Raw genomic sequence first — 57,671 nt, forward strand, 5'->3', positions numbered from 1 at the left:
AACCGGACCTGCGTCAACAGGTAGAAAACGCCTTGCAAGGCAAAGCCGTGCGCCTGGTGCGGATCGCCGCCGAATACGCCGGCAGCAGCGCGGGGGGTGGCAGCGATGAGGGCGACACCTTGATCGAACTGGACCAACTGACGCCCCAGGAGCTGTTCAGTCGCGCCTGGCTGGATAATTACGGCAGCGCCGTCGACGAACAGACCCTCAGCGATTTTGCGCAACTGCTGCAAGACGTTCAGCAGGAGAGCGAACAGCCATGAAGATCCTCGCCATCCGCCTGAAGAACCTGGCCTCGCTGGCCGGGCCGTTCGAGATCGACTTCAGCGCCGAACCGCTGGCCAGTGCCGGCCTGTTTGCGATCACCGGCCCCACCGGCGCCGGCAAAAGTACCCTGCTCGACGCCTTGTGCCTGGCCCTGTTTGGCGCGGTACCGCGACTCAACAACACTGGGCGTGACGCCAAGGTCCCGGACGCCGACGGCGAAATCGCCACCGGCGATCCACGCACCCTGCTGCGCCGCGGCACTGGCGACGGCTACGCCGAGGTCGACTTCCTCGGCATTGATGGCCGGCGCTACCGCGCGCGCTGGGAAGCCAACCGCGCCCGGGAAAAAGCCAACGGCAAACTGCAGGCCAGCCGCCAGAGCCTGCGCGACCTGGACACCGATCAATTACTGGCCAGCCAGAAAGGTGAATACAAGACCCAGCTCGAAGCGGTACTGGGCCTGAACTTCGAACAGTTCACCCGGGCGGTGATGCTCGCCCAGAGCGAATTCAGCGCCTTCCTCAAGGCCGACGACAACGACCGTAGCGAACTGCTGGAAAAACTCACCGACACCGCGCTCTACACCCGTCTGGGCAAACGCGCCTTCGACAAGAGCAAGGAAACCCGCGAGCTGCACAAACAGCTGCAGGACCAGGCCAGCGGCGTCACCCCCCTGGAGCCCGAGGCCCGCGCCGAACTCGACCAGCGTTTCAGCCAGGCCCAGCAGCAGTTGAAGACCCAACAGGCGCAGCTCAAGCAGTTGGAACTGCAGCACACCTGGCTCAAGGAACTGCAACAGATCCAGGACCAGCAACTGGCGGGCGCCGAGCAACTGCAACAAGCCCAGCACGCCTGGGATGCCCTGGCGGACGCACGGCTGAACCTCAAGCGCCTGGAGCACCTGGCCCCGCAACGCCACCAGTTTGCCCGCCAGGCCGAGCTAGATGCGCAGTTGAGCCCCTTGGCCGCATCGATCCAGCACCACAGCGCCCAACAGGCCGAACAACTGGTCCGTCAGGCACAGCTGGAACTGAGCCTGGAGTCGGCCAAGGCGGCACTGATTCAGGCGCAACAGCAGCACACCAACAATGTTCCGCTGCTGCGTCAGGCGTTCGAAGAGCAAGGCAACCTGGCGCGACTGACCCAGGCCATCAGCGCTTCGGCGGAGCTCAAGCAGACCGCCGAACAGGCAAGCCTGCAAGGCCAGCAAGCCATCACCCAGATGCTCGAACAACAACAGCGCGTGGCCGAGCGCCTGGTCAGCATCGCCAGCCAGTTGGAGCAAAGCCTGCAGTGGGCGCCGGTCAGCGATGCCTGGAACCTGCACCGCGAGCGCTTGCAGCAACTGATGCTGGTGGGCAATCGCCTGAAACAAGGCGAGGCGGAACTGCAGGGGCTGCAACATCAGGCGAGCACCAGCGCCAGCCGCCTGGAGGAGCAGCGTCAGCTGCTGCAGGTGCTGTACAGCGAAGCCGACGTCGAACCTCAGGCAGTCGCCGAGCAGATCCAGATTCTCGGCAGCCTGCTGCAAGACAACCGCAAGCAACTGCGGGCGGTGGAAGAGCTGACGCGGCTGTGGGCCAACCAACAGGAGCTGGACAATCGCGGGCAAGCCCTGCAACAGCGCCTACACAGTGCCCAGGGCGAACGCGAACGCCTGACCCGCGAAGGCGTTCAAGCCAAGGCCGAGCTGACCGTGGCCGAGCAGACACTGACCGTCACCCAAGCGCTGCTGGAGCGCCAACGCCTGGCCCGCAGCGCCAGTGTCGAGGAGTTACGCGGGCAGTTGCAGGACGATCAGCCATGCCCGGTCTGCGGCAGTGTCGAGCACCCCTATCACCAGCCCGAGGCTTTGCTGCAAAGCCTGGGCCGACACGATGAAAACGAACAGGCCAGCGCCCAGAAAGCCGTCGACCTGCTCAAGGAAACCCTCGCCGAACTGCGCGCCGAAGTCGGCGGCGTGATCGCCCAGCAAAAAGAGCTGCTGCAACAGCAGGAAAACCTGCTCACCCAGCAGCAGAGCCTGGCCCCGAGCCTGGAAGCCCATCCGCTGGCAGCCCAGTTGCTGGCGCAGGATCCTGGCCGCCGCGAAGCCTGGCTGGCCCAGCAAAACACTCAGTTGAACCAGAACCTCAGCCAGGACGAACAGCGCCAGGGCGCCCTGCTCACCCTGCAACAGGACGCCGCGCGCCTGGCGCAGCAACTGCAGGCCGCCGAGCAGGCCAGCCAGCAGGCGGCGCAACAGCTGACCTTGCAACAGCGCGAACTGGGCAACGACCGCCTACGCCTGGACGAAGAGCTTGCCGCTTTCGCCAACCTGCTCCCGAGCGCCATCCTTGAAGGCCTGCGCCATGAACCTGCAGCGACCTTCCTCCAGCTCGACCAACAGGTGGCCCAGCGCCTGGAGCAACTGGCGCGCCAGCGTGAAGAACTGGACGAGCAGCAGCAACGCCAGCCAAGCCTGGAAATGGAACAAGACCGCCAACTGACCCGGCTGCAACAGACCGAGGCCGCGCAACAGCAGCACGCCCTGCTCAGCGCACAGCTGCACGGCGCCCAACAGCAACTCAGTGCGCTGCTGGGTGAACAGCCGAGTGCCGAAGCCTGGCAAACACAACTGGAGCAGGCGCTCGAACTGTCGCGCGAGGCACAAGCCACGGCCAGCCAGCAACTGCAGGAAGTGCATAGCCAGCTCATTCAGCTGGCAGCCGAACTCAAGGCCCAGCAACAGCGCCAGCAGGCGCTGGACAGCGAACGCCAAGCACTGCAGAGCAACGTCGCCGAATGGCGTGCCCTGCACCCCGAACTCGACGACGCAGGCCTTGCGCAGTTGCTGGGTTACAGCGACGAACAGGTCAGCCAGTTGCGCCAACAGTTGCAACGCAGCGAAACCGCGATCGAGCAAGCCAAGGTCTTGCTGCAGGAACGCGAGCAGCGCCTGCACGAACATCAGGCCCAGCACAACGCTTACCTGGACGGCGAACAACTGGCCGCGGCCCTGGGCGATCTGCAAGCACAGGCCGCCATCAGCGAACAACAATGCGCCGAGTTGCGCGCACAACAGGCCGAGGATCAACGACGCCAGGATGCCAACCAGGCGCTGGCGCAACGCATCAGCCAGGCGTATCTGGAGTGGCAGCGCTGGGCCCGGCTCAATGCCTTGATCGGCTCGGCCACCGGCGACACTTTCCGCAAGATCGCCCAGGCCTACAACCTCGACCTGCTGGTGCATCACGCCAACGTGCAATTACGCCAACTGGTGCGGCGCTACCGGCTCAAGCGCGGCGGCAGCATGCTCGGCCTGCTGGTGATGGACACCGAGATGGGCGACGAACTGCGTTCGGTGCATTCATTGTCCGGCGGGGAAACCTTCCTGGTCTCGCTGGCGCTAGCCCTGGGCCTGGCCTCGATGGCTTCGAGCACCTTGAAAATCGAGTCGCTGTTCATCGACGAAGGTTTTGGCAGTCTCGATCCGGAGTCGCTGCAACTGGCGATGGACGCCCTCGACGGCCTGCAGGCCCAGGGACGCAAGGTGGGGGTGATTTCCCACGTGCAGGAAATGCACGAGCGGATTCCGGTGCAGATTCAGGTGCGTCGCCAAGGCAACGGACTGAGCACCCTGGAGGTGAAATGAACCGGCTGTATTCCTTCCGCCGCTGCCCCTACGCCATGCGGGCACGCATGGCGCTGCGCTATAGCGCGGTGCCATTGGCCATCGTCGAAGTCAGCCTCAAGGCCAAGCCGCCGGAGATGCTCGCGCTTTCAAGCAAGGGCACGGTGCCGGTACTGAGTACCGATGGCCGAGTGATCGACGAAAGCCTGCAGATCATGGCCTGGGCGCTGGAGCAGAACGATCCCGAGGACTGGTTGCTCAAGGACAACCCTGTCGCTCAATCACTGACGGCGGCGCTGATCGAAGAAAACGACCAGGTGTTCAAGGTCAGCCTCAATCGCTACAAGTACGCCGAGCGCTACCCGGAGCATTCCAGGGAGCACTACCGCGCCGAGGGCGAAGTGTTCCTGCGCAAGCTCGATGGCTTGCTGCAACAGCAGCGCTATCTAGTGGCCGATCACCCAAGCCTGGCCGACATTGCCCTGATGCCCTTTATCCGCCAGTTCGCCCACGTCGACCGCGACGGCTTCGCGCAACTGCCGTATCGGCAGTTGCAAGCGTGGCTTGAAGGGTTGATCGAGTCAGCGTTGTTCACGGCGATCATGGCCAAGCAACCCGAGCATCACTGATACCACTGAATCAGGCACCATTGATGTTGGCTATGCCGGCTTCATCGCGGGCAAGCCCGCTCCCACAGTGATTTTGCAAACCCGTGGGAGCGACCCGCTCGCGATGGCGGCGGAACAGGCACCATTGATGGTGTCACACTTGGTGCCTGGCAGATCAATGCTGGACTTTGTGATCCAGCGCCGCATAGAAATTGGCGCTCTGTTGCAGGTATTTCTGGGTGTAGGTCTGGGTGCCGGTTCTTTTGTCGTTGATCTCGACGCTGGCATTGGCTGGCAGCACGACGCTGGCTGAGATGGCGGACGCGGCGATGACGGAGAAGAGATTGAAGTTCATGGCGGTAACCCTCGTGTGCAGTTGGCTTGCTTGCCTGTGTAGGCCGTGAAGCAAACTTACGCCCGAGGGTTGGCGCGCTTGAAATCTTTTGTATCAGTAGCCGATATCACTGCGATTAATACAACGGTGCAAGCCCCGTCAGGCGGGGCCTCACGCTTACGGGCGGGACAGGAACTTGAGATCGCTGGGCGCATCGAACGCCAGCTTCTGCACGGTTTTACCCAGCAGGCCGCTGTGTCCATCACGCTCGATGACGACGATCTGGTTACTTTTCTGGTTGGCCACCAACACAAACCGGCCACTCGGATCGAGGCTGAACTCGCGGGGATGATCGCCTTCCACCGAACGCCGTTGCAGCTCCTTGAGCTCACCCGTGCTCGGGTCGATGGCAAACACCAGCAGCTCGTTGGCCGTACCGCGGTTGCTGACGTAGAGGAACTTGCCATCGGCAGAGGCATGCAACGCGGCTGCGGCTTTTTTCGCCGCTGGCTGCCCGGCTGCCAGGTCCACCAGTTGGCGCTGGGTCAGCGTGCCATCCTGGTAGTCGAACACCGCGACTTGCGCGCTCATCTCCATGCTCAGGTAGGCATGCTTGCCATCGGCGGCGAACAGCAGGTGCCGTGGCCCGCTGCCTGGTGGCAACTGCACCGAGGCCGGCGTGGCGGCCGTCAGCGGGTGCTCCGGATTAGCCTTGGGGTCGTAGCGATAGACAAACACCTGGTCGGCCCCCAGGTCATTGGAAAACACGAACCGACCGTCCGGTGACGACACCGTCGAATGCACGTGGGCCGACATCTGGCGCTCGGGGTTGACCCGGCTCGCCGGATGGCTGCTCAGTTGCACGGGTGGCGACAACCGGCCCTCGCGGCTGACCGGCAAGACCGCCAGGCTGCCACCCGGGTCGGCCGCTACCGAGTAGTTGCTGACGAACAGGTACTGGCCATCGGCGCTGAGGCTCGAATGAGTCGGCTCGTTGCCCAGGCTCTGTACCTGGTTGATCAAGCTCAGTTGGCGGGTCTTCGGGTCGATCGCCAGGCTGCTGACGCGTCCGACCACGTCAGCTTGTCCGGGGCCATTCTCGTTGACCACGAACAGTTGCCGCTGATCGCGGGACAAGGTCAGCCACGAAGGGTTGGCGCTCTGGAACACTTGCAACGGCGTGGCGTCGAGCTGGCCGCTGCGGCTGTCGAACTGCAGGCGATAGATGCCCTGGCTCTGGCCTTGGGTGTAGCTGCCGATCAACAGTTCATGGGGCTCGACGGGAGCGGCCTGCACCCCCATCGCGGCGAAGCTGCTGGCCACCAGGAGCGGCCAGAGGTTACGCATCGCCATGGTCTTCGCCTTCATCATTGCTGCCACTGAACGCGCTCATGCACACCAGGCGGTGCTCACCGGCATCGCCGCTCAGGGTCCAGCTCTGCAGGTCGGCGTCGAACACGGCCGCCTGCACCTGGGCCAGGCTGAACACCCAATGCTTGGCCGCGCGGCCATCCATGCACTCGATGTGCAACTGATCCTCCTCGTCCAACGAGAAGTCGAAGGCGTGCAGGCCATCGATTTCCAGCATGTCGCAGGTTTCGAGAATGGTGAGCAAGGTATCGGTTGCAGCAGTCATGGCGATCAATCATCAAGTTGAAAGGCGCAATGATAGCGGCCGTGAGCCCGACAGCGCAGCGAACCGGCAAAAAAAAACCGCAACCCTGGGGCTGCGGTTCTTTCACTTCAGGTCAGGATCAGTGGGCAAACAGCGAATTACCCTTCTGCCCTGCCAGTTTCTCCGGCTTGATCAGGAACCGCGCCAGGGCTGGCAACAGCCACAGGGCGCCGAACATGTTCCACAGCAGCATGAAGGTCAGCATCAGGCCCATGTCGGCCTGGAACTTGATCGCCGAGAAGATCCAGGTGCACACGCCGATGGCCAGGCACAGGCCGGTGAACAGCACCGCCTTGCCGGTGGATTTCAGCGTCTGGTAGTAAGCCTCCTGCAATGGCAGGCCGGCACGCAGGAAGCTTTCCAGGCGGCTGTAGATGTAGATGCCGTAGTCCACGCCAATCCCCACCCCGAGCGCCACCACCGGCAAGGTTGCAACCTTCACGCCGATGCCCATGAAGGCCATCAGGGCGTTGCCCAGCACCGAGGTCAGGACCAGCGGCAGAACGATGCACAAGGTCGCCGCCCAGGAGCGGAAGGTGATCATGCACATGGTGGCTACACAGATGTAGACCAGGATCAGGATGGTCAGCTCCGACTCCTTGATCACCTCGTTGGTGGCCGCCTCGATCCCGGCGTTACCGGCGGCAAGGATGAACTCCAGGCCGTCCTTGTTGTTTTCCTTGGCAAACTCCTGCACCGCATGCACCGCGCGGTCGAGGGTTTCGGCCTTGTGGTCGTTGAGGAACACCAGCACCGGCGCCAGGGAGCAACTGTTGTTGTACAGGCCGTCGGCGCGGGCGATGGAGTTGTTCAGCACGTCAGGGTTACGCGACAGGGTTTCCCATTTCAGGTTGCCCTCGTTCATGCCCTTGATCATCTGCTTGGACACGGTCACCAGGGAAATCGCCGACTGCACGCCCTCGGTGTTCTGCATTTTCCACATCAGCTCATCGATCGGCGCCATGGCCTCGTAGCGCGAGCAGCCTTCGGACTTGGTCTTGACCATCACCACCAGTACGTCGGAGCTGGTGGAATAGTTGTTGATGATGAAGTTGTTGTCCTTGTTGTAGCGCGAGTCCGGACGCAGCTCCGGTGCGCCCTGGTCGAGGTCACCGATTTTCAGGTTCTTGCTGTACCACAGGCCGCCACCGAAGGCGATCAGGGCGATCAGGATCGACACCGGCGCGACTTTGGAGCTGGCGAAGTTCGACAGCAGGCGCCAGAACGGGTGTTCGCGGGTCGCGTCCTTCTTGCTTTTGGCGATGGCACGCTTGCTGATGCCGACGTAGGAAATCGCCACCGGCAACAGGATCAGGTTGGTGAATACGATCACCGCCACGCCGATGGAGGCGCCGATGGCCAGCTCGCGAATCACCCCGATGTCAATGATCAGCAAGGTAATGAAGCCCACCGCGTCCGCCAGGATCGCGATCATGCCCGGCAGGAACAGCTGGCGGAAGGTACGCCGGGCTGCGGTCAGCGCGTTGTCGGCCTCGCTGGATTGCAGGGCGATACCGTTGATTTTCTGCACGCCGTGGGAAATACCGATGGCGAAGATCAGGAACGGCACCAGCATCGAGTACGGGTCCAGGCCGAAGCCGAACGCATGCATCAAGCCCAGTTGCCAGATCACCGCCACCAGGGTGGTACTCAGTACGGCGATGGTGCTGCGCACGCAGTTGGTGAACCACAACAGCAGGACCAGGGTGATGACAAAGGCCACGCCGAAGAACAGCACCACCATGATCAGGCCATCGATCAGGTCACCGACCTTCTTGGCAAAACCGACGATGTGGATCTTGATGTTGGGGTTCTGTTGCTCGAACTTGTTGCGGATCTTGTCTTCAAGTTCATGGGAGAACTTCTGGTAGTCCAGCGCCAGCAGCTTGCCCTGGTCTTGCGGGTCCGGGTAGGACTCCAGCAGCGGAATGTCGACGATGCTCGACTTGAAGTCGTTGGACACCAGGCGCCCGACCTGGCCGGACTTGAGCACGTTGTTGCGCAGCAGTTCGAGGCTGTCGGCCGAGCCGTTGTAGCTCTGCGGGATCACTTCACCGCCGGCAAAGCCCTCCTCGGTCACTTCGGTCCAGCGTACGCTGGGGCTCCACAGCGACTTCAGGCCCGAGCGATCGACGCCGGAGATGTAGAACACCTCGTCATTGATCTGGCGCAGGGTCTCCATGTACTCCTTGGAGAAGATGTCACCGTTGGTGGCCTCCACCGAAATCCGCACGGTGTTGCCCAGGTTCGCCAGATCGTTGCGATGCTCCATCATTTTTTCAATGAACGGATGCTGTAGCGGGATCATTTTTTCGAAGCTGGTCGAAGGCCGGATCAGCGTCGCCTGCCAGAACAGGAAAATGCTCACCAGCAGGCAGATCACGATGACTGCCGGGCGGTTGTTGAAAATCAGGCGCTCGAGAAACGTCGCCTTGTCTTGATGATGACTGCTCATGGATGTCATTTCTCCGCCTTCTTATTATTTGCCCGGCTCATTTATTCAGTTCTGCACCGGTTGGCGAAGTGGCGCGAACGCCGCCCTGTCCGACCAAAATCAAATTGCCGTTGCCTGCCGCCGTGACGCCCGCCACCGAAATCCGGTCTGGGCGATTGAACACACTGAAGGTCTGCCCGTCGTCATTGCTGCGCACCACGCTGCCGCCGTTGCCGACGATCACGATCGAGCCATCCTCGAGCAAGGTCGCGCCAGACAGGCCGAATTCCAGGGCGCCGCGCGCAGCCTTGAGCTCGACCGGCTCCCAAGTGCTGCCAAAATCGCTGGAGCGGAACAGGTTGCCGCGCAAGCCGTAGGCCAGCAGCGTCGATGGCTGGGCGGTGCCGATGACCCCGAACAGCGAACCCTCGTACGGGCCTTCGACCCGTTCCCAGGTCTGGCCCCAGTCGGCGGAGCGGAACATGCTGCCCTGCTCTCCGACGATGAACAGGCCGGCATCCTTGACCGCGGCAATGGCGTTGAGGTGGTACTGATCTTCGTTGTCGAGGCGGTCACTGACGTCTTCCCAGGTTTTCCCGGCGTCGGTGGTTTCCAGTAGCGCGCCATAGGCACCCACGGCAAAGCCGTTGCTGGCGTCCTTGAACCAGACGTCGAGCAACGGCGCTTCGCGCTTGAGGTCTTCGAACTGCTTGGTCCAGGTCACTCCGCCGTCGGCGCTGGCGAGGATCTGCGCATCGTGACCGACGGCCCAGCCATGCTGGTCATCGACGAAGAACACCGAGGTCAGCAACTGCCGCGAAGGCACCTTGGCCTGGGTCCAGGTGCTGCCCTGGTCATCGGAATAGAGAATGTGCCCGCGGTCACCGACCGCGATCAGCCGCTTGCCGGCATGCACGACATCGAGCATCAAGCCCTTGGCGGACTTGGCCGACTCAATGGAATAGACCGTATCGACGGCTGGCGTGGCATTCGCCAGGGCCGGTGCCGACAGGACCGCGCTACCCAACAGCGAGAGCGCTGTAGCCAGCAACGCGAATCTGCGTAGTGCCGGCGGGCGGCCAATACCCACACCCATGACAGGCTCACTCATAGACCTTTCCCCCATTATTATTGTTAGGTCGTTCAACCTTTCAGGGCGCCGTGCGGGGCGTGCTACCGGATGACCGGGTTCAGCGTTGAGCTGAAACCTGCAATCTAGAGCCCCTTCTCGGAAGCTGGCCTATCCTATCCAGCTTTAGAATCGTCTGACAATCGACGCCACGTTATGTTTTGTTAACTTGGGGAGTAAGGGTAGGCGCTGAATGGCAAGGCATTAGTGCGCATGATGAAAAAAGGCCACGAAGGTTAATGCCGATCAGTTAAGCCCTTTTGTAGGAGCGAGCTTGCTCGCGAAGAACTCAACGGCGCCGCGTTTATACTGAATACACGCGTTATCGTTGACGTTTTTCGCGAGCAGGCTCGCTCCTACATTAGTAGATTGTGCTGTTCGCAGATTTTGCATCACATACAGCAAACCTGTGGGAGCGAGCTTGCTCGCGATGGCGGTGGGTCAGGCGCCATCGATGTTGAATAGGAAACCGCAAGCGGGCGCCGCAAGCAGGCACCGCAAGCGGGAGCCGCAAGCGGGCACCCGCCCCTACCTAAGCCAGGCTTTTGCTGACCACCTCGAAGACGTCGCTGGACAGCTCGCCCGAGGCGCGGATGCGTTCCAGTTCAGCTTTCATCAGCGCCTGGCGGGCGCTGTCGTATTTGCGCCAGCGGGTCAACGGCGCCAGTTGGCGCGAGGCGATCTGCGGATTGAAGCCGTTGAGCTCGATCACCAGGTCGGCGAGGAAGCGATAGCCCGAGCCGTCGGCGGCGTGGAAGTTGATCAGGTTCTGCCCGGCGAACGCCCCCACCAGCGCCCGGACCTTGTTCGGGTTCCTGAGGTTGAACGCCGGGTGCTCCATCAGTTGCCGCACGCGCTGCAAGCCACCCGGCAGGCCGCTGCCAGCCTGAACGCTGAACCACTGGTCCATGACCAGCGGATTGTCCTTGAAGTGCTCGGCGAAGCTCGCCAGGGCCTTGGCCCTCTCGGCCTCGAACGGCGAATTGACCAGCACCGCCAACGCCGTCAGGCGCTCGGTCATGTTGTCGCAGGCCTCGAACTGCTCAAGGGTCGCGGCCAGGACTTCAGGCTTGGCGCTGAGCATCAGGTAGGACAAGGCGATGTTCTGCAGGCTGCGCCGGGCAAAGTGCTCGGCCTCAGCGAGGTACGGTGTCTGCCGGGACAGCTCGCGATTGGCCTGATAACGCAGCCACAACCCTTCGAACAGTTGCTCGGCCAGTTGTTTGCGAGCAAATTCACGGGCGGCATGAATGGCCTCGACGTCCGCCACTTCGCTGATTTCGGTCAGGTAGGCTTCACTCGGCAGCGAGAGCATTTCGGCAACCATGGCCTGGTCCAGGCTCGGATCGGCGAGCACGCTGCGCAGCGCTTCGATCAAACGCTGGTCGAGGGCCAGTGCCTGCCCCGCCTGGTGCTGGCCGATCAGTTCCTGGAGCACTTGCACCGACAGTTGCTGGCCGGCTTCCCAACGGTTGAAGCCGTCGCTGTCGTGCTGCATCAGGAACATCAATTGGTCGCGGTTGTACGGGAAGCTCAGTTTCACCGGTGCCGAGAAACCGCGCAGCAAGGACGGCAGCGGGTGTTCGGCAATGTCGAGGAAGGTGAAAGTCTGTTCGGCTTCGGTCACCGACAGCACGCGGGAGGTGCCACTGGCCGCCGCTTCGCCGCTCAGGCGCAGGGCAATCGCCGCGCCCTGGCGGTCCAGCAGGCCCAGTTCCAGGGGAATCACGAACGGCAGTTTCTGCACCTTGTCCGGGGTTTCCGGGCAGCTCTGGCGCACGGTCAGGCTGTAGCTCCGGGCCGCGGCGTCGTACGACTCGCTGACCGCCAGACGCGGCGTACCGGCCTGGCTGTACCAGCGCTTGAACTGGGTCAGGTCGACGCCGTTGGCGTCTTCCATGGCCTTGATGAAGTCATCGCAGGTCACGGCCTGACCATCATGGCGTTCGAAGTATAGGTCGCTGCCTTTGCGGAACCCTTCGTTGCCGAGCAAGGTGCGGATCATGCGCACCACTTCCGAGCCCTTCTCGTAGACCGTCAGGGTGTAGAAGTTGGAAATCTCGATGAAGCTGTCCGGGCGCACGGCATGCGCCATGGGGCCGGCATCCTCGGCGAACTGATGGGTGCGCAGGTAGGCGACGTCCTCGATCCGCTTGACGGTGCGCGAATGCATGTCAGCGGAGAACTCGGCATCGCGGAACACCGTGAAACCTTCCTTGAGCGACAACTGGAACCAGTCGCGGCACGTCACGCGGTTGCCCGACCAGTTGTGGAAGTACTCGTGGGCGACCACCGCTTCGACCCGCTGGTGGGCGGCATCGGTGGCGGTTTCGGCACGGGCCAGCACGCAACTGGAGTTGAAGATGTTGAGACCCTTGTTCTCCATGGCACCCATGTTGAAGTCGTTGACCGCGACGATCATGAAGATGTCCAGGTCGTACTCGCGACCGTAGACTTCTTCGTCCCAGCGCATGGACTTCTTCAGGCTGTTCATGGCGTGCTGGCACTTGTCGATGTTTTCCGGCTCGACATAGATGCGCAGGGCCACGCTGCGTTGGGTCATGGTGGTGAAGGTGTCTTCGACGCACCACAGGTCACCGGCCACCAGGGCGAACAGGTAGGCCGGTTTCATGAACGGGTCTTCCCAGGTCGCCCAGTGCCGGCCGTCTTCGCCTGGGCCTGAGGCAATCGGGTTGCCGTTGGACAGCAGCACCGGATAGCTGTGCTGCTCGGCGCTGACCGTGGTGGTGAACTTGCTCATCACGTCCGGGCGGTCGAGGTAGTAGGTGATCTTGCGAAAACCCTCGGCCTCGCACTGGGTGCAGAACATGCCACTGGACTTGTACAGGCCTTCCAGGGCGGTGTTGGTTTGCGGGTGGATGCGCACGCTGGTATCGACCGTGAAGCTGGTGCTGGTCGGGTGCAGGGTCAGGTGGCTGTCGCTCAACTGATAGTCGGCCGGCGTCAGCGTGTTATCGCCCAGGGCCACCGACAGCAGTTCCAGCTGCTGGCCGTCGAGCACCAGCGGCGGCAGGCCGGTGCCTTGGGCCGGGTTGCGGCGCATCACCAGTTGCGCATGGACCAGGCTGTGGTCCTCGAACAACTCGAAGGTCAGGTGCGTCTCGTCGATCAGGTACTCAGGCGCCTGATAGTCCTTCAGGTAAATCATCTTCGGTTGTTCGGTGCGCATGGCTCGAATCCTTCTACTGATGCACGGCGAGCTGGTAGGCCGTGTATTTACGAATATTGATCACGCCGGTGTCGAAGATCAGGTACTGGCCCTTGATCCCCATCAGCGTGCCTTCGGCAATCGGGTTCTTGTCCAGGTTAAAACTGACAATCTTCGCCGGGTATTGTTGCACCGGGTAATGGATCTCCAGCGGCGCGACATCGGTCACCGGCTGAATCGCCTGCAAGCCAAAACGCGCCTGCAAGCCTTGCAGGCCTTCGGCACAGCTGGCAAATAGTTGATCGCGAACCGCGGCCAGGTCGACCGCGGGCGCTTCGCCCTTGAGCAAGGCGCGCCAGTTGGTCTTGTCGGCCACCTGGCTGCGGAACAGGTCTTCGACGAACCCCGATTGCTGACGGGTCGACACCCGCATGATGGGCAGTGCCTGGCGGGCGCCCTGGTCGATCCAGCGGGTCGGCAACTGGGTGGCGCGGGTGATCCCGACCTTGACCCCGGAAGAGTTGGACAGATACACAATGTGATCGGTCATGCAGAACTGCTCGCCCCAGCCCGGGTCGCGGCAGGTGCCGGCGTCGTAGTGACAGCGTTCCGGGCTCATGATGCAGACGTCGCACTGCGCCAGCTTGGTCATGCACGGGTAGCAGTAACCCTGGCTGAAGCTGGTCTTGGTCTTGCGTCCACAATGGCTGCAGTGGATCGCCCCCAGGAACTCCAGGCGCAGCGTGCTGCCGATCAGCGGGTTGACCGGCACCTCGGTATCGCCCAGGCGAAAAGCGTATTGCACCGCCGACGCGTCGAGGCGCGCCGACATTTTACTGATTGCACCGCGGCCAATCTCGATCAATGGATGGCATCCGACTTGAACAGGATATTCGGCACTTCGATCGACTTGGAGCTGCATTCCTGCGGGCCCATGTAGCCGGTGCGCTGGTCTTCGGGCAGGTTCTGCACTTCCCAGGCAATCATTGCCTGCAACGACAGTTCACGCTGCTCGGCGGTGAGTTTGCCGCCGTCGGACCACTTGCCGATCTCCACTGCCAGTTTCAGGCTCTGGTAGATCTCGGGGGTGATGTTGTTGATCATTTCGCTAAAAGAGGACATCAGGGTCTCCGTGCTCTTCATTTACTAAACAGATTAGAGGGCTGTTTTACGACGACTGTACAAGCCGCCCAACAAACCGGTGGCGCAGCCGACGAGTAACCCGCCGACGTGGGCCGCATTGGCGATTTCGCCGAAACCGATCAGCGAGATCAGCCCCGACAGACAGAGCACCAGCCACACCAGCATCATCACCAGCACGCCACGCGGCAGGCGATAAGCCGGGTTCGGCGCCAGCCATTGGTAGATCCAGCAGTGCCCAAGCAGGCCGTACAGCACTCCGGACAGGCCGCCGAACAGCCCCGGACCGCCGTAAAAATACTGGGCGTAGTTCGACACCAGGCTGAACAGCAGGGTCAGGCCCAACAGGTTGATGCCACCCTGGCGCGCTTCGATGCGCCGTCCCAGTTCCCAGTACCACATGCCGTTCATGGCCACGTGCAGGAAACCGAAGTGGATCAGCATCGGCGTCACCAGGCGCCACCACTGCCCCGCCGCCAGGCTGTCGGCCAGGGGGGTGAAATGGATGTACTCGCCCACCACGCGAAACTGCAGGAAGGTGAACCAGCGCATCGTATCGAGGTTGGTCCCCAGTAAGGTGATAGCGCCGACGATCAGCGTCAGCAGCAGCACCAAGGCGGTCATGGGGCTGGCGCGCAGTTGCGCAATAAAACCCGGACGCTGGGATTTCGCCGCGGGCGGCAAGTCCAATTGCTGATCGGGATCACCTGCTGGAAACCGTTGGTACAGCGCGCGCACGTCTTCGCTGACGGCGTGCGGCACCCAGAGCACCTGCTGTCCCGCCTCCTCGCTGACTCGATGGGGCACCTGCATACGTTGCAGCAGTTTGACAAAACCACTGAGGTCCACAGTCAGGGGCAGACGTAATACAGCAACAGCACTCATTGCGGGGCCTCCGGCCGTTCGACATCGACCCAGACGAATTTGCTCGGGTCGAGTCGGGTTTCCTGGTCAAGTCGATAGGCAACCAGCTTGCCGTACAGCACTGCGCTGTAGTCCAGGCACGCCAGGTTCTGGCGGATGGGCGCTGGTTTGCCGCTGCGCCAGTAGTGGCCGACGAACAACAAGGGCTCGTCGACGCCATAGCGCAGCAGGGTGTCTTTTTCCACTGGGGTCAGCGGGGTCTGGGCCACGGGTTCGGGCAAGGCGTCCGGCTGGAACACGATGTCGCCGTAGGTCTGCGGGTTGTCTTCCCAGAATTTGGTACGGAAGAACGAACGCGTCAGGCCATCGCCGCTGGTCATGGTCAAGCCGTGGGGCAGGCGCATGTCGGTGCCGCGCAACAGGCGGTCGAAGGCCATGCAGGCAAAGCTGCCGCTGACCGCCGCGGCCTGGACGAAGTGTTCATCCACGCAGCCGTCAGGGTGCTGGCGGCGCAGCAGGTCGATCAAGCCACCGTCCCAGCAGGCATGCACTACCCGGAAACGCCCGGCGTCGACAAACAGCGGCATCTCGTAGAACCATTCGAGGAAGTCGTGCCAGTCTGCGGGGTGGTGGGCAAACTGGCTCAGGGTTTCATCGATCAGCCGGGCATGGCGCGGGGTGTGCTCGCGCACGTACTGCTTGCCGCTGCCCGGTGGTGCCGGTGTGCTCCAGCCCAGCGCGTTGAACTCGTGGTTGCCCATGATGCACAGCGCCTGGCCTGCCTCGACCATGTCGTGCACCAGGTGCAGCGCCTCGCGGATGCGCGGGCCACGGTCGATGACGTCGCCCAGGAACACCGCCATGCGCGATGGGTGACGCCACACGCCACCCAGCTTGTGGTACCCGAGTCGGTCCAGCAGATGCTCAAGGGTATGAGCGCAACCGTGCACGTCACCGATCAGGTCGTAGCTACGCGCGGGATCGAGCATCAGTCGCCTCCACCACCCAAACGGCTGCCCCAGCCAAGCTTGGTCCGGCAGACTTCGTAGTAGTTGTGGTCCAGTGGGTGGATCAGCCGCAACTTCTGCGCCTTCTTGCTGATAGTGATGGTGTCGCCGGGTGCGCAGGTAAAGTGATTCTGCCCATCACAGGAAACCTGCGGGTAAATCTGCATATCCTTGGACACGACGATTTTCAGCTCACTGTTGCCATCGACCACGATCGGCCGTCCGGACAAGGTATGGGGGTACATCGGCACAATCACAATGGCATCGAGCTTGGGGTGCATGATCGGGCCGCCGGCCGACAGCGCGTAGGCCGTGGAACCGGTGGGTGTGGCGACGATCAGGCCGTCGGCTTTCTGGCTGCAGACGAACTGGCCGTCGATGTACAGCTCGAACTCGATCATCCGGGTCGACTTGCCGGGGTGCAGCACCACGTCATTGAGGGCATCGCCCTGGCCGATGGCTTCGGCATGGCGGCGCACTTCGGCCTGGAGCAGGAAGCGGTTTTCCACCAGGTAGTGGCCGTCCAGCACTTCGGCGACCTTGACTTCCAGCTCGTCGGGGCGGATGTCGGTGAGGAAACCCAGGTTGCCGCGGTTGATCCCCAGCACCGGGATGTTGTGTCGCGCCAGTGCCCGTGCGGCGCCCAGCAGGCTGCCGTCACCGCCGACCACAATCACCATGTCGCAGACTTCGCCAAGCATCTTGCGCGACGAGGTCTGCAGGCCGTGGCCGGGCAGGACTTCGGCGATGGTGTCTTCGAGAATCACGTGCAAGTGCCGGTCAAGCAGGAATCTTTTCAGTCGGCGAACGGTATCCAGCACCTGGGAACTGCCCAGGCGACCGATAATGCCGATATTGCGAAATTGCTCCATGGGGCTCCTGCGGGGGTCTGCGACGGCGAAAACCACGATTATGGGCGAAAGCGCTGCGTAGACAAAATCCTTTCAGCCGGGACTTTAGAAGCTATGCTCGCAAAATGATCCTGTTCCCCGATTTGCTCACCCTGCCCCACCAGTTGCACCACCCGCAAGTGCGCGACCTGGCGTGGGTGATTCTCGCCCCGCCAATGCTCAGCGCCACGCCCTGGCCGCAACGCCATCCGCTGGCCGGCAGCGCCTGGGTGGACGATCCGCAGCGCCTGGAGCGCTGGCTGCGCGAGCTCGACCGCGACAGCTACGCGCTGCTGCACTGGTTGTCCCAGGCTCGCACCCGGCGCCTGGGCCTGTATTACGAACGTCTGTGGCAGTTTGCCGTGCAGCATGCGCCGGGGATCGAACTGATTGCCGCCAACCTGCCGATCCGCCGCGAAGGTCATACCCTGGGGGAGCTGGACATGTTGCTGCGCGACCGCGACGGTGTGCATCACCTGGAGTTGGCAATCAAGCTCTACCTCGGCCCGCAACAAGGCAACGGCCAGGACCCCGCACAGTGGCTGGGCCCCGGTTGCCACGACCGACTGGACCTGAAGCTGGCGCACCTGAGCCAACACCAGCTGCCGATCTCCGCGCGCCCGGAGAGCCGCGCGGCCCTGGCCGCCCTGGATATCGGGGAGTTCAGTGCCAGGTTGTGGCTCGGCGGCTATCTGCTGTACCCGTGGCCGGGGCACGCCGAACCCCCGACCGGTGCCCACCCGCAACACCTGCGCGGCAGCTGGCTGCACCAGAAGGACTGGCCGGCCTTTGTCGCGCAACGCCCGCCCGGACGCTGGGTAAACCTGCCCCGCCACGCCTGGCTGGCGCCTGCGCACTACAGCGCCGACCAGGCCTGGCGCCCGAAGCAACTGCACGCCTGGCTGGCTGAGCTGCAACCCATGGCGCCGGCACAGCTGATGGTGCGCCTGAGCGAAAACCCTCAGGGCGACTGGGAGGAAGCCGAACGGTTGTTCCTGGTTTCTGATTTGTGGCCGAACGTTCCGGGGTCGAGCTGAGTTACGCGGTGCCTGGGCCGGCCTCATCGCGGGCAAGCCCGCTCCCACAGGTTTGGTGGTGTATGCAAAACCTGCGAACACCCCAAACACTGTGGGAGCGGGCTTGCCCGCGATAGGGCCAACGCGGTCCTAAACCGACAACCGCACCGCCAAGGCCGCCAGTGTCACCAGCAACACCGGCAATGTCAGCACAATCCCGACCTTGAAGTAGTAGCCCCAGCCAATCTGGATATTCTTGCGTTGCAGCACATGCAGCCAGAGCAAGGTCGCGAGGCTGCCGATCGGGGTAATTTTCGGCCCCAGGTCGCTGCCGATCACGTTGGCGTAGATCATCGCCTCCTTGACCACCCCGGTGGCCTGGCTGGCATCGATCGACAAGGCACCGATCAGCACTGTCGGCAGGTTGTTCATCAGCGACGACAGCAGCGCCGTCAGCAGCCCGGTGCCCATGGCCGCGCCCCACACGCCGTACTGGGCGAACAGATCCAGCCAGCCGGCCAGGTAGGCGGTCAGCCCGGCATTGCGCAGGCCGTAGACCACCAGGTACATGCCCAGGGAAAAAATCACAATATGCCACGGCGCTTCCTTCATCACCTTGCGCGTGGAGATCTTATGCCCACGGGCAGCGATAGCCAGCAACAGCGCCGCGCACACCGCGGAAATCGCGCTGATGGGAATCCCCAGCGGCTCCAGGGCAAAACACCCCAGCAGCAGGATCGCCAGCACCGCCCACCCGGCGAAGAAGGTGGCTTTGTCGTGAATCGCGGTCTTCGGCTCCGCCAGTTGCTCAGGCTCGTAACGCTGCGGTATATCGCGGCGGAAATACCACAGCAGTACCGCCAGGGTCGCGGCCACGGCCACCAGGTTGACCGGCACCATCACCGCGGCATAGCGGTTGAAACCAATGTGAAAGAAGTCGGCCGAGACAATGTTCACCAGGTTCGACACCACCAGCGGCAGGCTGGCGGTGTCGGCGATAAATCCAGCGCCCATCACGAAGGCCAGGGTCGCCGTCGGCGAAAACCGCAGGGCCAGCAGCATTGAAATGACGATCGGAGTGAGGATCAGCGCGGCACCATCGTTGGCGAACAGCGCCGAGACCAGGGCCCCGAGCAAGACCATATAGGCAAACAGCTTGCGCCCGCTGCCGTGCCCCCAGCGCGCCACATGCAGGGCCGCCCAGGCAAAAAAACCGGCTTCATCCAGCAGCAGGCTGATGATGATCAGGGCGACAAAGGTCCCGGTGGCATTCCAGATAATTTCCCAGACCAAGGGGATGTCGCTCAAGTGCACCACGCCACTGAGCAAGGCCAGCACCGCGCCGAGCATGGCACTCCAGCCGACGCCCAGGCCCCTGGGTTGCCAGATCACCAGGGTGATGGTCAGCAGAAAAATCAATGAGGCGATCAGCATGCACAGCAACCTTCAATCAACGAGTTTGGAAAAGAGAAAGCCATCAGCAGCAACGTTGTGGACGGCCAGGCATCGCCACCAACCGCGCGATATCCGCAGCCAGCCAGGCCTCGTTGGCGACCAGGGCTTCGCGCAACAGCCGGGCGACCCAGGGCGCAAGTTGCGGATGAACCCGGTAATACACCCACTGCCCTTGCCGGCGATCGGCGAGCAGACCACTGCTGCGCAATTGCGCCAGGTGCCGGGAGATTTTTGGCTGGCTGAGGTCCAGCGCCGCAGTCAGCTCACAGACACAAAGCTCGCCTTCGTGGGTGATGAGCAAGGCGATACGGCTGCGGGTGTCATCGGCCAGAGCCTTGAATACTTCGACGGGATTGCAGGATGGGGACATGGAGGGAGTGCGCCTGGACTAACCAGGCGCAAATATATGGAATTTCGAATATCTGGTAAAGCACAGTCTTTGGGAATTGGGTTCACGCGTGCAGCTGTCGAGCTCGCGAGACTGCGTCAACGGCCGCAGGACGTTCATTCGATATGGCAATACCGCGTGGGGTCGCTGCGCAACCCCACGCGGCCTTCGGCAGTTGCTACAAAGCTCACTCAGGATTTTTTGTGTTGCTCGACCCACTTGGCGTAGGCGTCGATGAAGCCTTGCAGGAATGGCCGGACCTTTTCCGAGAGCTTGCCCGCCTCATCGAAGGCCGAACCCGCGCCCCCCAGGTACGCTTCCGGCTGTTGCATGCACGGCACGTCGAGGAACACCAGGGACTGGCGCAGGTGGTGGTTGGCGCCAAAACCGCCAACCGCACCGGGTGAAACGCTGATCACCGCGCCCGGTTTACCGCTCCAGGCGCTCTTGCCGTAAGGCCGTGAACCAACGTCGATGGCGTTCTTCAACGGTGCCGGTACCGAGCGGTTGTATTCCGGAGTCACGAACAGCACCGCGTCGGATGAGCTCACCTGATCGCGAAAAGTGCTGTAGGCTGCCGGCGGGGTTACGTCGATGTCTTCGTTGTAAAGCGCCAGATCACCAATCTCGACGATGTTCAAGCGCAGGTTGGCGGGAGCCAGTTCGGCCAGCGCCAGCGCGACCTTGCGATTGATCGACTGTTTTCTCAAGCTACCCACCAGGACAGCAACCGTATAGACCTTGCTCATTGGAGATTCCCGACTATCTGGCTAAAGGAGCCTGTAGTTATAGATGATTCGGTGCCATTTCAGGGGGTTGTTGTGCGGTTATCGCGGCAAAACACTATTTTTTTCCTGTAGGAAAACTTACCAAGCTTATCGACGGTCTACAGAACCGCAAATTGAGTGACTTATCTCCAGAGGTTCTAAGCAGATGGCAGCAGTACTCGTCGGACAATTCCATGCAAGAGACGCGGAAGGCCGTGTCTATTCGGTGCATGAGTTCCAGGATTCCACCCCGTCGGCAGACGGTTTCAGCACCTCCGTTCCTGTTACCACCTACAAGCTGGCCATCGGTGATCGAGTCAACAAACTCGACGGCAACGAATTTGTGCTGGTGCAATCGGGCGTCACCATCATTCGTGAACCGGACGCCAACGTCGCCTCTTGAGCCCGCCGTCATGAGCTGAAGTCAACGTCACGGACTTGGGTTAGGATTCAGCCACTACCCCTCACCTGCTGAACATGGACTTCACGCATGCGTCTACGCCATATCGAAGTGATCCAGGCACTCCTGCAAACCAGCCATCTGGGCACCGCTGCCGAGATGCTGCAATTGCCGGTGGCCGCGATCGAGGGGATGTTGCGCGAGGCCGAGGATCATCTCGGCTTCATGCTGTTTGCCAGCGTGCGCGGGCGCCTGCAGGCGACCCGCGAAGCTCGCCAGCTACAGGTGCAGATCGACCGCGTGTATGAAGCCTTCGAGCCCGTGCAACGCCTGGCCGACAGCCTGCGTCAGTATCAGGCCCCGCCGTTGCGGGTGATCTGCACTCCGCCCCTGGCCCAGCAACTGGTGCCCCAGGGACTGGCGAGCCTGCGCCGGCGGTATCCCGATGCGCCCTGCTCGCTGCACAGCCAACCCACCCGCGATATCGTCAAGAGCCTGCTGCTGCGCGAAAGCGACCTCGGCTTGAGCCTGCATGACCCCGAACACGCCGACATTCACTGCCAACTCCTGGCCCAGGGCAAGCTGCAACTGCTGGCTCCCCACGGCTGGCTGCAACCGCGACAGAAGTACATCGGCGTGCAGGACCTGGCGGGCCAGTCATTGGTCGGGCTGGAAGGCCACGACCCACTGAGCCCGCTGTTCGACAGTAAATTGCAGGCCCTGCGCCCCGCCCCGGTGATTCACACCCGGGTGCAGACTCACCAGATGATGCGCAGCATGGTCGAGGCCGGCGAAGGCCTGGCCATCGTCGACCCATTTACCGCCCTGGGTGCCAAGGCCGGTGGCCTGGACGTCTGCCCACTGTCACCGGCGGTGCCGATCAACCTGTATGCCCTGACCCTCGACAATGCTGTCGCCACACCAGCATTGAGCGCACTGCTGGAGATTATCAAGGCACAAGCCGAGGCGATGCTGGCGGGCTGACCGGGTGCTCCAGCGGGTCGGCAAACAGGCGGTACCAGAACAACGCCACTTCCGCCGTCTGCGGGTCGATACCGCGATATCGCAGGTGATCGATGCCGCCAATCACATACCCACAACGCTCATACAGCCGGCAGGCGCCCAGATTGTTGTTCTGGGTTTCCAGCATGATCCCCGGCAGCTTCTTCTTGCGACTCCAGAACTGCGCCACGTCGAGCAATGCCTTGGCCACGCCATGGCGTCGCGCCGGCGCATGCACCGCCAGCTCATCGATATGGGCGAAGCCGTTCCAGTTGGTGCTGACCACGATGTGCCCCACCGGTTGGTCATCAAGGAAGGCCATGAAAATCGCACTGTCGGCGGCGTCGTGGAAACTGGCGAACTCCTCGGGGTCGATGCCGTAGCATTTGCGATAAGGCGTGATGGTTTGCAGTGGCCAAGCCGCCACCGGTGTATCAAGTTGGGCGCGGGCATAGGCCCTGACTTCAAAACTGAAGTCGCTGCCCCAGATGTACGCGGCAAAACCCTGGTCAGCGACACGCACTGCCAGGCCCGGGTATTTGGGGTTGATGACCGGTTGCATGCTGGGAAACGTCCTCAAATCTTGATGCAATCGACGGTGTAGTTCCGCCCATTGCCCTCATCTTCATGTTGCAGGCCGTGCACATCGGCGACGAACCCCGGGAAACTGCGGTCAAACGTGCGGGCAAACGCCAGGTAGTCGATGATCGAGCGAGTGGCCTCGGTAAAACGCTCACCGGGCATGATCAGTGGAATCCCCGGCGGGTACGGTACCAGCATCACGGCAGCGATGCGCCCTGGCAATTGATCGATGGGCACCGCCTCGACTTCACCACGGACCAGTTGATCATAGGCATCGGCCGGCTTCATCGCGACTTCCGGCAGCACCGTGTACATGCGCTTGAGGTGCTTGGCCGTGGCGTTGCTGCGATAGCAGGCGTGCAATTGGTCGCACAGGTCGCGCAAGCCCATACCCTGGTAACGGGCGCCGTCCTGCTGGGCCACACAGGGTAGGCAGGCAGCGAGGCTGACGTTGGCATCGTAGCTGCGCTTGAACTCCAGCAGCTCGGTGAGCAAGGTGCTCCATTTGCCCTTGGTGATGCCCATCGAGAACAGCACCAGGAACGAATACAGACCGGTCTTCTCGACCACCAGGCCGCGCTCCCAGAGGAACTTGCTGACCACCGCCGCCGGGATCCCACGCTCGCTCAGCGCCCCGCCGGCGGTCAGGCCGGGCATCACCAGGGTCACCTTGACCGGGTCGAGCAGCACGTAGTCCTCGGCGATATCACCAAAACCATGCCACTCGTCTTCGGGCAGCAGCAGCCAGTCCGCGGTTGCGACCCGGTCGATACCGGTCACCAGCGGTGGCTGCCAGATCGAGAACCACCAGTCATCGGCAGCAATGTGCTGGCGCAGATTGGCCAGCGCCCGGCGAAAGCTCAGGGCCTCATCGAACATCTCCTGCAACAGCGAGCGCCCCGCCGGCCCCTCCATCATCGCCGACGCCACGTCCAGCGAGGCAATGATGCTGTACTGCGGCGACGTCGAGATGTGCATCATGAAGGCTTCATTGAAGCGGTCGCGATCCAGTTGCCGGGCACCACCGTCCTGCACGTGAATCATCGAGGCCTGGCTGAAGGCCGCCAGCAGCTTGTGAGTCGAATGGGTGGTGAATACCAGCGGGCTGTCGGCCGAACGCGAAGTGCCCATGCCGTAGCGCCCGGCGAAGAACTCGTGAAACGCCGCATAGGCGTACCAGGCCTCGTCGAAGTGCAGGACTTCGACGCTGTTGCCCAGGGTTTGCTTGATCAGCTCAGCGTTGTAGCAAAGGCCGTCGTAGGTCGAGTTGGTGACCACCGCCAGCTTGACTTTGGCGGCACGGCCACGGGTCAGCGGGCTGGCATCGATCTTGGCCTGGATCGATTCAGGGCTGAACTCGCTCAAGGGGATCGGGCCGATGATCCCCAGCTCGTTGCGCTCGGGGCACAGGTACAGCGGGATGGCCCCGGTCATGATGATCGAATGCAGCACCGACTTGTGGCAGTTTCGGTCCACCAGCACCAGGTCATCGCGGGCGACCATCGCCTGCCAGACGATCTTGTTGGCGGTGGAAGTGCCATTGATCACGAAAAAGGTGTGATCGGCACCGAAGTTGCGCGCGGCCCGGGCTTCGGCTTCGGCCAGGGGGCCGGTGTGGTCAAGCAGCGAGCCGAGTTCGGGCACCGAGACCGAGAGGTCCGAGCGCAAGGTGTTTTCCCCGAAAAACTGGTGGAAGGCCTGCCCTACCGGACTCTTGTGATAGGCCACGCCCCCACCGTGCCCCGGGGTGTGCCAGGAATAGTTGGAGTCGGCGGTGTGCTGCACCAGGGCCTTGAAGAACGGCGGCAGCAAGCCATCCAGGTAGCTACGGGCGGCCCGCGCCACCTGGCGTGCGAGAAAGGGCACGGTGTCTTCGAACAGATAAAGAATGCCGCGCAACTGGTTAAGTTCGCTCATGGCGTCGGCCGGGGCGTTTTCCAGGGTGACCTGTTCGCCCAGGGCGAAAATCGGCAGGTTCGGCGCCCGGGCGCGGGCCACCCGGATCAACTCGGCCATGTTCTGCAGCAGGTGGGTGTTTTCCCCCGCCCCCTCGGCGGCAATCAACATGCACGCCAGGCCGTGGTGAGTCGAGGCAACCAGTCGCCCTTCCGCGTAATCCACCGCCGACACGACGCTGAAACCTTCCTGCTCCAACTCCCTGGCGATACCCCGGACGCGGTCACCGGCAACCGTGTCGGCCTTGATGTCGCGGTGAACGATGAGGACCGGGAACTTCAAGTCTTTGTACATGGGGCTTGGCGTCCTGAGACGGCGGACCATGGTCTGCCAATACACTCAGGGTAGAGGGTTGCGGCCCATGTAGCGAGCGATGCACCGGAACCTACGGGTAAACGGTATGGCTGATACGAGAACACCATGAACCCGGCACAAAAGCCCGCACAATCCATGGGTACACCGTCCCCCTGTGGGAGCGGGCTTGCCCGCGATGGTCGTGAACGATGCCGCGCCAAGCCAGGCTCAACGCGGGGTCCTTAAGTCCATCACGGACAAGCCGCAAGCGGGCGCCCGCTCCCACAGGGTCGGCGCTACTTCCTCAGCCCAGGGCTTTGGCTTCGGCCAGTTGGGTCCACAGCGCGGGCGCGCCGGCGGACTTGGCGATGATTTCCAGGCGCACGGCATGCTCGGCCAGTTCGGCTTCGCTGGCCCGAATGATCCGCGCCGGGGTGCGATCCGCCGGCAGGCGACGGATTTCACTGGCCTGGCTGCCGGAGCCATCACCCGAACCGTTACCGTCAGACGCATTGCCAGCCAGCGACAGGCTGGTCTGGCCGCCGGTCATGGTCAGGTAGACGTCGGCAAGGATCTCGGAGTCGAGCAACGCGCCGTGCAGTTCACGGCCGGAGTTGTCGACGCCATATCGCTTGCACAGGGCATCGAGGTTGTTGCGCTGCCCGGGGTGACGCTCCCGGGCCATCATCAGGGTGTCGAGGATCGAGCAGTGCTGGGTGATGTCCGCCCGGTCGTGCGCGCCCATCAGGGCAAATTCGTTGTTGATGAAACCAACGTCGAACGCCGCGTTATGGATGATCAGTTGGGCGCCCTTGATGAATTCAAAGAACTCATCGGCCACTTCAGCGAAGCGCGGCTTACCCACCAGGAACTCGTTGGTGATGCCGTGGACGCCAATCGCGCCCTCGTCACTTTCCCGATCTGGCTGCAAATAGACGTGGAAATGCCGGCCCGTCAGGCGTCGGCCGAGCAACTCGACGCAACCGATCTCGATGATCCGGTGCCCGTCGGTTACCGGCATGCCGGTGGTTTCGGTGTCGAGCACCACCATCCTCTGAGCCATCTATGTACACCCCTTCTGCGTAGCATTTTGCGTAGGGCGGCGATCTTAACACAGAGCTGCAAAGCACCGCCCGATGGCAGTTACAGGCCTCAGCCCTGGTCGCCACCGCCCACCGGCATTACCAACCCGGTGATGTAGGCCGCGGCGTCGGACGCCAGGAACAGGATCGGTTCGACCTGTTCATCAATGGTGCCATAGCGCTTCATCAGGCTGCTGTCGACGGTCTGGTCGACGATCTGCTGGTACCAGACCTGCTCCTGCGGGCTCTGCTCGGCGCTGTTGCGCGGGATTCGCCGCGGCGGTGCTTCGGTGCCACCTGGGGCCGTGGCATTGACCCGGATCCCGCGCCCGGCGGTTTCGAAGGCCAGGCATGCCGTCAGGGCGTTGACCCCGCCCTTGGCCGCGCCATAAGGCACACGATTGACACTGCGGGTGGCGATGGAGGAGACGTTGACGATAGCCCCACTGCCCTGCTCCAGCATGTACGGCAATGCGGCGTGACAGCACCACAGGGTCGGAAACAACGACCGCCGGACCTCCGCCTCGATCTGCTGCGCCTCGTAATGTTCGAACGGCTTGGCCCAGATGGTGCCGCCAACATTGTTGATCAGGATGTCGAGACGTCCGAAACGCTCGACCGCGGCCTGCATCACCCGGTCGCACTCGGTGTATTGTTCAAGGTCGGCCGTGAGGGTCAGGACTTCGCAGTGTGCGCCCAGTTGCTCCTGCAACTCGAACACCAGCTCAGAGCGATCGACCAGCACCAGGCGCGCACCTTCCGCCGCCATGCGCTCGGCCACTCGACGCCCGATACCCTGGGCTGCGCCGGTAACCAGCGCGACTTTTTCGTGGAATCTGTGCATTTCCAATCCTCAAGACGGTGTGACTGATCCCTGTGGGAGCGGGCTTGCCCGCGATGACTTCGGCACAGTCAACATCATTGTTGGCTGACCCGGCGCTATCGCGGGCAAGCCCGCTCCCACAGGGGATGGGGTGGCTGCCTGAGCCTGTCAGGCAGCACTGGCGGCAAATTTTTCGTAGTAGAAATTCTTCGGTGCAATGCCCTGCTCGCGGATGTACTGGCTCACCGCCTCGACCATCGGCGGCGGACCACAGAGGTAGACGTCGACGTCGCCATCGTTCAAATGCCGGGGTTCGATGTGCTGGGTCACGTAGCCCTTGAGCGGGTGGCTGCTTTGCGGGTTGGCCACGCAGGCGCTGAAGCTGAAGTTGGGGATGCGCGCGGCAAAGGCTTGCAGGCGATCGAGCTCTACCAGGTCAAAATCGTTGGTCACCCCGTAGATCAGGTGCAACGGATGGGCACTGCCCTGGTCGGCGATTTTTTCCAGCATGGCGGTGAATGGCGCCAGTCCCGTGCCCCCCGCCAGCAGCAACAACGGCCGCTGGATATCGCGCAGGTAGAAACTGCCCAGGGGGCCTGCCAGACTCATGCAGTCGCCGGCCTTGGCGATGCCGGTGAGAAAGCTGCTCATCAACCCGCCTGGAACGTTGCGGATCAGGAAGCTGACCTCGCCGTCACGCTGCAGCGAGCTGAATGAATAGGCCCGGGTCTGCTCGCTGCCGGGAATGCCCAGGTTGACGTATTGCCCCGGCAGGAACGCCAGCTTGCTCAGGGCCTCACCCTTGATCGACAGGGCTATGGTGCTGTCCGACAACTGCCGCACCTGGCTGATGGCGGCGCTGTAGCTGGCCTGCTGGGTGCGGCAGACATCGGACGAGGCCGGCACCCGCACCACGCAATCGCTCTGGGCGCGCATCTGGCAGGTCAGGACAAACCCCTGCTCGGCCTCTTCGGCCGTCAGCGCGTCTTCGATGTATTCCTCACCCAGGTCATAGCGCCCGGCCTCGGCAAAACACTTGCAGGTCCCGCAGGCGCCATCGCGGCAATCCAGCGGGATGTTGATGCCCTGGCGGTAGGCGGCATCGGCCACAGTCTCACCGGGGTTGGCGTCGACAAAACGGGTGACGCCGTCTTCAAAATTCAAAGCGATGGAATGGGACATGACCGCGGCCTCACAAATGGTAGACATCGATGACCTGGCGAACGTAGTCGTTCTTCAGGATCACTTTCTTGGCCTTGATCAGCGGGCTGTCACCGCGCACGTCGAGGGTGTAGAAACTGCTGCCGAAATAGCTGTCGACGGTCTTGTAGCGAAAACTCAGGGTGTGCCAGTTGAAGCGCACCTTGCACAGGCCGTCGTGCTGTTCGAGCAGCTCGATGTTGCTGATGTTGTGGGAGGTCCGGGTGTCCGGCACGCTGGCGCTGGAACGCTCGGTCTTGATACGGAAGATGCGGTCTTCAAGGCCGGTGCGGTTGCCGTACCAGATCAGGGAAATTTCCCGCTGCGGGTCTTCGGTCAGTTCGTCGTTGTCGTCCCAGGACGGCATCCAGAAGCTGGCGTCGGCGGCGTACAGCTCCAGCCAGTTGTCCCAGTCCTTGTCGTCGAGGTAGCGCGCTTCGCGGTAGAGAAAGTCGCGCACGGTGTCGTAGGTCACGCTCATGCCAGTTCCTCCACCTTGATCAACGCCGACTGCTCGGCGTCCAGCGCCTTGAGCATGGTTTGCTGCCAATACTTGTGTTGCAGCACGAACAGCCCTTCGTCTTCGGTGCGAACGCCACTGAGCAACGGGTGCAGGTCTATTTCCTTGGCTGCCTCGTCGGCGCCTTCGACCCAGTGTTCGGCGCCGCGGGACATGTCGTTCCAGGCGCTGGTGCTGCCCTGGTAGCCCATCTGGCAGGAACGGAACTCTTCCAGGTCGTCCGGGGTGGCCATGCCGCTGACGTTGAAGAAGTCTTCGTACTGGCGGATCCGGCTCGAACGCGCGGTGTCGCTCTCCCCTTTGGGGGCGATGCAGTAGATGGTGATTTCGGTGCGGTTGACCGAGATCGGCCGGGCAATGCGAATCTGCGAGCTGAACTGGTCCATCAGGTACACGTTGGGGTACAGGCACAGGTTGCGCGAGTTCTCGATCATCCAGTCGGCGCGCGCCTTGCCGAAGTCCCTGGCCAGTTCGTCACGGCGTTCGTACAGCGGACGGTCCTCAGGGTTGGACCAGCGGGTCCAGAGCAGCATGTGGCCCTTGTCGAAGGAGTAGAAGCCGCCGCCCTGCTTGGCCCAGGTGCCGGCGCTCATGGTCGGGTTCTCGTCCCCGCATTCGCGCTGCTTGCGCTGGTTCTGGGTGGCTGCATAGTTCCAGTGCACGGAGCTTACGTGGTAGCCGTCGGCGCCGTTTTCCGCGGTGAGCTTCCAGTTGCCTTCGTAGATGTAGCTGCTGGAGCCGCGCAGCACTTCCAGGCCGTCGGCGGACTGATCGACGATCATGTCGATGATCTTCGCCGATTCCCCCAGGTGCTCGACCAGCGGCACCACATCGGCCTTGAGGCTGCCGAACAGGAAGCCACGGTAGGACTCGAAGCGCGCGACTTTGGTCAGGTCGTGGGAGCCTTCGCAGTTGAAGCTGGCCGGGTAGCCTGCCGCCGAGGGGTCCTTGACCTTGAGCAACTTGCCGGAGTTGTTGAAGGTCCAGCCATGGAACGGGCAGGTGTAGGACGATTTGTTGCCGGTCTTGTGGCGGCAGAGCATCGCCCCACGGTGGCTGCAGGCGTTGATGAAGGCGTTGAGCTCACCGTCCTTGTTGCGCGCGATGAAGATCGACTGGCGGCCCATGGTGGTGGTGTAGAAATCGTTTTTGTTGGGGATCTGGCTCTCGTGGGCCAGATACAGCCAGTTGCCCTCGAAAATGTGCTGCATTTCGAGATCGAACAGGCGCGGGTCGGTAAACATCTCGCGCTTGCAACGGAAAATACCCTGTTCTTTGTCGTCTTCGAGCAGGGAGTGAAGGTATTCGGGTCGCAGGGACATGGCCGCCGCCTCCATTGTTTTTATTCAGGCAAGGCTCATGCTAGAGCCGGTGCTGGAGGGGCAATAGCCATTGGCTGCAGATCATTATCCGTTTTGTGCAATTGCCCCCATGGCGGTCAATGGCGGCGCTTGAGGGTATCGGAAGGCAATTCGCCGAACTGTTTACGGTAGCTCTCGGAAAACCGCCCCAGGTGCAGGAAGCCGTAGTCCATGGCCAGTTCGGTGACGTTGCGCACCGTGCAGGTGGGGTCGCTGAGGCAGGCGTTGACCCGCTCCAGTTTCTTCTGCCGGATGTAGTTTTTCGGGGTGCAGGCGGCATGCCGTTCGAACAGGCCATACAGCGAGCGCAAGCTCATGCGGGCCTGGCGCGCCAGTTCCTCGCTGCAGATGTCCTGCTTGAGATTGCGCTCGATGTAGTCGGCGATCAGCTCGAAACTCGAGGTCTGGGAACCGAGACCGGCGCGGCTGACGTTGGTTTTCATCAGGCTGAGCATCTTGCTGACGATGATCTGCGCGTAGTGCTCCTGGACCCGGGGCATGCTCTCGGTGGCCTCGGCTTCCTGGCAGACCATGCCCAGCAGATTGACGAAGCCTTCGAGTTCGGCCAGTTGGTAGCGGTTTTCGAGGAAGCGTACGCCCTGCCCCGGATGCAGCCAGCGTTGTTCCTGGCAGACCGACTCGAGCAGGCTGGCGGGCATTTTCAGGATGAATTTTTCGCAGTCGTCGGAGTATGTCAGGTCCACCGGATCGTCCGGGTTGATCAGCAGCAATTCACCGGGGGCGAAGTAGTGTTCCTGCTTGTGACCGCGCCACAGGCAGTTGCCCTTGAGCAGTACCTGCAGGTGAAAGATGGTCTCCAGCGCTGGCGAGGTGACCCGCACACTGCCGCCGTAACTGATGCGGCACAGGTCCAGGCTGGCGAATTTGCTGTGATTGAGACTGGCTTGCGGGCTGCCACTCTTGGGCAGGCGGATGCAGTGGTTGCCCACGTGCTGATTGACGTAACCCGACACCGCGTAAGGGTCGGCCTGCGCAAAGACACTGCTGCGCTCACTCAAGAGATGCGCTTGCATAACCGGTCACTCTCATTATTTTTATAGGCTGTGCAGGGCTGCTCGTGGCGCCCTGCTCAGGCAAATCAGGCCTGGGCATTCTAGGCAACTTACCCCACAGCGCAAAGCCACGGGAAAACCGCAGGGTTTTACCGTGGCTCGATTCCCGCGTGGATCAGTCCTCCAGTGCACGAACCCGCTCGTGACGCTGCTGCTCCTGGGGCTGGGCCGAGGATTGCAGGGTGAAGTCGAACTCGATTTCGGCAAACCGACCGCTCACGCCGTAGGCCGCGGCACGCTGCTGGTCGTCGCTGAAGGTAATCTGGGCGATCAGTTCGTCACGAGTGGCGTAGGCGAAGTCATCGTGCAGGTACTTGTCGCCATCCAGGTTGATCTGGGTGGTCAGGTGGCGATGGTCATCGGCCGAGATGAAGAAGTGAATGTGCGCCGGACGCTGGCCATGCCGGCCCAGTTGATCGAGCAGTTGCTGGGTCGGGCCATCCGGTGGGCAGCCGTAGCCCGACGGCACGATACTGCGAAAACGATAGCGGCCTTCGGCATCGGTGACGATGCGCCGACGCAGGTTGAACTCCGACTGGCTGCCATCGAAATACGAGTAGGTGCCGCCGGTGTTGGCGTGCCAGACGTCAACCACAGCCCCGGCCAGCGGCGTGCCGTCGGTGTTCTTGACCTGGCCCTGCATGAACAGCACCACACCCGGGTCGACGCCGTCATCCAGGCGTGCCTCTGCCTGGGACAGCGGTGCGCCGGCCACGTACAGCGGGCCTTCGATGGTCCGCGGAGTGCCGCCGGCCTTGCCGGCCTGCTCGTCTGCAGCGTCCATCAGCAGGTCCAGGTAGTGTTCCAGCCCCAGGCCGGCTACCAGCAGGCCGGCTTCCTGGCGGCTGCCCAGCACGTTGAGGTAGTTGACCGCTTTCCAGAACTCTTCCGGGGTCACGTTGAGGTCTTCGATGATGTTCACCGAATCGCGCAGGATGCGGTAGACCAGGGCCTTGGCACGCGGGTTACCGTCATCGTTGAGCAGGCCGCTGGCTTCTTCGAGAAACTTCTGGGCCGTGGCAGTGTGGGAAATTCTGACGTTCATGATTAATCCTCATCTTGTATTTATTAGAGTACAGAACAGGCAACAGCGGCTCAGCGATCGTCCTCATGAATAGAAGAAGGATGCCTGCACATCGCCGTCACTTCGATAGCCATGTAGGGATACAGCGGCAATTGCATCAGCAGATCGTGCAGTTCTTGCGCGCTGTCGACGTCGAACACGCTGTAATTGGCGTACAACCCGGCAATGCGCCACAGGTGCCGCCACTTGCCCTGCTGCTGCAGGCGCTGGGCCAGGGCCTTCTCGTCGGCCTTGAGTTGAGCGGCTCGCTCAGGGTTCATGTCGACCGGCAGGTTCACGGTCATTTTTACGTGGAACAACATGTGCAACTCCTCAGACTAAATGGTGGGCAGGGGCGATCTTGTCCCGGCGGAAAAACGCCAGGCGCTCTTCGTCCAGGTTCAGGCCCAGGCCCGGCGCCGATGAAACGTGTAGGTGGAAATCGCGGTACACCAGCGGTTCGCTGAGGATGTCTTCGGTCAACAGCAGCGGGCCGAACAACTCGGTGTCCCAGCTCAGTTTGTTCAGGGTCAGGAACGCATGGGCCGAGGCCAGGGTACCGATCCCGCCTTCGAGCATGGTGCCCCCGTACAGGCCGATGCCCGCCGCTTCGGCAATCGCCGCCGTGCGCAACACCGCGCGGGGTCCGCCATTCTTGGCGATTTTCAGGGCGAACACCGAGGCCGCGCCTTCCCGGGCCAAGTTGAACGCGTCCTCGACGCACTCGATCGACTCGTCGGCCATGATCGGCGCCGGGCTCATGGCATTCAGGCGCACCATGCCGGAACGGTTGTTGCGCGAAATCGGCTGTTCGATCAGGTCGATGCCATTGCCGCCGAGAATCCGGCAGGCGCGCAGGGCCACGGCTTCGTCCCACGCCTGGTTGACGTCGACCCGCACACTGGCGCGATCGCCCAGGGCTTTCTTGATGGCGATCACATGGGCCAGGTCGCGGTCGACGTCACCGGCGCCGATCTTCAACTTGAAGATCCGGTGCCGACGCAGGTCGAGCATCTGCTCGGCCTCGGCGATGTCCCGGGCGGTATCGCCGCTGGCCAGGGTCCAGGCTACCGGCAGCGCGTCGCGCACCCGGCCACCGAGCAATTCGCTGACCGCCAGCCCCAGGCGCTTGCCCTGGGCGTCGAGCAAGGCGGTTTCGATACCTGACTTGGCAAAGGTGTTGCCGCGAATGCTGCGCTCCAGGCGCAACATCGCCGCGTTGATATTGCTGGCATCCTGGCCCAGCAGCAGCGGGGTGAAATGCTGGTCGATGTTGGTCTTGATGCTGTCCGGGCTTTCATTACCGTAGGCCAGGCCACCGATGGTGGTCGCCTCGCCTATCCCCTCGATACCGTCCTCGCAGCGTACCCGGATGATCACCAGGGTCTGGTTCTGCATGGTGTGCATCGCCAGCTTGTGTGGGCGGATGGTCGGCAGATCGACGATGATCGTCTCGATCGATTTAATGGCAGCAGCAAGCATGTCGATACCCGTTAGGTTCTTGAAGTTCTGGGATCGATTCTCGTACGGCTTTTTTCTGGGTTCCAATATAGAATTGGTCTGGATCGATACCTTAAAGGTATTCACTCCTGTGGACGGTGGAGGGCTCATGGAGCTGCGTCATTTACGTTACTTCCAGGTGCTGGGGCAAACCCTGAATTTCACTCGCGCCGCCGAGCGCCTGCATATCGCCCAGCCGCCACTGAGCCGGCAGATCCAGCAATTGGAAGATGAACTGGGGGTGGTGCTGCTTGAACGTGGGCGGCCATTGCGCCTGACCGAGGCGGGACGATTTTTCCTCGAGCATTCCACAGCGTTGCTCGAGCAACTGCACAAGGTCTGCGACAACACGCGGCGCATCGGCCTGGGCGAGAAGACCTGGCTGGGCATCGGCTTTGCGCCTTCGACCCTGTATGGCGTGTTGCCCGAGCTGATTCGCCGCCTGCGCAGCAACGAGATCCTGGAACTGGAGCTGGGGCTGTCGGAAATGACCACCCTGCAACAGGTGCAGGCACTCAAGGCCGGGCGGATCGATGTCGGATTCGGGCGGATTCGCATCGACGACCCGGCGATCATCCAGACGGTGCTCAACGAAGACCGCCTGGTCGCCGCCCTGCCCGCTGGCCACCCTCTGCTGGCACGGCCCATCAGCCTCACCGAACTGGCCGCCGAACCCTTTGTGCTGTACCCGGGCAATCCCCGGCCAAGCTATGCCGATCACGTGATCGCGCTGTTCGAATCCTACGGGGTCAGCATCAAGGTGGCGCAGTGGACCAACGAACTGCAAACGGCGATAGGCCTGGTGGGCGCGGGAATCGGCGTGACGCTGGTACCGGCCTCGGTGCAATTGCTGCACCGCGACGACATCGGCTTCACTCCACTGCTGGAAAGCAATGCCACCTCGCCGATCATCCTCAGCCAGCGCATCGGCGATGTGTCGCCGGGGCTGAACCATTGCCTGCGGTTGATCGAGCAGTTGCGCAGCGCTTGATCGCTGCCGCGATAGCGGTGTGTCAGGCGCTATGGATGCTGGCTGTGCCGGCCCCATCGCGGGCAAGCCCGCTCCCACAGTGGCTCTGGATGCACACAGACCCCGCATACACCTACAAAGTTTGTGGGAGCGGGCTTGCCCGCGATGGGGCCGGTACATTCAACATCGACGGTGCCTGACACATCACCATCGCGAGCAGGCTCGCCCCTATAGATCCTACAGACCCCGGACTTCGTCGACGCCGCGGTTGGCCAATTGGTCGGCACGTTCGTTGCCTGGGTGGCCGATGTGCCCGCGGACCCATTTCCAGGTCACGTTGTGGCGGTTGACCTGCTCGTCCAGCAGTCGCCACAGGTCGGCGTTTTTCACCGGTTCCTTGGCCGCGGTTTTCCAGCCGCGCTTTTTCCAGTTGACCATCCACTCGTTGATGCCTTTCATCACGTACTGCGAGTCCGTCACCAGCAGCACGTCGCAGGAACGCTTGAGCTCTTCCAGGCCGCGAATCGCGCCCATCAGTTCCATGCGGTTGTTGGTGGTATTGGCTTCGCCGCCCCAGAGTTCCTTTTCCACGCCCTTGCAGATCAGCAGTGCGCCCCAGCCGCCGGGGCCAGGGTTGCCTTTGCAGGCGCCGTCGGTGAAGAGTTCTACGCTATCGCTCATGCCAATCTATCCAGAAAATGTCGGTGGCTTGCCGATCAACGACCGACAACGCCTGAGGCCGGGCAAGCCCGGCCGGGAAAATAATGAGGGTGTTACGGATCGCTGTGGCGGCGGTTGACCTTGGCCATCGGCAGTGGAATCAGCTTGCCCATTGGCTCGCGGCGAACCTGACGCACCGGGCGCAGGCCGACTACTATCTTGCGTGCCACCAATAAATAGAAACCACCACCGGATACCTGCCAGTCTCCGGCCTTGCGCTCCCAACCGGCCAAGCGTGTTTGCCAGGCGGGGGATGCGAGCGGCGGACGATAGCACCCGAAGCGGCGTTTCTCCAGCGCGAAGCCCAGCAGGTTGAGCCAGTCGGCAACCCGTGACGGCGAAATACAGCGCGCCTTGCGCAGCCCGTCATGGGCAAACACATGGCGCAGGCCCCAGGTGCTCCAGGGGTTGATACCGATGATCAGCAAATGCCCGCCAGGCCTTACGGCACTGGCCGCTTCGCGCAGCAGGCCATGGGGCGACAGGCAGAAGTCCAGGCCGTGCTGCATCACCACCACGTCGGCGGCGTGTTCGCTGAGGGGCCAGGCCTGTTCTTCGCAGACGATTTCCACCCCCGGCAACGGTGCGCCAAGGCGCACATTACGCTGCACCTGGGGCGCATTGGGTGGAGACTCGGCAGACGGCCCGTAATGCACCAGGTAGCCACCAAAAAAGCGCCCCAACTCGTCTTCGAGCATGCGCCGCTCTTCATTCAGTAGAAATTGCCCCAGGGGACCGGACAGCCACTCGCGGGCCGCGCTGATCAATGCCAGCCAGTCCGGGTCAGCCTGAGCGAACGCTTTATCGGTCATTGCATTCTCCAATGCGCCAGGAAGCTCTAAGATGCACCAATGTTTTCCGCTTGGCGAATCCCGCGATGATACAGATCAGTGCTCTTCCCGCGTTCACCGACAACTACATCTGGTTGTTACAGGATCATCGCAGCCAGTGCTGCGCGGTGGTCGATCCAGGCGATGCCGCGCCGGTCCAGGCCTGGCTGGCCCAACACCCGGAGTGGCGGCTGAGCGAGATTCTGATCACCCACCATCACCATGATCACGTCGGCGGCGTCGAAACCCTGAAGCACGCCACGGGCGCGACGGTCTACGGCCCTGCCAGCGAAAACATTCCCGGGCGCGACGTGGCCCTAAATGACAACGATCAAGTCAGCGTACTCGGTTGGGAGTTTGAGGTGTATGCGGTGCCAGGCCACACCCTGGGCCATATCGCCTATTACCACCACGGCCTGCTGTTCTGTGGCGACACCCTGTTCGCCGCCGGCTGCGGGCGCCTGTTCGAGGGCACGCCGCAGCAAATGCATGACTCCCTCAGCCGCCTCGCCGCCCTGCCCGAGGACACCCTGGTGTATTGCACCCATGAGTACACCCTAAGCAACCTGCGTTTCGCTGTCGCGGTCGAGCCCGACAACCGGCACATAGCCGAGCGATTCGAGAAGGTCTCCCAGTTACGCGAAGCCGGACGCATGTCGTTGCCTTCGACCCTGGCGCTGGAAAAGCTGACAAACCCGTTTCTGCGTACTGGCGTAACATCTGTTAAAGAAAAAATAGACGAACGGAATGGCCCCGATAACCGGGCCCCCAGTGAGGTTTTTGCGGCCCTGCGCGCATGGAAAGATAAGTTCTAAGCAGTGCCACCATAGGCCGAAAAATTCTGAATGGTTGACCGCACCCGGTGCGCTTTCTAGAATCGCCCGACATTTTTGCCCGGAACTTACTTCCAGCCAATGTCGTCATCTATTCGTAAATCCATCCATTCAGACGCATTGACCCGCTTGGCTCAAGCCATCGCGGTGGCTGTGTCCGCCACCCTGGCGGGCTGTAGCAGCACCAGTCAGTTGCCGCAAACCGACGCGGCCCACACCTTATCCGTACGCACCAAGCAAAAACCGATCTGGCTCAGCGAGAAGCCCGCCCCGGAAATTCCCCAGGATGTCTGGGAGCGCATGCGCCAGGGCTTCCAGCTGCAAGATGGCCTGGGCGTCAACCCGCGCATCGAGCAACAGCGCTTGTGGTTCGCCAGCAACCCGTCCTACCTGGAAAGCGCCGGCGAGCGCGGCAGTCTGTACATCCACTACATCGTCGAACGCCTCGAAGAACGCAACATGCCGTTGGAACTGGCCCTGCTGCCAGTCATTGAAAGCTCCTACAACCCGATGGCCTACTCGCGTTCCCATGCCGTTGGCCTGTGGCAGTTCATTCCGTCCACCGGGCGTTACTTCAACCTGCGCCAGACCCGCTTCTACGATGGTCGTCGCGACATCACGGCCTCCACCACGGCCGCGATGGACTACCTGACCAAGCTGCACGACATGTTCAACGGCGACTGGCTGTTGGCCCTGGCGGCCTACAACGCCGGCGAAGGCACGGTCAGCCGGGCCATCGAGCGCAACGAAAAGCTCGGCCTGCCCACCGACTACTGGAACCTGCCGTTGCCGGCAGAAACCCAGGCCTACGTGCCCAAACTGCTGGCCCTCTCGCAAGTGGTCCTGGCGCCCGAAGCCTACGGCGTGAACCTCAATCCGATCGCCAACGAACCCTACTTCGAAGTCGTCGAGATCAACCAGCGCATGGACCTGTCCAAGGTTGCCGCGGTGGCCAACATCGACGAAGACGAACTGTTCCAGCTCAACCCGGCCTTCAAGCAACGCACCACCATCGACGGCCCTCAGCACCTGCTGGTGCCAACGTCCAAGGCGCAACTGCTGACGACCAGCCTGTCGACCATGAAACCCGAAGAGCTGATCAGCAAGCGTTCGCTCAAGCCGGTGTTCGAAGGCGCAGACAGCCCGGCGCTGGCTACGGCCAAGCGTAACTATCGGGTCAAGCGCGGCGACAACCTGACCTCCATCGCCAAGGCCAACCGGGTCGACGTCAAGGACCTGCAGCGCTGGAACAACTTGACCGGCAAGAACCTCAAGGCCGGCCAGACCCTGGTCATGCAGGACACCCGCAAGCGCAGCACCGGCCGCACCACTACGGTGCTGGCCGCCAACACCAAGAAGCAGACCCAGTACAAGGTCAAGCAAGGCGACTCGCTGTACATGGTAGCCAAGCGCTTCAACGTCGAGATGCAACACCTCAAGCGCTGGAACCCGCGCGTTGGCCAGGCACTCAAGCCTGGGCAGATGCTGACGGTCTCCTCGCCACGCTGAGCCCCCTTGCCTGCGATGGTCGCCAACGATGACGCGTACATCCTGAATCACCGCGTTGTTCTTTAGTGCATCGCTGGCAAGCCAGCTCCCACAGTTTCTACCGCAAACCTTGTGGGAGCTGGCTTGCCAGCGATCGTCGTCAACGATGGCCCGTGTTGCGTGGGAGAACCTTGAACCCTACCTTTTTCCTGCCCATACAAGCTGTTACTGTACGAACCATGTAGCCCAAGCCGCCTGGATCGGATCTCTGACTTGAAGCGTCCCCTGCCCCTGTTCCTGATCAGTCTGGCCTTGAGCTTCCCCGCATGCGCGACGATCAGCGAAAGCCATGGTTATGCGCAGTTCGGCACACTCAAGTACCCGACACGTTTCACCCACTTCGACTGGGTAAACCCGCAAGCGCCCAAGGGCGGTACGTTGCGGCTCATGGCCTTTGGCACGTTCGACACCCTCAATCCCTACACCTTCAAGGGCACCAGCCCGGTCGCCACGGCTAACTTCCTGCAGTACGGAATCAACGAGTTGAACGAACCGTTGATGGTCGGCACCGGCCAGTACGCGCCATCAGGGGACGAACCGGCCTCCAGCTACGGCTTGATCGCCCAGTCCGTCGAGTACAGCGAGGACCGCAGCTGGGTGGTGTTCAACCTGCGGCCCGAAGCACGCTTTCACGATGGCCAGCCGATTACCGCCCGCGACGTGGCCTTTTCCTACCGACTGCTGCTCAAGGAAGGCCATCCGCGTTACCGCACCAGCCTGCAGGAAGTGCAGCGGGTGGATATCCTCAACCCCCTGCGCATCCGCTTCGTGTTCAAGCGGGCGGGCAACCCGTTGCTGATCCTGCGCCTGGGCGAGTTGCCGGTATTGCCCCAGCATTACTGGAAAGGCCGCGATTTCAAGGCCACCACCTTCCAGGCGCCGCTGGGCAGCGGGCCGTACCGCATCACCCGGGTGTCGCCAGGCCGGCAGTTGCTGTTCGAGCGAGTGAAGGATTACTGGGGCAAGGACTTGCCGGTCAATCGCGGCAAATACAACTACGATCGCGTCGAAGTCGAGTTCTATCGCGACAGCGATGTGGCGTTCGAAGCCTTCAAGGCCGGCGAGTTCGACATCTACATCGAGCACCAGGCGAAAAACTGGGCCAATGGCTACAACTTCCCCGCCGTACGCCGTGGCGAGGTGGTCAAGGCGCAGATCGAGCACCAGATCCCGACCCAGACCCAAGGCCTGTTCATGAACACCCGGCGCGCCTCGTTCGCCGACGCCAAGGTGCGCGAAGCCCTGGGCCTGATGTTCGACTTCGAATGGACCAATCGCACCCTGTTCAGCGGCGCCTACAAACGGGCCATGAGTTTCTACCCCAACAGTGAGTTTGCCGCCACCGGCCTGCCGGTGGGTCACGAGTGGCTGATGCTCTCGCCCTATCGCGAGCAGTTGCCCGCCAAGCTGTTCACCATGCCCTTCAGCCTGCCACAGACCGATGGCCGCGGGATTCCCCGCGACACCCTGCGCCAGGCCCTTGGCCTGCTCGCCGAGGCCGGCTGGAAGCTCAGTGGCCAGCGCCTGCAGAACGCCGCCGGCCAACCGCTGCGCCTGGAGATCCTACTGGTCAATCCGAACCTGGAGCGCATTCTCCAGCCCTACACGGAAAACCTCGCCAGCATCGGCATCGACGCCCGCCTGCGCACCGTCGACCGGGCCCAGTACAAACAGCGCCTGGACCAGTTCGATTTCGACATGATCCTGATGACCCTCGACCAGACCCTGAGCCCGGGCCTGGAGCAGTGGCAGTACTTCCACTCCAGCCAGGCCAAGGTCAAGGGCAGCAAGAATTACGCCGGCGTGGCCAACCCGGTGGTCGACCACCTGCTGGAACAACTGCTCGCCGCCCAATCCCGTGACGCGCAACTGGCCGCCGGCAAGGCCCTGGACCGGGTGCTGCTGTGGCAGCACTACATCATTCCCAACTGGTACATCAATTATCATCGCCTGGCGTACCGCAACCGGTTCGCCTTCGTCACCACGCCGCCCTATACGCTGGGGCTCAACGCCTGGTGGCTGAAGACTTCGGAGAAAGCCCAATGATGCCTTTGCGTACCCTGCTGGGCCTGGTCTTCGCAGGACTGGCCTGCGTCGCCCAAGCGGCCCCGCAACATGCCCTGACCCTGTACAACGAGCCACCCAAGTATCCGGCTGACTTCAAGCACTTTGCCTACGTCAATCCCGACGCGCCCAAGGGCGGGATCTTCCGCCAGGCCGGTTTCGGCGGGTTCGACAGCCTCAACCCCTTCATCAGCAAGGGTGTGCCGGCCGACAACATCGACCTGATCTACGACACTCTGGCCCGCCAGAGCCTGGATGAACCCTTCACCGAGTACGGACTGCTGGCCGGCAAGATCGAAAAGGCCCCGGACAACAGCTGGGTGCGTTACTACCTGCGCCCCGAAGCCCGCTTCCATGACGGTCATCCGGTGCGCGCCGAGGACGTGGTCTTCAGCTTCCAGACCCTGATCAAGGACGGCGCGCCCCTGTTCCGCGGCTACTACGGCGACGTGGCAGAAGTGATCGCCGAAGACCCGCTGCGGGTCCTGTTCAAGTTCAAGCACAACAATAACCGCGAGCTGCCACTGATCCTTGGCCAACTGCCGGTGCTGCCCAAGCACTGGTGGCAAAACCGCGACTTCAGCAAGGGCAACCTCGAGGCGCCGTTGGGCAGCGGTCCGTACCAGGTCAGCGAGGTCAAGGCCGGGCGTTCGATCCGTTATCAACGGGTCAAGGACTACTGGGGCAAGGACCTGCCGATCAACCGCGGCTTCTACAATTTCGACACCCTGAGCACCGACTACTACCGCGACAACACGGTGGCACTGGAGGCACTCAAGGCCGGACAGTTCGATTACTGGCTGGAAATGACCGCCAAGAACTGGGCCAACGCCTACAACATTCCCGCCGTCACCGAAGGTCGGCTGATCAAGGAGCAGATCCCCAACGGCAACCCCACCGGCATGCAAGGTTTCGTCTACAACCTGCGCCGCCCGGTGTTCCAGGACGTGCGAGTGCGCCAGGCCCTGAGCCTGCTGCTGGACTTCGAATGGACCAACAAACAACTGTTCAACGGTGCCTACGCCCGCACTCGCAGCTACTTCGAAAATTCGGAAATGGCCGCCAGCGGCCTGCCGGATGCCGAGCAACTGGCGATCCTCGAACCCTTGCGCGGCAAGATCCCCGACCAGGTGTTCAGCCAGCCCTTCGAGAACTCGGTGTGTGACGGCAGCGGCATGATCCGCGCCCAGCAGCGCCAGGCCTACCAACTGCTGCAGGAAGCCGGCTGGCGCATCGTCGACGACAAGATGGTCGACACCACCGGTAAACCGGTGAGCATCGAGTTCCTGCTGGCCCAGACCGAATTCGAGCGGGTCCTGCTGCCGTTCAAGCGCAACCTCAGTGACCTGGGGATCGAGCTGGTGATCCGCCGGGTCGATGTGTCCCAGTACATCACCCGCGTGCGCTCACGGGACTTCGACATGGTGGTCGGTAGCTTCCCGCAGTCCAACTCACCGGGCAACGAACAGCGTGAGTTCTGGAAATCGGAAAGTGCCGACAAGCCCGGCAGCCGCAACACCATCGGCCTGAGGGACCCGGCCATCGACCAACTGGTGGAAGAACTGATCAACGCCGATTCACGCCAGAGCCTGGTGGCCCACGCCAGGGCGCTCGACAGAGTGCTGCAATGGGGCTATTACGTGATCCCCAACTGGCACATCAAGACCTGGCGCGTGGCGTACTGGAACCACATCGGCCACCCCAAGATTTCGCCGGCCTATGACATAGGCATCAACACCTGGTGGATCAAGCCCGATGCCAAGCCCGCGATCGAGGTGCTGACCAACGAGCAAACCGAACCTGCAGGCGTGGAGCAATAAGATGCTGGCGTACATATTACGGCGACTGTTGCTGATCATCCCGACCCTGTTCGGCATCCTGTTGATCAACTTCGTGATCATCCAGGCGGCCCCCGGCGGCCCTGTGGAGCAGATGATTGCCAAGCTCGAAGGCTTCGAAGGCGCCACCAGCCGGATTGCCGGTGGCGGCGCGGAAGTCTCGGTGGCCGGTTCCAGCTACCGTGGCGCCCAGGGCCTGGACCCGGCGCTGATCAAGGAAATCGAGCACATGTACGGTTTCGACAAGTCGGCGCCGGAACGCTTGTGGATCATGGTCAAGAACTACGCCCGCCTGGATTTCGGTGAAAGCTTCTTTCGCGACGCCAAGGTCATCGACCTGATCAAGGAAAAGATGCCGGTGTCGATCTCCCTCGGGCTGTGGAGCACCCTGATCATGTACCTGGTGTCGATCCCCCTGGGGATCGCCAAGGCCACCCGCCACGGCAGTCACTTCGATGTCTGGACCAGCTCGGCGATCATCGTCGGCTACGCGATCCCGGCGTTCCTGTTCGCCATCCTGCTGATCGTGGTGTTCGCCGGGGGCAGCTACCTGGACTGGTTCCCCTTACGCGGCCTGACGTCGAACAACTTCGACGAATTGAGCTGGAGTGGCAAGATCCTCGACTACTTCTGGCACCTGGCGCTGCCCGTCACGGCGCTGGTGATCGGCAACTTCGCAACCATGACCCTGCTGACCAAGAACAGCTTTCTCGACGAAATCAACAAGCAATATGTGGTCACGGCCCGGGCCAAGGGCCTGACCCGTCATCGGGTGCTCTATGGCCACGTGTTCCGCAACGCCATGCTGCTGGTAATCGCCGGATTCCCCTCGGCCTTCATCGGGATCTTCTTCACCGGCTCCCTGCTGGTGGAGGTGATCTTCTCCCTCGACGGCCTCGGCTTGATGAGTTTCGAGGCGGCGATCAACCGCGACTACCCGGTGGTCTTCGGCACGCTGTTCATCTTCACCTTGCTCGGCCTGGTGGTGAAACTGATCGGCGACCTCACCTACACCCTGGTCGATCCGCGCATCGACTTCGAAACCCGGGAGCATTGAGATGAACCTGTCCCCTCTCAACCGCCGGCGTTTCGAACTGTTCAAGGCCAACAAGCGTGGCTGGTGGTCGCTGTGGCTGTTCCTGATCCTGTTTGGCCTGAGCCTGGGCGCCGAACTGATTGCCAACGACAAGCCGCTGGCGGTGCATTACGACGGCGGATGGTACTTCCCGGCACTCAAGCGCTACCCGGAAACCACCTTCGGCGGCGAGTTCCCGCTGGAAGCCAACTACAAGAGCCCCTACATCCGCGAACTGCTCAAGGCCAAGGACGCCTGGACCCTGTGGGCGCCGATCCCCTTCAGCTACCAGAGCATCAACTACGACCTGAAAGTCCCGGCCCCGGCCCCGCCCTCGGCGGATAACCTGCTGGGCACCGATGACCAGGGCCGGGACGTGCTTGCGCGGGTGATCTATGGCTTTCGGGTGTCGGTGCTGTTCGCCCTGACCCTGACCGTGCTCAGCTCGATCATCGGCGTTATCGCCGGGGCCCTGCAGGGTTTTTATGGCGGCTGGGTCGACTTGCTGGGCCAGCGCTTCCTGGAAATCTGGTCGGGGTTGCCGGTGCTGTACCTGCTGATCATCCTCGCCAGCTTCGTGCAGCCCAATTTCTGGTGGCTGCTGGGGATCATGCTGCTGTTTTCCTGGATGAGCCTGGTGGACGTGGTGCGTGCCGAGTTCCTGCGTGGACGCAACCTGGAGTACGTGCGCGCCGCCCGGGCGCTGGGCATGCAGAACGGGGCGATCATGTTCCGCCATATCCTGCCCAACGCCATGGTCTCGACCATGACCTTCATGCCGTTCATTCTCACGGGCGCCATCGGCACCCTCACCGCCCTGGACTTCCTCGGCTTTGGCCTGCCACCCGGCGCCCCGTCCCTGGGTGAGCTGGTGGCCCAGGGCAAATCCAACCTGCAGGCACCCTGGCTGGGCATCAGTGCCTTTGCCGTGCTGGCGGTGATGCTCAGCCTGCTGGTATTTATCGGCGAGTCCGCTCGCGATGCCTTCGACCCGAGGAAGTGAAATGAATCAGGACAATCTGATCGAAGTGCGCGACCTCAGCGTCGAGTTCGTGGTTGGCGAACACCAGCAGCGCGTGGTGCAAGGCGTCAGCTTCGACATCAAGCGCGGGGAAACCCTGGCCCTGGTGGGCGAAAGTGGTTCGGGCAAGTCGGTCACGGCGCACTCGATCCTGCGCCTGCTGCCCTACCCCCTCGCTCGTCACCCCACAGGGACCATCCAGTACGCCGGACACGACCTGCTGAGCCTGAAAGAGAAAACCATCCGCCACATCCGCGGTAACCGGATCGCGATGATCTTCCAGGAGCCCATGACCTCGCTGAACCCGCTGCACAGCATCGAGAAGCAGATCAACGAAGTGCTCGGGATCCACAAGGGCCTGACCGGCAAGGTCGCGACCCGGCGCACCCTGGAGCTGCTGGAGCTGGTTGGCATCCCCGAGCCGCACAAGCGCCTCAAGGCGCTGCCCCACGAATTGTCCGGCGGCCAGCGCCAGCGGGTGATGATCGCCATGGCCCTGGCCAACGAGCCGGAATTGCTGATCGCCGACGAACCGACCACCGCGCTGGACGTTACCGTGCAGTTGAAAATCCTCGAATTGCTCAAGGAGTTGCAGGCGCGCCTGGGCATGGCGCTGCTGCTGATCAGCCACGATTTGAACCTGGTGCAAAGAATTGCGCATCGGGTATGTGTCATGCAGCGCGGTTGCATCGTCGAACAGGCATCCTGCGAACAATTGTTTCGCGCGCCGCAGCATCCGTACACCCGTGAGCTGTTGGCCGCGGAGCCCAGCGGGCGGCCTGCAACCAATGAAATCGGGCCGCCGTTGCTGCAAGTCGAGGACCTGAAAGTCTGGTTTCCGATCAAGAAAGGCTTCTTGCGCAGTACGGTCGATTATGTGAAAGCGGTGGATGGCATCAACTTCAGCCTGCCCCAGGGCCAGACCTTGGGTATTGTCGGCGAGAGTGGTTCGGGAAAATCGACCCTGGGCCTGGCGATTTTGCGCCTGATCGCCAGCAAAGGCGCGATCCGCTTTGCAGGCAAGCAGTTGGACGGTTTGACGCAGCAGCAGGTCAGACCGCTGCGGCGGGAGATGCAGGTGGTCTTCCAGGACCCCTTCGGCAGCCTGAGCCCACGCATGTGCGTGAGCCAGATCGTCGGCGAAGGCTTGCAGATCCACAAGATCGGTACGCAAGCCGAACAGGAGCTGGCTATCATTGCAGCCCTTGAGGAGGTAGGACTGGACCCGGCCACCCGGCACCGCTACCCCCATGAATTTTCCGGCGGGCAACGGCAAAGAATCGCCATTGCCCGGGCTTTAGTGCTAAAACCGGCGTTGATTTTGCTGGACGAGCCGACTTCGGCTCTGGACCGCACCGTGCAACGCCAAGTGGTTGAACTGCTGCGCAGACTGCAAAGCAAGTACAACCTGACGTATCTGTTTATCAGCCATGACCTGGCTGTGGTGAAAGCGCTGAGCCACCAACTGATGGTGGTCAAGCATGGCCAAGTGGTCGAACAGGGAGACGCGCAAGGTATCTTTGCCGCCCCCCAACATCCGTATACACAGCAGTTGCTGGAAGCCGCTTTCCTGGCACCAGCCACTGCGCAATAACCTGAAAGAGGAGCAACACATGGGTTTTCTCGCCGGTAAGCGCGTACTGATCGTCGGTGTCGCCAGCAAGCTGTCCATCGCATCCGGCATCGCTGCCGCCATGCATCGCGAGGGCGCTGAGCTTGCCTTCACTTATCAGAACGACAAACTCAAGGGTCGCGTCGAAGAGTTCGCACAAGGCTGGGGCTCGAGCCCTGAACTGTGCTTCCCGTGCGACGTGGCCAGCGATGAAGAAATCGCCAAGGTCTTCGAAGCGCTGAGCAAAAAGTGGGACGGCCTGGACTGCATCGTGCACTCCGTCGGCTTCGCCCCGGGCGACCAACTGGACGGCGACTTCACCGAAGCCACCACCCGTGACGGTTTCCGCATTGCCCACGACATCAGCGCCTACAGCTTCGTAGCCCTGGCCAAGGCTGGTCGCGAAATGATGAAAGGCCGCAACGGCAGCCTGCTGACCCTGTCGTACCTGGGTGCCGAACGCACCATGCCGAACTACAACGTGATGGGCATGGCCAAGGCTTCCCTGGAAGCAGGCGTGCGTTACCTGGCCGGCTCCCTGGGCCCGGACGGTACCCGCGTAAACTGCGTATCGGCTGGCCCGATCCGCACCCTGGCAGCTTCGGGCATCAAGAACTTCCGCAAGATGCTGGCCGCCAACGAAGCGCAAACCCCGCTGCGTCGTAACGTCACCATCGACGAAGTCGGCAACGCCGGCGCGTTCCTGTGCTCGGACCTGGCATCCGGCATCAGCGGCGAAATCATGTACGTGGACGGCGGCTTCAACACCACCGCCATGGGCAACATCGAAGAGTAATCTTCGCGCGGCACGAAAAAACCGCCACGATCGGCTAATACCGATCCTGGCGGTTTTTTTGTGCCTTGGGCCTACCTCTTGGCGATCGCCGCCGATGCCGCCAGCATCGCCCGCAGCAACACCGCACAACCCGCCGCCAGATCCTCTGGCGTGGCGTTTTCGATTTCGTTGTGACTGATGCCGCCCTCGCACGGCACGAAAATCATCCCGGCCGGGCCCAGTTCGGCGAGGAAGATCGCGTCATGCCCCGCGCCACTGACAATATCCATATGGGACAGGCCCAAGCCCTGGGCCGCGCCGCGTACGGCCTCGACACAGCCTTGGTCGAAGTACAACGGAGGGAAATCGGCGGTCGGCGTCAGCTCATACGTCAGGCCGTGCTCCTGGCAGGTGCTGTCGATCACCTCGCGCACCTCGGCAATCATCGAGTCCAGGCGCGCCGGCTGCAGGTGCCGGAAGTCCAGGGTCATGCGCACCTCGCCGGGGATCACGTTGCGCGATCCCGGATAGGCTTGCAGGCAACCGACGGTGCCACAGGCGTGGGGCTGATGACCGAGGGCCGCGCGATTGACCGCTCCGACTATCACGGCGGCCCCCACCAGGGCGTCCTTGCGCAGGTGCATCGGCGTTGGCCCGGCGTGGGCCTCGACACCGCGCAGCTTGAGGTCGAACCATTTCTGCCCCAGCGCCCCCATCACCACACCGATGGTCTTGCGCTCGTCCTCCAGGATCGGCCCTTGCTCGATGTGCGCTTCAAAGTAAGCCCCCACCGCATGCCCGCTGACCTGGCGCGGTCCGGCATAACCGATCGCGTTGAGTGCTTCACCGACCGTCACCCCCTCGGCATCGACCTTGGCCAGGGTTTCTTCCAGGGTGAACTTTTCGGCAAACACCCCGGAACCCATCATGCACGGGGCAAATCGCGAGCCTTCCTCGTTGGTCCAGACCACCACCTCCAGTGGCGCCTCGGTCTCCACCCCCAGGTCGTTGAGCGTGCGCAGCACTTCGACCCCGGCCAGCACGCCAAAACAGCCGTCGAACTTGCCGCCGGTGGGTTGGGTGTCGATGTGGCTGCCGGTCATCACCGGTGGCAGGTCCGGGTTGCGCCCGGGGCGACGGGCAAAAATGTTGCCGACGGCATCGATGCTCACGCTGCACCCAGCGTCCTCGCACCAGCGCACAAAGATGTCCCGGGCCTGACGGTCAAGGTCGGTCAGGGCCAGGCGACAGACACCGCCCTTGACCGTGGCGCCGAGCCTGGCCAGCTCCATGAGCGACTGCCACAGGCGGTCGCGATTGATGTGCTGATGGTTCGATTGCAGAACGTCTACGGCCGCGTTCATGGGGATCTCCTCAGGCTGTTATTGTTTTGTCAGGTGTCAGGCACATGCTCCGCTCTGTGGGAGCGGGCTTGCCCGCGATGAGGCCAGCAGTCATACCGCCGATTTCGCAATGGAAGGGTTGGGCCGCATCGCGCACAACCCGTAGTAAATCAGGCCTCCCAGGGCCGAACCAGTGAACCAGCCGTAGCTGTAGAACCAGCTGAACGCATCGCTGCCCAGGGACAACAGGGTCAGCACCACCGGTACGCCGAACGCGATGAAACCGAACCAGTTCCACGCCGGGTACACGTCATCGCGGTACAGCCCCGCCAGGTCCAGTTGCTGTTTCTTGATCAGGAAATAGTCCACCACCATGATCCCGGCGATCGGTCCAAGCAAGCTCGAATAACCCAGCAGCCAGTTGGAATACACCGATTCCAGGCTGATCTCGGAGACAATCCAGCCCAGTTTTTTCAGCAGTTCATGGCCCATCAGGGCCAGGCCCACCAGCCCTGTGAGCATCACCGCCATGGTCCGGTTGATCAGCTTGGGCGCCAGGTTCTGGAAGTCATTGGTCGGCGACACAATGTTCGCCGCGGTGTTGGTGGACAAGGTGGCAATGATGATCAAGGCCATGGCCAGCGCGACCCAGAGCGGGCTCTGGATGTGGCCGATGAGGGTCACCGGATCGGACACTGTCACCCCCACCAGTTTTTCCGAGGCGGCGGTCAGCACCACGCCCAGGGCGGCGAACAGGAACATGGTCAGCGGCAGGCCGATGATCTGCCCGACGATCTGGTCCTTCTGGCTTTTTGCGTAGCGGCTGAAATCCGGAATGTTCAACGATAGGGTGGCCCAGAAGCCGACCATGGCGGTCAAACCGGCGAAAAAGTAACTCCAGACGCTGGCGCCTTCCGGCCGTTTGGGCGGCTGCGCCATCAACTCGGTCAGGGAAACGTTCGGCATGGCCCACACCAGCAGCCCCAGCCCCACCAGCACCAACAGCGGCGCCGATAGGGTCTCCAACCATTTGATCGACTCGGCCCCACGCAGCACCACCCACAGGTTCAGGGCCCAGAACACCATGAAGCCAATAACCTCGCCGGTGCCGCCGAGGGATTTCCAGCCCTCGAAGATCGAGCCCAGAAACAGATGGATTGCCAGCCCGCCGAACATGGTCTGGATACCGAACCAGCCACAAGCGACCAGGGCGCGGATCAGGCAGGGGACGTTGGAGCCGATCACCCCGAAGGAGGACCGCAGCAATACCGGGAACGGAATACCGTACTTGGTCCCGGCAAAGGCATTGAGGGTCAGCGGAATCAGGACGATGACGTTGGCCAGCAGGATCGCCAGCAGTGCTTCGCCGACGCTCAGGCCGAAGTACGCTGTCAGCACCCCGCCCAGGGTATAGGTCGGTACGCAGATCGACATGCCGACCCACAGCGCGGTGATGTGCCATTTGTTCCAGGTGCGCTCATGTACCTTGGTCGGGGCAATGTCGTGGTTGTACCTGGGGCTGTCGAGGACGTCACTGCCGGCGTCCAGTTCGTACAACCCGTCGCGCTCGGTGACCTGGGATCTGTTCTGTTGCATGGCCGCTCCACTGTTCTTTTGATTATTTTGCTCATCGGGCTGGCCAACGGAGTAACCGCGAGCCAAACGATGGCCGGAGAACTGACAACTTTTACCTTCCGACCAAGGTGTCAGCGGCGGCAATCAATAAGCGTGCCGCGAAGCGTGCCGCGGACGCTGCCAGGCTTCGGTGCGGATCAGTAAAATCCATGTAAACAACTGATATCTTTTCGTTTTTGTTTCAAAACCAGCCTGCCTGCGACAACTGACCTGCACACTCAGGCTGAATGCCAGGCAAGTTGTCCAACCCGTCAGGACTCATTCTGGTGCGTTATATTTATAGATGAATTTTTCCTTCGCCACAGGCTGACCTCAAATAGCTGATTTCACATGACAAATCTCGACCATATTGGGTTCCTGTCAAGTGCGTCAAAATGGTGAACGGTCGCACCAATATGCGGAATATAAGTTTTATCTATTTATATTCAATGACTTAAGATAGTTATAAGCATATAAAAAATATTCTTGCTCATTCGCCTAACTCCAGCTAGCGTTTAATCCTGACAGCGCTGACAGGAATACAACTTCCTTAGCCTGCTACATATAAAACACTTAGAACTGGCACAAGCCGGTCTTGCCTGCGAGGAACTCGGAATGTCTCTGTTGATCCGTGGCGCCACTGTAATTACCCATGATGAAAGTTACCGCGCCGATGTCCTCTGCGCCGACGGCTTGATCAAAGCCATCGGTAATACCCTGGAAGTTCCCGCAGGCTGCGAAGTGCTCGATGGCAGCGGCCAGTACCTGATGCCCGGCGGCATCGACCCCCATACCCACATGCAACTGCCCTTCATGGGCACAGTCGCCAGCGAGGACTTCTACAGCGGCACGGCCGCGGGCCTTGCCGGCGGCACCACCTCGATCATCGACTTCGTGATCCCCAACCCCCAGCAGTCCCTGCTCGAAGCTTTTCAGCAGTGGCGCGGCTGGGCCGAGAAGTCCGCCGCCGACTACGGCTTTCATGTCGCCATCACCTGGTGGAGCGAGCAGGTCCGCGAGGAAATGGCCGAATTGGTCAGCCAGCACGGGGTCAACAGCTTCAAGCACTTCATGGCCTACAAGAACGCCATCATGGCGGCCGACGACACCCTCGTCGCCAGCTTCGAACGCTGCCTGGAACTCGGCGCCGTGCCCACCGTACATGCGGAAAACGGCGAACTGGTCTATCACCTGCAACGCAAGTTGATGGCCCAGGGCATGACCGGGCCGGAAGCACACCCTCTGTCGCGGCCGTCACAGGTCGAGGGCGAGGCGGCAAGCCGGGCGATCCGCATCGCCGAAACCCTCGGCACGCCGCTGTACCTGGTGCACGTCTCGACCAAGGAAGCCCTGGACGAAATCACCTACGCCCGCAGCAAGGGGCAACCGGTCTACGGTGAAGTGCTGGCCGGGCACCTGCTGCTGGATGACAGCGTCTACCAGCACCCGGACTGGCACACCGCCGCCGGTTACGTGATGAGCCCGCCCTTCCGTCCCCGCGGCCACCAGGAGGCACTCTGGCACGGCCTGCAATCGGGCAACCTGCACACCACCGCCACCGATCACTGCTGTTTCTGCGCCGATCAGAAAGCCGCCGGTCGCGACGACTTCAGCAAGATTCCCAATGGCACGGCCGGCATCGAAGACCGCATGGCGGTGCTCTGGGATGAAGGGGTCAACAGCGGGCGCCTGTCGATGCAGGAATTCGTCGCGCTGACCTCCACCAACACCGCGAAGATCTTCAACCTCTACCCGCGCAAGGGCGCGATCCGCGTAGGCGCCGATGCCGACCTGGTGCTGTGGGATCCACAGGGCACTCGCACCATCTCGGCCAAGACCCATCACCAGCAAGTCGACTTCAACATCTTCGAAGGCAAGACCGTGCGCGGCATTCCCAGCCATACCATCAGCCAGGGCCGGCTGGTCTGGGCCGATGGCGACCTGCGGGCCGAACGGGGTGCCGGGCGCTACATCGAACGCCCGGCCTACCCGGCGGTGTTCGACCTGTTGAGCAAGCGCGCCGAACTGCGCAAGCCGGTGGCGGTGAAACGCTGAGATCCGGGCCCACACAGGCCATACAAAAACCAATGCCCGCCAGAGGCAAACCCTCAAATAACCGTGAGGCCTAGACCGTGATCAATTCCCTGAACCACTTGCCCCATCCCCTTGAGGATGGCGCTACCCTCGCCGGCCACTTCAGCGACCTGGCCCCGCCCCTCACTGCGCGCCAGGCCGAAGTCGAAGCCTCGCGTTGCCTGTATTGCTACGACGCGCCCTGCGTCAACGCCTGCCCCAGCGAGATCGACATTCCCTCCTTCATCCGTAACATCCACCAGGACAACGTCCAGGGCGCCGCGCAGAAAATCCTCTCGGCGAACATTCTCGGCGGCAGCTGTGCCCGGGTCTGTCCGACGGAAATCCTCTGCCAGCACGCCTGCGTGCGCAACAACGCCGAGGAATGCGCGCCGGTATTGATCGGCCTACTGCAACGCTATGCCATCGACAACGCGCACTTTCGCGAGCATCCGTTCCAGCGCGCCGCCGCCACCGGCAAGCGCATTGCCGTGGTCGGCGCTGGCCCCGCCGGGTTGTCCTGCGCACACCGCAGTGCCATGCACGGCCATGAAGTGGTGATCTTCGAAGCCCGGGAAAAAGCCGGTGGACTCAATGAATACGGGATCGCCAAGTACAAGTTGGTGGATGACTTCGCCCAGCACGAACTGGATTTCCTCCTGCAAATCGGCGGCATCGAAATCCGCCACGGGCACAAGCTCGGCGACAACCTGAGCCTCAGCGACCTGCACCAACAGTTCGACGCAGTGTTCCTCGGGCTCGGCCTGGCCGCCAGCAAACAACTGGGCCTGCCCCACGAAGACGCGCCGGGCCTGCTGGCCGCCACCGACTACATCCGCGAACTGCGCCAGAGCGATGACCTCAGCCAACTGCCCCTGGCCGAGCATTGCATCGTCCTCGGCGCAGGCAACACAGCCATCGACATGGCCGTGCAAATGGCTCGCCTGGGGGCCCGTGACGTCAACCTGGTGTACCGCCGGGGCCTGGAGGAAATGGGCGCGACCGACCACGAGCAAGACATCGCCAAGGCCAATCAGGTGCGGCTGATGACCTGGGCCCAACCCGAGGAAGTCTTGCTCGACGCTAAAGGCCAGGTGCGCGGCATGCGCTTCGCCCGCACCCGCCTGGATGAGGGTCGGTTGGTCAACACCGGCGAGACCTTCGAACTGGCCGCCGATGCGATCTTCAAGGCCATCGGCCAAAGCTTCGACGAGCACGCCCTGAGCGATCCGCTGGCCGGCCAACTGCAGCGCCAGGGCGGGCGAATCCAGGTGGACGAGCAGATGCGCACCAGCATTCCCGGGGTCTATGCCGGCGGTGACTGCACCAGCCTCGACCAGGACCTGACCGTGCAAGCGGTGCAGCACGGCAAGCTCGCCGCGCACGCCATACATGCCCAACTCATGCTCAACGTGGAGGCTGCGTAATGGCCGATCTCTCGATTGTCTTCGCCGGCATCAAGGCCCCCAACCCGTTCTGGTTGGCCTCCGCACCGCCCACCGACAAGGCCTACAACGTGGTCCGGGCCTTCGAGGCCGGCTGGGGCGGCGTGGTCTGGAAAACCCTGGGCGAGGACCCGGCGGCGGTCAACGTCTCGTCCCGCTATTCCGCGCACTTTGGCGCCAACCGTGAAGTCATGGGCATCAACAACATCGAGCTGATCACCGACCGCTCGCTGGAGATCAACCTGCGGGAAATCACCCAGGTCAAGAAAGACTGGCCGGATCGCGCCCTGATCGTCTCGCTGATGGTGCCCTGCGTCGAAGAGTCGTGGAAACACATCCTGCCGCTGGTGGAAGCCACCGGCGCCGACGGCATCGAGCTGAACTTCGGCTGCCCCCACGGCATGCCGGAGCGCGGCATGGGCGCGGCAGTGGGCCAGGTGCCGGAGTACGTCGAGCAAGTCACCCGCTGGTGCAAGACCTATTGCTCGTTGCCGGTGATCGTCAAGCTCACGCCGAACATCACCGACATCCGCGTCGCCGCTCGTGCGGCCCATCGTGGTGGGGCCGATGCGGTGTCGCTGATCAATACCATCAACTCAATCACCAGCGTCGACCTCGACCGCATGGTCGCCCTGCCCATGGTTGGCACCCAGAGTACCCACGGCGGTTACTGCGGTTCGGCAGTCAAGCCGATTGCCCTGAACATGGTCGCCGAAATCGCCCGCGACCCGCAGACCCAGGGCCTACCGATCTGCGGTATCGGTGGCATCGGCAGTTGGCGCGACGCCGCCGAATTCCTCGCCCTGGGCAGCGGCGCAGTGCAAGTGTGCACCGCAGCGATGCTGCATGGTTTTCGGATCGTCGAGGACATGAAGGACGGCCTGTCGCGCTGGATGGACAGCCAAGGCTACGCCAGCGTGCAGGACTTCGCCGGGCGCGCGGTGGGCAATACCACCGACTGGAAGTACCTGGACATCAACTACCAGGTGATCGCCCGGATCGACCAGCAAGCCTGCATCGGTTGCGGACGCTGCCACATCGCCTGCGAAGATACCTCGCACCAAGCCGTGGCCAGCCTCAAGCAGGCCGACGGCAGCCACAAGTACCAGGTGATCGACGACGAATGCGTGGGCTGCAACCTGTGCCAGATCACCTGCCCGGTGCAGGACTGCATCGAGATGGTGGCGGTCGATAACGGCAAACCCTTCCTCGACTGGAACCACGATCCGAGGAACCCGTATCACGTTGCCGGGTGAGATCAGCGGGGGGTTATCGCCCCCGCGACCTAGCAGATCTGCTAGCTAGACAACACTGAAGAAGTATCACAGGCTCAGACAAGCTCAACCAACCACAGAGCCCCCTGCCCATGGCCCCTTCATCATTGACGATACTGGCCCGGTATCAATACGACCCACTGGACCGTCTCATGGGCGTGGGACTCCTGGAACGCGCGAGCACGCGACGCTTCTATCAGGAGAACTATCTGGTGACCGAGTTGGACGGCCAGGGGCAACGATCGATCGTTCGCCATGCAGCCCAGCCGTTGGCACAGCAACAAAGCATGGCCGGTGTCAGCGAAACAACGCTATTGGTAACCGATCGAGCACATTCCCTGCTGCAAACCTTGACCGACAACAACCCGCAGCAACTGGCCTACACGGCCTACGGACACCATCCGGCCGAAAGCGCTTTAAGCCATTTACTAGCGTTCAACGGTGAGTGTCCGGACTCAATAACCGGGCACTATTTGTTGGGACAGGGTAAACGTGCTTATAACCCTGTATTGATGCGATTTAACAGCCCGGACGACTTGAGTCCTTTTGGTGAAGGGGGGATTAATTCGTATGCTTATTGCGGAAATGACCCAATCAACTTTCACGATTCCACCGGTAATATGCCTCTGCATGTATTGCCGAACATTAGTCAGCGCGGGACGGTAATCGTCAAAAACCCAAATTACAGGGTACAAAAAACCGCAGGTTCCATAGCTCGGCCTAGCCTTGCAACGAATAATCCAATACTAGATAAAATACTGGATATACCGATCAGGAACAGCATCTCTCGGCTACAGAGTGAGGAGTTTACACACGAACTTCCTGTCACAAAAACCAATACACATAAAGAAAAAGCGCAATACTCCAAAGGTGGCATTTGGCGCAGGAAGCTTACCCGTAGCGCACAAAAATATGACAACTACAAACAAGCAAACACGCCGGGCTTTCAAACGCGGGCCACTAAACACCAACAAAAAAGATGGGAAAAACTGACCCGTAAAATATCAGAACTTACTAGTCAAAGCGGGCCAACCCGCACACTCTGGAAATCTAACGCCGAACTTCGACTTACCGAGAAGCAAATAAAACAGCACAGCGTCGATACTTTTGAACAACAGGCTAGCGCCCAACAAATCAGGCAATAACTTATCCGTGCGCTACGGTTACTACGCATCACAACCTCAGCGCACAGCTCAAGGCTCCAACCCAATCCCCCGCAAGATCACACTCGTCACCGTCTGCACTGCCCGCTCGAACTGCATGTCCGACAGCGGATGGTGCTCGTTGAGAATGTTCACTTGGTGGTCGAAGTCGGCGTAGTGCTGGGTCGAGGCCCAGATCATGTACAGCAGGCTGGAAGGCTCAACCGGGAGGATGCGTTGGTCGTCGACCCACTGGCGGATTTTGGCTTCCTTCATCTTGGCCCAGTCGTACAGGCTGGCGTCCAGCGCCTGGCCCAGGGTCGGTGCGCCGTGGATGATTTCATTGGCCCAGACTTTCGAGCCATAGGGTCGGCTGCGCGAATGGTTCATCTTGGCGCGAATGTAGCTGCTCAGGACCACCCGCGGATCGTCGAACATCTCGAAGCACAGCGCGTCCTGCTTCCACACTTCCAGCAAGTCGAAGAGCACCGCGCTGTAGAGTTCGGTCTTGGTGCTGAAGTAGTAATGCAGATTGGAGCGACACCGCCGAATTCCTGGCATCCCACAAACCTCGAGCGTAATTGAGCGTCCCCACGAACTAGCAGATCTGCTAGCTAGACAACACTGAAGAAGTATCACAGGCTCAGACAAGCTCAACCAACCACAGAGCCCCCTGCCCATGGCCCGTTCATCATTGAAGATACTGTCCCGGTATCAATACGACCCACTGGACCGTCTCATGGGCGTGGGACTCCTGGAACGCGCGAGCACACAGCGCTTCTATCAGGAGAACTATCTGGTGACCGAGCTGGACGGCCAGGGGCAACGATCGATCATTCGCCATGCAGCCCAGCCGTTGGCACAGCGACAAAGCATGGCCGGTGTCAGCGAAACAACGCTACTGGCAACCGACCGTGCACATTCCCTGCTGCAAACCTTGACCGACAACAACCCGCAGCAACTGGCCTACACGGCCTACGGACACCATCCGGCCGAAAGCGCTTTAAGCCATTTGCTCGGCTTCAACGGGGAGTGTCCGGACTCAATAACCGGGCACTATTTACTGGGACAGGGTAAGCGTGCTTATAACCCTGTATTGATGCGATTTAATAGCCCAGACGACTTGAGTCCTTTTGGTGAAGGGGGGATTAATTCGTATGCTTATTGCGGAAATGATCCAATCAACTTTCACGATTCCACCGGTAATGTACGTCTTCGTATGTTGTCGGGCATGAGTTACCGCGGGTCGGTAATCGTCAAAAACCCACAGTACGCGGTACAAAAAACCGCAGGCTCCATAGCTCGGCCTGACCTTGCAACGAGTAATCCGGCACTAAATAAAACGCTGAATACACCGAGCACGAACAGCAGTTCCCGGCCACAGAGTGTGAAGTTCACACAAAAACTTCCTGTCACAAAAGTCAATAAACACAAAGAAAACGTGCAATACACCAAAAATGGTATTTGGCGCAGGGCGCATATCAGAAGCGCACAAAAATATGACAACTACATAGAAGAAAATACGCCGAACTTTGAAACAATGGCCACTCCACGCCAATACAAAAGATGGACAGAGCTGAACAGCAAGATATCAAAACTTACCAGTCTAAGTGGGCCAAACCCTTCACTCAGTCAATCTAAAGACGCCCTTCGAACTATCGAGATGCAAATAAAACAGCACAGCGTCGATACTTTTGAACAACAGGCTAGCGCCCAACAAATCAGGCAATAACTTATCCGTGCGCTACGGTTACTACGCATCACAACCTCAGCGCACAGCTCAAGGCTCCAACCCAATCCCCCGCAAGATCACACTCGTCACCGTCTGCACCGCCCGCTCGAACTGCATGTCCGACAGCGGCTGGTGCTCGTTGAGAATGTT

50 protein-coding genes and 1 pseudogene (2 of these 51 cut by a window edge) are annotated in these 57,671 nt (G+C 61.8%); 20 read left to right on the forward strand and 31 right to left on the reverse strand.

Annotation, left to right across the window (positions count from 1 at the left end; translation table 11 throughout):
- The 3 genes in view from CKW24_RS14150 to CKW24_RS14160 are tightly spaced (each overlapping or abutting the next) and all read left to right on the forward strand, a layout consistent with a single transcriptional unit that may run on beyond the window.
- A protein-coding gene (locus tag CKW24_RS14150) for an exonuclease SbcCD subunit D C-terminal domain-containing protein (RefSeq protein WP_095168806.1) crosses the window boundary here: on the forward strand, positions 1-263 show its end. Its footprint begins 982 nt before the window's first position; only the last 263 of its 1,245 coding nucleotides appear in the window; the start codon falls outside the window, past its left edge; its stop codon occupies positions 261-263.
- The gene (locus CKW24_RS14155; protein WP_095168807.1) at positions 260-3,901 is read left to right on the forward strand and encodes an AAA family ATPase; all 3,642 of its coding nucleotides are present in this window, start codon (positions 260-262) and stop codon (positions 3,899-3,901) included. The genes CKW24_RS14150 and CKW24_RS14155 overlap by 4 nt, the downstream gene beginning before the upstream one ends.
- Positions 3,898-4,509, forward strand: a complete 612-nt coding sequence (locus tag CKW24_RS14160) for a glutathione S-transferase (RefSeq protein ID WP_095168808.1) — start codon at positions 3,898-3,900, stop codon at positions 4,507-4,509. Before CKW24_RS14155 ends, CKW24_RS14160 begins: the two co-directional genes overlap by 4 nt.
- 154 nt (positions 4,510-4,663) lie before the next feature.
- Here CKW24_RS14160 and CKW24_RS14165 read toward each other — a convergent pair whose 3' ends face one another.
- The 11 genes from CKW24_RS14165 to CKW24_RS14215 form a co-directional block, all read right to left on the reverse strand.
- Complete coding sequence (locus CKW24_RS14165; RefSeq protein ID WP_095168809.1) at positions 4,664-4,843, reverse strand: hypothetical protein; 180 nt, start codon at positions 4,841-4,843, stop codon at positions 4,664-4,666.
- A gap of 156 nt (positions 4,844-4,999) precedes the next feature.
- A complete protein-coding gene (locus CKW24_RS14170; protein ID WP_177440649.1) occupies positions 5,000-6,175 on the reverse strand; it encodes a lactonase family protein in 1,176 nt (391 codons plus the stop codon).
- Positions 6,162-6,458 (reverse strand): DUF5629 family protein, encoded by a 297-nt coding sequence (locus CKW24_RS14175; RefSeq protein WP_095168810.1) that lies wholly within the window; start codon positions 6,456-6,458, stop codon positions 6,162-6,164. The genes CKW24_RS14170 and CKW24_RS14175 overlap by 14 nt, the downstream gene beginning before the upstream one ends.
- A 118-nt stretch (positions 6,459-6,576) precedes the next feature.
- Complete coding sequence (locus CKW24_RS14180; protein ID WP_371917593.1) at positions 6,577-8,952, reverse strand: RND family transporter; 2,376 nt, start codon at positions 8,950-8,952, stop codon at positions 6,577-6,579.
- A 37-nt stretch (positions 8,953-8,989) separates the two neighbouring features.
- On the reverse strand, positions 8,990-10,042 hold the full coding sequence (locus tag CKW24_RS14185; protein ID WP_095168812.1) for a YCF48-related protein: 1,053 nt from the start codon (positions 10,040-10,042) through the stop codon (positions 8,990-8,992).
- A gap of 550 nt (positions 10,043-10,592) precedes the next feature.
- Complete coding sequence (gene pepN / locus CKW24_RS14190) at positions 10,593-13,250, reverse strand: aminopeptidase N (RefSeq protein WP_095168813.1); 2,658 nt, start codon at positions 13,248-13,250, stop codon at positions 10,593-10,595.
- Positions 13,251-13,263: 13 nt separating this feature from the next.
- Positions 13,264-14,094: a DUF2797 domain-containing protein gene (locus tag CKW24_RS14195; protein ID WP_095168814.1), complete on the reverse strand. Its 831-nt coding sequence runs from the start codon at positions 14,092-14,094 to the stop codon at positions 13,264-13,266.
- Positions 14,091-14,351, reverse strand: coding sequence for a YeaC family protein (locus CKW24_RS14200; RefSeq protein WP_095168815.1), 261 nt, complete (start codon positions 14,349-14,351; stop codon positions 14,091-14,093). The genes CKW24_RS14195 and CKW24_RS14200 overlap by 4 nt, the downstream gene beginning before the upstream one ends.
- A 33-nt stretch (positions 14,352-14,384) precedes the next feature.
- On the reverse strand, positions 14,385-15,254 hold the full coding sequence (locus tag CKW24_RS14205; RefSeq protein WP_095168816.1) for a rhomboid family intramembrane serine protease: 870 nt from the start codon (positions 15,252-15,254) through the stop codon (positions 14,385-14,387).
- Complete coding sequence (locus tag CKW24_RS14210) at positions 15,251-16,222, reverse strand: metallophosphoesterase (RefSeq protein WP_095168817.1); 972 nt, start codon at positions 16,220-16,222, stop codon at positions 15,251-15,253. The genes CKW24_RS14205 and CKW24_RS14210 overlap by 4 nt, the downstream gene beginning before the upstream one ends.
- Positions 16,222-17,112: an NAD(+) kinase gene (locus CKW24_RS14215; protein ID WP_095168818.1), complete on the reverse strand. Its 891-nt coding sequence runs from the start codon at positions 17,110-17,112 to the stop codon at positions 16,222-16,224. The genes CKW24_RS14210 and CKW24_RS14215 overlap by 1 nt, the downstream gene beginning before the upstream one ends.
- A 104-nt stretch (positions 17,113-17,216) precedes the next feature.
- Here CKW24_RS14215 and CKW24_RS14220 point away from each other — a divergent pair, with 104 nt between their 5' ends.
- A complete protein-coding gene (locus CKW24_RS14220) occupies positions 17,217-18,167 on the forward strand; it encodes a DUF1853 family protein (protein ID WP_095168819.1) in 951 nt (316 codons plus the stop codon).
- A gap of 129 nt (positions 18,168-18,296) precedes the next feature.
- Here the strand turns inward: CKW24_RS14220 and CKW24_RS14225 are convergent, their stop codons facing one another.
- The 3 genes from CKW24_RS14225 to CKW24_RS14235 form a co-directional block, all read right to left on the reverse strand.
- Positions 18,297-19,580: an arsenic transporter gene (locus CKW24_RS14225; protein WP_095168820.1), complete on the reverse strand. Its 1,284-nt coding sequence runs from the start codon at positions 19,578-19,580 to the stop codon at positions 18,297-18,299.
- 43 nt (positions 19,581-19,623) lie between these two features.
- Complete coding sequence (locus CKW24_RS14230; RefSeq protein ID WP_095168821.1) at positions 19,624-19,971, reverse strand: metalloregulator ArsR/SmtB family transcription factor; 348 nt, start codon at positions 19,969-19,971, stop codon at positions 19,624-19,626.
- A gap of 209 nt (positions 19,972-20,180) precedes the next feature.
- Positions 20,181-20,738 (reverse strand): NADPH-dependent FMN reductase, encoded by a 558-nt coding sequence (locus tag CKW24_RS14235; RefSeq protein ID WP_095168822.1) that lies wholly within the window; start codon positions 20,736-20,738, stop codon positions 20,181-20,183.
- A gap of 184 nt (positions 20,739-20,922) precedes the next feature.
- On the opposite strand from CKW24_RS14235, the gene CKW24_RS14240 reads away from it, so the two are divergent.
- Positions 20,923-21,159, forward strand: coding sequence for a hypothetical protein (locus CKW24_RS14240; RefSeq protein WP_095168823.1), 237 nt, complete (start codon positions 20,923-20,925; stop codon positions 21,157-21,159).
- An 87-nt stretch (positions 21,160-21,246) separates the two neighbouring features.
- Complete coding sequence (locus CKW24_RS14245; RefSeq protein ID WP_095168824.1) at positions 21,247-22,140, forward strand: LysR substrate-binding domain-containing protein; 894 nt, start codon at positions 21,247-21,249, stop codon at positions 22,138-22,140.
- Here CKW24_RS14245 and CKW24_RS14250 read toward each other — a convergent pair.
- The 11 genes from CKW24_RS14250 to CKW24_RS14300 form a co-directional block, all read right to left on the reverse strand.
- Positions 22,106-22,720: a GNAT family N-acetyltransferase gene (locus CKW24_RS14250; protein WP_095168825.1), complete on the reverse strand. Its 615-nt coding sequence runs from the start codon at positions 22,718-22,720 to the stop codon at positions 22,106-22,108. The two genes, CKW24_RS14245 and CKW24_RS14250, sit on opposite strands and share 35 nt — an antisense overlap.
- Positions 22,721-22,734: 14 nt before the next feature.
- Complete coding sequence (locus CKW24_RS14255) at positions 22,735-24,990, reverse strand: Orn/Lys/Arg decarboxylase N-terminal domain-containing protein (protein WP_095168826.1); 2,256 nt, start codon at positions 24,988-24,990, stop codon at positions 22,735-22,737.
- A gap of 304 nt (positions 24,991-25,294) precedes the next feature.
- On the reverse strand, positions 25,295-26,053 hold the full coding sequence (gene dnaQ / locus CKW24_RS14260; RefSeq protein ID WP_095168827.1) for a DNA polymerase III subunit epsilon: 759 nt from the start codon (positions 26,051-26,053) through the stop codon (positions 25,295-25,297).
- A gap of 89 nt (positions 26,054-26,142) precedes the next feature.
- A complete protein-coding gene (locus tag CKW24_RS14265; RefSeq protein ID WP_095168828.1) occupies positions 26,143-26,916 on the reverse strand; it encodes a 1,6-dihydroxycyclohexa-2,4-diene-1-carboxylate dehydrogenase in 774 nt (257 codons plus the stop codon).
- Between the two features lie 147 nt (positions 26,917-27,063).
- Positions 27,064-28,077 carry a benzoate 1,2-dioxygenase electron transfer component BenC gene (gene benC / locus CKW24_RS14270; RefSeq protein WP_095168829.1) on the reverse strand — a complete coding sequence of 338 codons (1,014 nt, stop codon included), beginning with the start codon at positions 28,075-28,077 and terminating at the stop codon, positions 27,064-27,066.
- A gap of 10 nt (positions 28,078-28,087) precedes the next feature.
- Complete coding sequence (gene benB / locus CKW24_RS14275; protein WP_095168830.1) at positions 28,088-28,576, reverse strand: benzoate 1,2-dioxygenase small subunit; 489 nt, start codon at positions 28,574-28,576, stop codon at positions 28,088-28,090.
- Positions 28,573-29,937 (reverse strand): benzoate 1,2-dioxygenase large subunit, encoded by a 1,365-nt coding sequence (benA, locus tag CKW24_RS14280; protein WP_095168896.1) that lies wholly within the window; start codon positions 29,935-29,937, stop codon positions 28,573-28,575. The genes benB and benA overlap by 4 nt, the downstream gene beginning before the upstream one ends.
- A 116-nt stretch (positions 29,938-30,053) precedes the next feature.
- Complete coding sequence (locus tag CKW24_RS14285) at positions 30,054-31,010, reverse strand: AraC family transcriptional regulator (RefSeq protein ID WP_095168831.1); 957 nt, start codon at positions 31,008-31,010, stop codon at positions 30,054-30,056.
- A 154-nt stretch (positions 31,011-31,164) separates the two neighbouring features.
- On the reverse strand, positions 31,165-32,094 hold the full coding sequence (catA, locus tag CKW24_RS14290; RefSeq protein WP_095168832.1) for a catechol 1,2-dioxygenase: 930 nt from the start codon (positions 32,092-32,094) through the stop codon (positions 31,165-31,167).
- A 50-nt stretch (positions 32,095-32,144) separates the two neighbouring features.
- Complete coding sequence (gene catC / locus CKW24_RS14295) at positions 32,145-32,435, reverse strand: muconolactone Delta-isomerase (protein WP_095168833.1); 291 nt, start codon at positions 32,433-32,435, stop codon at positions 32,145-32,147.
- A gap of 10 nt (positions 32,436-32,445) precedes the next feature.
- Positions 32,446-33,594 carry a muconate cycloisomerase family protein gene (locus CKW24_RS14300; RefSeq protein ID WP_177440651.1) on the reverse strand — a complete coding sequence of 383 codons (1,149 nt, stop codon included), beginning with the start codon at positions 33,592-33,594 and terminating at the stop codon, positions 32,446-32,448.
- A 127-nt stretch (positions 33,595-33,721) separates the two neighbouring features.
- Between CKW24_RS14300 and CKW24_RS14305 the strand changes: the two genes are divergently transcribed.
- Positions 33,722-34,603 carry a LysR family transcriptional regulator gene (locus CKW24_RS14305; protein WP_095168835.1) on the forward strand — a complete coding sequence of 294 codons (882 nt, stop codon included), beginning with the start codon at positions 33,722-33,724 and terminating at the stop codon, positions 34,601-34,603.
- Between the two features lie 216 nt (positions 34,604-34,819).
- Here the strand turns inward: CKW24_RS14305 and rnhA are convergent, their stop codons facing one another.
- On the reverse strand, positions 34,820-35,263 hold the full coding sequence (rnhA, locus tag CKW24_RS14310; RefSeq protein WP_095168836.1) for a ribonuclease HI: 444 nt from the start codon (positions 35,261-35,263) through the stop codon (positions 34,820-34,822).
- Positions 35,264-35,355: 92 nt separating this feature from the next.
- Positions 35,356-36,114, reverse strand: coding sequence for a class I SAM-dependent methyltransferase (locus CKW24_RS14315; protein WP_095168837.1), 759 nt, complete (start codon positions 36,112-36,114; stop codon positions 35,356-35,358).
- Between the two features lie 65 nt (positions 36,115-36,179).
- Here CKW24_RS14315 and gloB point away from each other — a divergent pair, with 65 nt between their 5' ends.
- The 8 genes from gloB to fabI all read left to right on the forward strand — a co-directional run bounded on the left by gloB (position 36,180) and on the right by fabI (position 46,919).
- On the forward strand, positions 36,180-36,947 hold the full coding sequence (gene gloB, locus CKW24_RS14320; protein WP_095168838.1) for a hydroxyacylglutathione hydrolase: 768 nt from the start codon (positions 36,180-36,182) through the stop codon (positions 36,945-36,947).
- A 99-nt stretch (positions 36,948-37,046) separates the two neighbouring features.
- The gene (locus CKW24_RS14325; protein ID WP_095168839.1) at positions 37,047-38,474 is read left to right on the forward strand and encodes a transglycosylase SLT domain-containing protein; all 1,428 of its coding nucleotides are present in this window, start codon (positions 37,047-37,049) and stop codon (positions 38,472-38,474) included.
- Between the two features lie 252 nt (positions 38,475-38,726).
- Complete coding sequence (locus tag CKW24_RS14330) at positions 38,727-40,559, forward strand: extracellular solute-binding protein (protein ID WP_095168840.1); 1,833 nt, start codon at positions 38,727-38,729, stop codon at positions 40,557-40,559.
- Positions 40,556-42,397 (forward strand): extracellular solute-binding protein, encoded by a 1,842-nt coding sequence (locus CKW24_RS14335; RefSeq protein ID WP_095168841.1) that lies wholly within the window; start codon positions 40,556-40,558, stop codon positions 42,395-42,397. The genes CKW24_RS14330 and CKW24_RS14335 overlap by 4 nt, the downstream gene beginning before the upstream one ends.
- A 1-nt stretch (position 42,398) precedes the next feature.
- Entirely contained in the window at positions 42,399-43,472 is a 1,074-nt protein-coding gene (locus tag CKW24_RS14340) for a microcin C ABC transporter permease YejB (protein ID WP_095168842.1), read from the forward strand.
- Between the two features lies 1 nt (position 43,473).
- Positions 43,474-44,493 (forward strand): ABC transporter permease, encoded by a 1,020-nt coding sequence (locus CKW24_RS14345; RefSeq protein WP_095168843.1) that lies wholly within the window; start codon positions 43,474-43,476, stop codon positions 44,491-44,493.
- A 1-nt stretch (position 44,494) separates the two neighbouring features.
- Complete coding sequence (locus CKW24_RS14350) at positions 44,495-46,105, forward strand: ABC transporter ATP-binding protein (RefSeq protein ID WP_095168844.1); 1,611 nt, start codon at positions 44,495-44,497, stop codon at positions 46,103-46,105.
- Between the two features lie 19 nt (positions 46,106-46,124).
- A complete protein-coding gene (gene fabI, locus CKW24_RS14355) occupies positions 46,125-46,919 on the forward strand; it encodes an enoyl-ACP reductase FabI (RefSeq protein WP_007910591.1) in 795 nt (264 codons plus the stop codon).
- Positions 46,920-46,990: 71 nt separating this feature from the next.
- Here the strand turns inward: fabI and CKW24_RS14360 are convergent, their stop codons facing one another.
- Together CKW24_RS14360 and CKW24_RS14365 are read right to left on the reverse strand one after the other, a co-directional pair.
- Positions 46,991-48,262 carry a Zn-dependent hydrolase gene (locus tag CKW24_RS14360; protein ID WP_095168845.1) on the reverse strand — a complete coding sequence of 424 codons (1,272 nt, stop codon included), beginning with the start codon at positions 48,260-48,262 and terminating at the stop codon, positions 46,991-46,993.
- Positions 48,263-48,352: 90 nt separating this feature from the next.
- Complete coding sequence (locus CKW24_RS14365) at positions 48,353-49,837, reverse strand: NCS1 family nucleobase:cation symporter-1 (protein WP_095168846.1); 1,485 nt, start codon at positions 49,835-49,837, stop codon at positions 48,353-48,355.
- Positions 49,838-50,470: 633 nt separating this feature from the next.
- Between CKW24_RS14365 and hydA the strand changes: the two genes are divergently transcribed.
- The 4 genes from hydA (at position 50,471) to CKW24_RS14385 (ending at position 55,792) form a co-directional block, all read left to right on the forward strand.
- Positions 50,471-51,910 (forward strand): dihydropyrimidinase, encoded by a 1,440-nt coding sequence (gene hydA, locus CKW24_RS14370; RefSeq protein ID WP_095168847.1) that lies wholly within the window; start codon positions 50,471-50,473, stop codon positions 51,908-51,910.
- Between the two features lie 77 nt (positions 51,911-51,987).
- On the forward strand, positions 51,988-53,355 hold the full coding sequence (locus tag CKW24_RS14375) for an NAD(P)-dependent oxidoreductase (RefSeq protein WP_095168848.1): 1,368 nt from the start codon (positions 51,988-51,990) through the stop codon (positions 53,353-53,355).
- Positions 53,355-54,629, forward strand: a complete 1,275-nt coding sequence (gene preA, locus CKW24_RS14380; RefSeq protein WP_095168849.1) for an NAD-dependent dihydropyrimidine dehydrogenase subunit PreA — start codon at positions 53,355-53,357, stop codon at positions 54,627-54,629. Before CKW24_RS14375 ends, preA begins: the two co-directional genes overlap by 1 nt.
- Before the next feature lie 230 nt (positions 54,630-54,859).
- A complete protein-coding gene (locus tag CKW24_RS14385) occupies positions 54,860-55,792 on the forward strand; it encodes an RHS repeat-associated core domain-containing protein (protein ID WP_256585468.1) in 933 nt (310 codons plus the stop codon).
- A 48-nt stretch (positions 55,793-55,840) separates the two neighbouring features.
- Here CKW24_RS14385 and CKW24_RS14390 read toward each other — a convergent pair.
- Positions 55,841-56,329: pseudogene (locus CKW24_RS14390) on the reverse strand (TetR family transcriptional regulator C-terminal domain-containing protein); the annotation flags it as partial.
- Positions 56,330-56,468: 139 nt separating this feature from the next.
- On the opposite strand from CKW24_RS14390, the gene CKW24_RS14395 reads away from it, so the two are divergent.
- On the forward strand, positions 56,469-57,521 hold the full coding sequence (locus tag CKW24_RS14395; protein ID WP_095168851.1) for an RHS repeat-associated core domain-containing protein: 1,053 nt from the start codon (positions 56,469-56,471) through the stop codon (positions 57,519-57,521).
- A gap of 48 nt (positions 57,522-57,569) precedes the next feature.
- Here the strand turns inward: CKW24_RS14395 and CKW24_RS14400 are convergent.
- Positions 57,570-57,671, reverse strand: part of the annotated coding region (locus CKW24_RS14400; RefSeq protein ID WP_095168852.1) for a TetR family transcriptional regulator C-terminal domain-containing protein (this coding region is incomplete at its 5' end). The annotated region continues 379 nt past the right edge of the window; 102 of its 481 annotated nt are in view.

The organism is Pseudomonas sp. Irchel 3H3 (genome assembly GCF_900187635.1).
Taxonomy (GTDB): domain Bacteria; phylum Pseudomonadota; class Gammaproteobacteria; order Pseudomonadales; family Pseudomonadaceae; genus Aquipseudomonas.

Excerpts from the sequence above, each read along its gene's own strand:
- CKW24_RS14155 (WP_095168807.1), top strand. The coding sequence starts at position 260 with ATGAAGATCCTCGCCATCCGCCTGAAGAACCTGGCCTCGCTGGCCGGG.
- CKW24_RS14160 (WP_095168808.1), top strand. The coding sequence starts at position 3,898 with ATGAACCGGCTGTATTCCTTCCGCCGCTGCCCCTACGCCATGCGGGCA.
- CKW24_RS14165 (WP_095168809.1), bottom strand. The coding sequence starts at position 4,843 with ATGAACTTCAATCTCTTCTCCGTCATCGCCGCGTCCGCCATCTCAGCC.
- CKW24_RS14170 (WP_177440649.1), bottom strand. The coding sequence starts at position 6,175 with ATGGCGATGCGTAACCTCTGGCCGCTCCTGGTGGCCAGCAGCTTCGCC.
- CKW24_RS14175 (WP_095168810.1), bottom strand. The coding sequence starts at position 6,458 with ATGACTGCTGCAACCGATACCTTGCTCACCATTCTCGAAACCTGCGAC.
- CKW24_RS14180 (WP_371917593.1), bottom strand. The coding sequence starts at position 8,952 with ATGAGCAGTCATCATCAAGACAAGGCGACGTTTCTCGAGCGCCTGATT.
- CKW24_RS14185 (WP_095168812.1), bottom strand. The coding sequence starts at position 10,042 with ATGAGTGAGCCTGTCATGGGTGTGGGTATTGGCCGCCCGCCGGCACTA.
- pepN (WP_095168813.1), bottom strand. The coding sequence starts at position 13,250 with ATGCGCACCGAACAACCGAAGATGATTTACCTGAAGGACTATCAGGCG.
- CKW24_RS14200 (WP_095168815.1), bottom strand. The coding sequence starts at position 14,351 with ATGTCCTCTTTTAGCGAAATGATCAACAACATCACCCCCGAGATCTAC.
- CKW24_RS14205 (WP_095168816.1), bottom strand. The coding sequence starts at position 15,254 with ATGAGTGCTGTTGCTGTATTACGTCTGCCCCTGACTGTGGACCTCAGT.
- CKW24_RS14210 (WP_095168817.1), bottom strand. The coding sequence starts at position 16,222 with ATGCTCGATCCCGCGCGTAGCTACGACCTGATCGGTGACGTGCACGGT.
- CKW24_RS14215 (WP_095168818.1), bottom strand. The coding sequence starts at position 17,112 with ATGGAGCAATTTCGCAATATCGGCATTATCGGTCGCCTGGGCAGTTCC.
- CKW24_RS14220 (WP_095168819.1), top strand. The coding sequence starts at position 17,217 with ATGATCCTGTTCCCCGATTTGCTCACCCTGCCCCACCAGTTGCACCAC.
- CKW24_RS14225 (WP_095168820.1), bottom strand. The coding sequence starts at position 19,580 with ATGCTGATCGCCTCATTGATTTTTCTGCTGACCATCACCCTGGTGATC.
- CKW24_RS14230 (WP_095168821.1), bottom strand. The coding sequence starts at position 19,971 with ATGTCCCCATCCTGCAATCCCGTCGAAGTATTCAAGGCTCTGGCCGAT.
- CKW24_RS14235 (WP_095168822.1), bottom strand. The coding sequence starts at position 20,738 with ATGAGCAAGGTCTATACGGTTGCTGTCCTGGTGGGTAGCTTGAGAAAA.
- CKW24_RS14240 (WP_095168823.1), top strand. The coding sequence starts at position 20,923 with ATGGCAGCAGTACTCGTCGGACAATTCCATGCAAGAGACGCGGAAGGC.
- CKW24_RS14245 (WP_095168824.1), top strand. The coding sequence starts at position 21,247 with ATGCGTCTACGCCATATCGAAGTGATCCAGGCACTCCTGCAAACCAGC.
- CKW24_RS14250 (WP_095168825.1), bottom strand. The coding sequence starts at position 22,720 with ATGCAACCGGTCATCAACCCCAAATACCCGGGCCTGGCAGTGCGTGTC.
- CKW24_RS14255 (WP_095168826.1), bottom strand. The coding sequence starts at position 24,990 with ATGTACAAAGACTTGAAGTTCCCGGTCCTCATCGTTCACCGCGACATC.
- dnaQ (WP_095168827.1), bottom strand. The coding sequence starts at position 26,053 with ATGGCTCAGAGGATGGTGGTGCTCGACACCGAAACCACCGGCATGCCG.
- CKW24_RS14265 (WP_095168828.1), bottom strand. The coding sequence starts at position 26,916 with ATGCACAGATTCCACGAAAAAGTCGCGCTGGTTACCGGCGCAGCCCAG.
- benC (WP_095168829.1), bottom strand. The coding sequence starts at position 28,077 with ATGTCCCATTCCATCGCTTTGAATTTTGAAGACGGCGTCACCCGTTTT.
- benB (WP_095168830.1), bottom strand. The coding sequence starts at position 28,576 with ATGAGCGTGACCTACGACACCGTGCGCGACTTTCTCTACCGCGAAGCG.
- benA (WP_095168896.1), bottom strand. The coding sequence starts at position 29,937 with ATGTCCCTGCGACCCGAATACCTTCACTCCCTGCTCGAAGACGACAAA.
- CKW24_RS14285 (WP_095168831.1), bottom strand. The coding sequence starts at position 31,010 with ATGCAAGCGCATCTCTTGAGTGAGCGCAGCAGTGTCTTTGCGCAGGCC.
- catA (WP_095168832.1), bottom strand. The coding sequence starts at position 32,094 with ATGAACGTCAGAATTTCCCACACTGCCACGGCCCAGAAGTTTCTCGAA.
- catC (WP_095168833.1), bottom strand. The coding sequence starts at position 32,435 with ATGTTGTTCCACGTAAAAATGACCGTGAACCTGCCGGTCGACATGAAC.
- CKW24_RS14300 (WP_177440651.1), bottom strand. The coding sequence starts at position 33,594 with ATGCTTGCTGCTGCCATTAAATCGATCGAGACGATCATCGTCGATCTG.
- CKW24_RS14305 (WP_095168835.1), top strand. The coding sequence starts at position 33,722 with ATGGAGCTGCGTCATTTACGTTACTTCCAGGTGCTGGGGCAAACCCTG.
- rnhA (WP_095168836.1), bottom strand. The coding sequence starts at position 35,263 with ATGAGCGATAGCGTAGAACTCTTCACCGACGGCGCCTGCAAAGGCAAC.
- CKW24_RS14315 (WP_095168837.1), bottom strand. The coding sequence starts at position 36,114 with ATGACCGATAAAGCGTTCGCTCAGGCTGACCCGGACTGGCTGGCATTG.
- gloB (WP_095168838.1), top strand. The coding sequence starts at position 36,180 with ATGATACAGATCAGTGCTCTTCCCGCGTTCACCGACAACTACATCTGG.
- CKW24_RS14325 (WP_095168839.1), top strand. The coding sequence starts at position 37,047 with ATGTCGTCATCTATTCGTAAATCCATCCATTCAGACGCATTGACCCGC.
- CKW24_RS14335 (WP_095168841.1), top strand. The coding sequence starts at position 40,556 with ATGATGCCTTTGCGTACCCTGCTGGGCCTGGTCTTCGCAGGACTGGCC.
- CKW24_RS14340 (WP_095168842.1), top strand. The coding sequence starts at position 42,399 with ATGCTGGCGTACATATTACGGCGACTGTTGCTGATCATCCCGACCCTG.
- CKW24_RS14345 (WP_095168843.1), top strand. The coding sequence starts at position 43,474 with ATGAACCTGTCCCCTCTCAACCGCCGGCGTTTCGAACTGTTCAAGGCC.
- CKW24_RS14350 (WP_095168844.1), top strand. The coding sequence starts at position 44,495 with ATGAATCAGGACAATCTGATCGAAGTGCGCGACCTCAGCGTCGAGTTC.
- fabI (WP_007910591.1), top strand. The coding sequence starts at position 46,125 with ATGGGTTTTCTCGCCGGTAAGCGCGTACTGATCGTCGGTGTCGCCAGC.
- CKW24_RS14360 (WP_095168845.1), bottom strand. The coding sequence starts at position 48,262 with ATGAACGCGGCCGTAGACGTTCTGCAATCGAACCATCAGCACATCAAT.
- CKW24_RS14365 (WP_095168846.1), bottom strand. The coding sequence starts at position 49,837 with ATGCAACAGAACAGATCCCAGGTCACCGAGCGCGACGGGTTGTACGAA.
- hydA (WP_095168847.1), top strand. The coding sequence starts at position 50,471 with ATGTCTCTGTTGATCCGTGGCGCCACTGTAATTACCCATGATGAAAGT.
- preA (WP_095168849.1), top strand. The coding sequence starts at position 53,355 with ATGGCCGATCTCTCGATTGTCTTCGCCGGCATCAAGGCCCCCAACCCG.
- CKW24_RS14395 (WP_095168851.1), top strand. The coding sequence starts at position 56,469 with ATGGCCCGTTCATCATTGAAGATACTGTCCCGGTATCAATACGACCCA.